The organism is Roseburia sp. OM02-15, from assembly GCF_003481835.1.
Lineage (GTDB): Bacteria > Bacillota > Clostridia > Lachnospirales > Lachnospiraceae > Eubacterium_I > Eubacterium_I ramulus_A.
Genome location: NZ_QULX01000004.1, coordinates 57672 through 115342, shown reverse-complemented (window position 1 = coordinate 115342; position 57671 = coordinate 57672). Strand labels below are relative to the sequence as shown.

Annotated in this window: 56 protein-coding genes and 1 other annotated feature (2 of these 57 cut by a window edge); of the genes, 20 read left to right on the top strand and 36 right to left on the bottom strand. The window is 40.5% G+C overall.

The annotated features are described in order from the left end of the window. Positions 1-413: the 3' portion of an RluA family pseudouridine synthase gene (locus tag DXB15_RS05440; protein ID WP_118702336.1), read on the top strand. Its footprint begins 511 nt before the window's first position; 413 of the gene's 924 nt are visible here — the last part of the coding sequence; its start codon lies beyond the left edge, outside the window; its stop codon occupies positions 411-413. Between the two features lie 194 nt (positions 414-607). Continuing rightward, a complete protein-coding gene (locus tag DXB15_RS05435; RefSeq protein ID WP_109214468.1) occupies positions 608-1255 on the top strand; it encodes a cytidylate kinase-like family protein in 648 nt (215 codons plus the stop codon). 127 nt (positions 1256-1382) lie between these two features. Here the strand turns inward: DXB15_RS05435 and DXB15_RS05430 are convergent, their stop codons facing one another. Next, positions 1383-2225: an AraC family transcriptional regulator gene (locus DXB15_RS05430; RefSeq protein ID WP_118702272.1), complete on the bottom strand. Its 843-nt coding sequence runs from the start codon at positions 2223-2225 to the stop codon at positions 1383-1385. 191 nt (positions 2226-2416) lie between these two features. On the opposite strand from DXB15_RS05430, the gene DXB15_RS05425 reads away from it, so the two are divergent. The 7 genes from DXB15_RS05425 (at position 2417) to DXB15_RS05395 (ending at position 10893) form a co-directional block, all read left to right on the top strand. Then, the gene (locus DXB15_RS05425; RefSeq protein ID WP_118702271.1) at positions 2417-3727 is read left to right on the top strand and encodes an ABC transporter substrate-binding protein; all 1311 of its coding nucleotides are present in this window, start codon (positions 2417-2419) and stop codon (positions 3725-3727) included. Continuing rightward, positions 3724-4599 carry a carbohydrate ABC transporter permease gene (locus DXB15_RS05420; RefSeq protein WP_118702270.1) on the top strand — a complete coding sequence of 292 codons (876 nt, stop codon included), beginning with the start codon at positions 3724-3726 and terminating at the stop codon, positions 4597-4599. Before DXB15_RS05425 ends, DXB15_RS05420 begins: the two co-directional genes overlap by 4 nt. Further along, complete coding sequence (locus tag DXB15_RS05415) at positions 4599-5435, top strand: carbohydrate ABC transporter permease (protein WP_109214472.1); 837 nt, start codon at positions 4599-4601, stop codon at positions 5433-5435. Before DXB15_RS05420 ends, DXB15_RS05415 begins: the two co-directional genes overlap by 1 nt. 99 nt (positions 5436-5534) lie before the next feature. After that, positions 5535-8333, top strand: a complete 2799-nt coding sequence (locus DXB15_RS05410) for an alpha-galactosidase (protein ID WP_118702269.1) — start codon at positions 5535-5537, stop codon at positions 8331-8333. Further along, a complete protein-coding gene (gtfA, locus tag DXB15_RS05405) occupies positions 8323-9792 on the top strand; it encodes a sucrose phosphorylase (protein ID WP_118702268.1) in 1470 nt (489 codons plus the stop codon). The genes DXB15_RS05410 and gtfA overlap by 11 nt, the downstream gene beginning before the upstream one ends. A 287-nt stretch (positions 9793-10079) precedes the next feature. After that, positions 10080-10517: a flavodoxin family protein gene (locus DXB15_RS05400; protein ID WP_109214475.1), complete on the top strand. Its 438-nt coding sequence runs from the start codon at positions 10080-10082 to the stop codon at positions 10515-10517. A 28-nt stretch (positions 10518-10545) separates the two neighbouring features. After that, positions 10546-10893 (top strand): hypothetical protein, encoded by a 348-nt coding sequence (locus tag DXB15_RS05395; RefSeq protein ID WP_109214476.1) that lies wholly within the window; start codon positions 10546-10548, stop codon positions 10891-10893. Positions 10894-10975: 82 nt separating this feature from the next. Here the strand turns inward: DXB15_RS05395 and DXB15_RS05390 are convergent, their stop codons facing one another. Next, positions 10976-11137 carry a maltose acetyltransferase domain-containing protein gene (locus DXB15_RS05390; protein ID WP_118702267.1) on the bottom strand — a complete coding sequence of 54 codons (162 nt, stop codon included), beginning with the start codon at positions 11135-11137 and terminating at the stop codon, positions 10976-10978. 251 nt (positions 11138-11388) lie between these two features. Here DXB15_RS05390 and DXB15_RS05385 point away from each other — a divergent pair, with 251 nt between their 5' ends. From DXB15_RS05385 to DXB15_RS05370, 4 genes are all read left to right on the top strand, one after another. Then, on the top strand, positions 11389-13143 hold the full coding sequence (locus DXB15_RS05385; protein ID WP_109214478.1) for an ABC transporter ATP-binding protein: 1755 nt from the start codon (positions 11389-11391) through the stop codon (positions 13141-13143). Positions 13144-13248: 105 nt separating this feature from the next. Further along, the gene (locus tag DXB15_RS05380) at positions 13249-14991 is read left to right on the top strand and encodes an ABC transporter ATP-binding protein (RefSeq protein ID WP_158582195.1); all 1743 of its coding nucleotides are present in this window, start codon (positions 13249-13251) and stop codon (positions 14989-14991) included. Between the two features lie 101 nt (positions 14992-15092). Further along, positions 15093-15377, top strand: a complete 285-nt coding sequence (locus DXB15_RS05375) for a hypothetical protein (RefSeq protein ID WP_109214480.1) — start codon at positions 15093-15095, stop codon at positions 15375-15377. 131 nt (positions 15378-15508) lie between these two features. Next, complete coding sequence (locus tag DXB15_RS05370; RefSeq protein ID WP_118702266.1) at positions 15509-15919, top strand: peptide deformylase; 411 nt, start codon at positions 15509-15511, stop codon at positions 15917-15919. A 109-nt stretch (positions 15920-16028) separates the two neighbouring features. Here the strand turns inward: DXB15_RS05370 and DXB15_RS05365 are convergent, their stop codons facing one another. Then, the gene (locus DXB15_RS05365) at positions 16029-16955 is read right to left on the bottom strand and encodes an MBL fold metallo-hydrolase (protein WP_243115599.1); all 927 of its coding nucleotides are present in this window, start codon (positions 16953-16955) and stop codon (positions 16029-16031) included. 36 nt (positions 16956-16991) lie between these two features. Beyond that, positions 16992-17207 (bottom strand): hypothetical protein, encoded by a 216-nt coding sequence (locus DXB15_RS05360; RefSeq protein ID WP_330427470.1) that lies wholly within the window; start codon positions 17205-17207, stop codon positions 16992-16994. Between the two features lie 269 nt (positions 17208-17476). Here DXB15_RS05360 and DXB15_RS05355 point away from each other — a divergent pair, with 269 nt between their 5' ends. Together DXB15_RS05355 and DXB15_RS05350 are read left to right on the top strand one after the other, a co-directional pair. Beyond that, complete coding sequence (locus tag DXB15_RS05355) at positions 17477-18061, top strand: DUF1294 domain-containing protein (RefSeq protein ID WP_118702264.1); 585 nt, start codon at positions 17477-17479, stop codon at positions 18059-18061. A 168-nt stretch (positions 18062-18229) separates the two neighbouring features. After that, a complete protein-coding gene (locus tag DXB15_RS05350) occupies positions 18230-19654 on the top strand; it encodes an ATP-binding protein (protein WP_118702263.1) in 1425 nt (474 codons plus the stop codon). A 490-nt stretch (positions 19655-20144) separates the two neighbouring features. On the opposite strand, the gene DXB15_RS05345 is transcribed toward DXB15_RS05350, so the two are convergent. From DXB15_RS05345 to DXB15_RS05330, 4 genes are all read right to left on the bottom strand, one after another. Then, a complete protein-coding gene (locus DXB15_RS05345) occupies positions 20145-20666 on the bottom strand; it encodes a tyrosine-type recombinase/integrase (RefSeq protein ID WP_109214484.1) in 522 nt (173 codons plus the stop codon). 150 nt (positions 20667-20816) lie between these two features. Beyond that, complete coding sequence (gene hcp / locus DXB15_RS05340; protein WP_187119646.1) at positions 20817-22412, bottom strand: hydroxylamine reductase; 1596 nt, start codon at positions 22410-22412, stop codon at positions 20817-20819. A gap of 342 nt (positions 22413-22754) precedes the next feature. Continuing rightward, positions 22755-23684, bottom strand: a complete 930-nt coding sequence (locus DXB15_RS05335) for a flavodoxin family protein (RefSeq protein WP_109214485.1) — start codon at positions 23682-23684, stop codon at positions 22755-22757. Between the two features lie 156 nt (positions 23685-23840). Continuing rightward, on the bottom strand, positions 23841-24680 hold the full coding sequence (locus DXB15_RS05330) for an acetyl-CoA hydrolase (protein WP_118702262.1): 840 nt from the start codon (positions 24678-24680) through the stop codon (positions 23841-23843). Positions 24681-24895: 215 nt separating this feature from the next. Between DXB15_RS05330 and DXB15_RS05325 the strand changes: the two genes are divergently transcribed. Then, positions 24896-25786, top strand: coding sequence for a LysR family transcriptional regulator (locus DXB15_RS05325; protein ID WP_118702261.1), 891 nt, complete (start codon positions 24896-24898; stop codon positions 25784-25786). A 156-nt stretch (positions 25787-25942) separates the two neighbouring features. Here DXB15_RS05325 and thrS read toward each other — a convergent pair whose 3' ends face one another. From thrS to DXB15_RS05310, 3 genes are all read right to left on the bottom strand, one after another. Then, positions 25943-27700, bottom strand: coding sequence for a threonine--tRNA ligase (gene thrS, locus DXB15_RS05320; protein WP_109214488.1), 1758 nt, complete (start codon positions 27698-27700; stop codon positions 25943-25945). Positions 27701-27785: 85 nt separating this feature from the next. Continuing rightward, positions 27786-28016, bottom strand: a binding site (T-box leader). 191 nt (positions 28017-28207) lie between these two features. Beyond that, positions 28208-29278: a tyrosine-type recombinase/integrase gene (locus DXB15_RS05315; RefSeq protein WP_109214489.1), complete on the bottom strand. Its 1071-nt coding sequence runs from the start codon at positions 29276-29278 to the stop codon at positions 28208-28210. Between the two features lie 90 nt (positions 29279-29368). Then, complete coding sequence (locus DXB15_RS05310) at positions 29369-30094, bottom strand: tRNA lysidine(34) synthetase (RefSeq protein WP_109214490.1); 726 nt, start codon at positions 30092-30094, stop codon at positions 29369-29371. 201 nt (positions 30095-30295) lie between these two features. Between DXB15_RS05310 and dtd the strand changes: the two genes are divergently transcribed. Continuing rightward, positions 30296-30748: a D-aminoacyl-tRNA deacylase gene (dtd, locus tag DXB15_RS05305; RefSeq protein ID WP_109214491.1), complete on the top strand. Its 453-nt coding sequence runs from the start codon at positions 30296-30298 to the stop codon at positions 30746-30748. 174 nt (positions 30749-30922) lie between these two features. Here dtd and DXB15_RS05300 read toward each other — a convergent pair whose 3' ends face one another. The 5 genes from DXB15_RS05300 to DXB15_RS05280 form a co-directional block, all read right to left on the bottom strand. Then, complete coding sequence (locus DXB15_RS05300; protein WP_118702260.1) at positions 30923-31372, bottom strand: DarT1-associated NADAR antitoxin family protein; 450 nt, start codon at positions 31370-31372, stop codon at positions 30923-30925. A gap of 17 nt (positions 31373-31389) precedes the next feature. Then, positions 31390-32535, bottom strand: coding sequence for an AI-2E family transporter (locus DXB15_RS05295; RefSeq protein ID WP_118702259.1), 1146 nt, complete (start codon positions 32533-32535; stop codon positions 31390-31392). Positions 32536-32579: 44 nt separating this feature from the next. Then, positions 32580-35351 (bottom strand): cation-translocating P-type ATPase, encoded by a 2772-nt coding sequence (locus DXB15_RS05290; protein ID WP_118702258.1) that lies wholly within the window; start codon positions 35349-35351, stop codon positions 32580-32582. A 600-nt stretch (positions 35352-35951) separates the two neighbouring features. Beyond that, positions 35952-36167 carry a PF20097 family protein gene (locus tag DXB15_RS05285; RefSeq protein ID WP_118702257.1) on the bottom strand — a complete coding sequence of 72 codons (216 nt, stop codon included), beginning with the start codon at positions 36165-36167 and terminating at the stop codon, positions 35952-35954. 3 nt (positions 36168-36170) lie between these two features. Beyond that, complete coding sequence (locus DXB15_RS05280; protein WP_118702256.1) at positions 36171-36608, bottom strand: helix-turn-helix domain-containing protein; 438 nt, start codon at positions 36606-36608, stop codon at positions 36171-36173. A gap of 303 nt (positions 36609-36911) precedes the next feature. On the opposite strand from DXB15_RS05280, the gene DXB15_RS05275 reads away from it, so the two are divergent. Further along, positions 36912-37478, top strand: a complete 567-nt coding sequence (locus tag DXB15_RS05275) for a GNAT family N-acetyltransferase (RefSeq protein ID WP_109214500.1) — start codon at positions 36912-36914, stop codon at positions 37476-37478. Between the two features lie 411 nt (positions 37479-37889). On the opposite strand, the gene DXB15_RS05270 is transcribed toward DXB15_RS05275, so the two are convergent. The 3 genes from DXB15_RS05270 to yedE all read right to left on the bottom strand — a co-directional run bounded on the left by DXB15_RS05270 (position 37890) and on the right by yedE (position 39633). Beyond that, positions 37890-38126: a DUF3343 domain-containing protein gene (locus DXB15_RS05270; protein ID WP_109214626.1), complete on the bottom strand. Its 237-nt coding sequence runs from the start codon at positions 38124-38126 to the stop codon at positions 37890-37892. A 185-nt stretch (positions 38127-38311) separates the two neighbouring features. After that, entirely contained in the window at positions 38312-38530 is a 219-nt protein-coding gene (locus tag DXB15_RS05265) for a sulfurtransferase TusA family protein (RefSeq protein WP_109214625.1), read from the bottom strand. A gap of 2 nt (positions 38531-38532) precedes the next feature. Beyond that, the gene (yedE, locus tag DXB15_RS05260) at positions 38533-39633 is read right to left on the bottom strand and encodes a YedE family putative selenium transporter (RefSeq protein WP_118702255.1); all 1101 of its coding nucleotides are present in this window, start codon (positions 39631-39633) and stop codon (positions 38533-38535) included. Positions 39634-40160: 527 nt separating this feature from the next. On the opposite strand from yedE, the gene DXB15_RS05255 reads away from it, so the two are divergent. After that, a complete protein-coding gene (locus tag DXB15_RS05255; protein WP_118702254.1) occupies positions 40161-41057 on the top strand; it encodes a selenium metabolism-associated LysR family transcriptional regulator in 897 nt (298 codons plus the stop codon). Between the two features lie 74 nt (positions 41058-41131). Here the strand turns inward: DXB15_RS05255 and DXB15_RS05250 are convergent, their stop codons facing one another. After that, complete coding sequence (locus DXB15_RS05250; protein ID WP_118702253.1) at positions 41132-41503, bottom strand: hypothetical protein; 372 nt, start codon at positions 41501-41503, stop codon at positions 41132-41134. Positions 41504-41915: 412 nt separating this feature from the next. After that, entirely contained in the window at positions 41916-42338 is a 423-nt protein-coding gene (gene yneA, locus DXB15_RS05245; RefSeq protein ID WP_118702252.1) for a cell division suppressor protein YneA, read from the bottom strand. A 268-nt stretch (positions 42339-42606) separates the two neighbouring features. Between yneA and lexA the strand changes: the two genes are divergently transcribed. Then, positions 42607-43224, top strand: coding sequence for a transcriptional repressor LexA (gene lexA / locus DXB15_RS05240; protein ID WP_109214618.1), 618 nt, complete (start codon positions 42607-42609; stop codon positions 43222-43224). A 154-nt stretch (positions 43225-43378) separates the two neighbouring features. On the opposite strand, the gene rsfS is transcribed toward lexA, so the two are convergent. The 15 genes from rsfS to hisIE all read right to left on the bottom strand — a co-directional run. Then, complete coding sequence (gene rsfS, locus DXB15_RS05235) at positions 43379-43732, bottom strand: ribosome silencing factor (RefSeq protein WP_109214616.1); 354 nt, start codon at positions 43730-43732, stop codon at positions 43379-43381. Between the two features lie 4 nt (positions 43733-43736). Continuing rightward, entirely contained in the window at positions 43737-44330 is a 594-nt protein-coding gene (gene yqeK / locus DXB15_RS05230) for a bis(5'-nucleosyl)-tetraphosphatase (symmetrical) YqeK (RefSeq protein WP_118702251.1), read from the bottom strand. After that, positions 44327-44950 (bottom strand): nicotinate-nucleotide adenylyltransferase, encoded by a 624-nt coding sequence (nadD, locus tag DXB15_RS05225; RefSeq protein WP_109214614.1) that lies wholly within the window; start codon positions 44948-44950, stop codon positions 44327-44329. Before nadD ends, yqeK begins: the two co-directional genes overlap by 4 nt. Before the next feature lie 24 nt (positions 44951-44974). Beyond that, positions 44975-45262: a ribosome assembly RNA-binding protein YhbY gene (gene yhbY / locus DXB15_RS05220; protein WP_109214613.1), complete on the bottom strand. Its 288-nt coding sequence runs from the start codon at positions 45260-45262 to the stop codon at positions 44975-44977. A 79-nt stretch (positions 45263-45341) separates the two neighbouring features. Continuing rightward, complete coding sequence (gene obgE, locus DXB15_RS05215) at positions 45342-46628, bottom strand: GTPase ObgE (protein ID WP_109214612.1); 1287 nt, start codon at positions 46626-46628, stop codon at positions 45342-45344. 70 nt (positions 46629-46698) lie between these two features. After that, positions 46699-46989 carry a 50S ribosomal protein L27 gene (rpmA, locus tag DXB15_RS05210; protein ID WP_021738743.1) on the bottom strand — a complete coding sequence of 97 codons (291 nt, stop codon included), beginning with the start codon at positions 46987-46989 and terminating at the stop codon, positions 46699-46701. A 5-nt stretch (positions 46990-46994) separates the two neighbouring features. After that, positions 46995-47318, bottom strand: coding sequence for a ribosomal-processing cysteine protease Prp (locus tag DXB15_RS05205; protein WP_109214611.1), 324 nt, complete (start codon positions 47316-47318; stop codon positions 46995-46997). 24 nt (positions 47319-47342) lie between these two features. Continuing rightward, positions 47343-47651: a 50S ribosomal protein L21 gene (rplU, locus tag DXB15_RS05200; protein WP_109214610.1), complete on the bottom strand. Its 309-nt coding sequence runs from the start codon at positions 47649-47651 to the stop codon at positions 47343-47345. Between the two features lie 101 nt (positions 47652-47752). Beyond that, the gene (locus tag DXB15_RS05195) at positions 47753-48946 is read right to left on the bottom strand and encodes a ribonuclease E/G (RefSeq protein WP_118702250.1); all 1194 of its coding nucleotides are present in this window, start codon (positions 48944-48946) and stop codon (positions 47753-47755) included. Beyond that, positions 48936-49655, bottom strand: coding sequence for a TIGR03936 family radical SAM-associated protein (locus tag DXB15_RS05190; protein WP_118702249.1), 720 nt, complete (start codon positions 49653-49655; stop codon positions 48936-48938). Before DXB15_RS05190 ends, DXB15_RS05195 begins: the two co-directional genes overlap by 11 nt. Next, complete coding sequence (locus DXB15_RS05185) at positions 49639-51510, bottom strand: TIGR03960 family B12-binding radical SAM protein (protein WP_109214608.1); 1872 nt, start codon at positions 51508-51510, stop codon at positions 49639-49641. The genes DXB15_RS05190 and DXB15_RS05185 overlap by 17 nt, the downstream gene beginning before the upstream one ends. Before the next feature lie 153 nt (positions 51511-51663). Next, positions 51664-55227, bottom strand: a complete 3564-nt coding sequence (locus tag DXB15_RS05180) for an FtsX-like permease family protein (protein ID WP_118702248.1) — start codon at positions 55225-55227, stop codon at positions 51664-51666. A gap of 10 nt (positions 55228-55237) precedes the next feature. Next, positions 55238-55942, bottom strand: a complete 705-nt coding sequence (locus tag DXB15_RS05175) for an ABC transporter ATP-binding protein (protein ID WP_333491037.1) — start codon at positions 55940-55942, stop codon at positions 55238-55240. Positions 55943-56093: 151 nt separating this feature from the next. Then, positions 56094-56372, bottom strand: a complete 279-nt coding sequence (locus tag DXB15_RS05170) for a hypothetical protein (protein ID WP_109214605.1) — start codon at positions 56370-56372, stop codon at positions 56094-56096. A 243-nt stretch (positions 56373-56615) separates the two neighbouring features. Further along, positions 56616-57671, bottom strand: partial view of a bifunctional phosphoribosyl-AMP cyclohydrolase/phosphoribosyl-ATP diphosphatase HisIE gene (hisIE, locus tag DXB15_RS05165; RefSeq protein ID WP_118702247.1) — the 3' portion only. 228 nt of this gene lie beyond the right edge of the window; 1056 of the gene's 1284 nt are visible here — the last part of the coding sequence; its start codon lies beyond the right edge, outside the window; the stop codon is at positions 56616-56618.

The following is a 57671-nucleotide window of genomic DNA, read 5'->3' as shown; positions in this document are numbered from 1 at the left end:
ATCGTGGAATTGTGTGCGGTGTCGTCAAAGAGGACGAAGGAACCATAGAAGGCGCCATTGGACGTCATCCGACACAGCGTAAAAAAATGGCAATCAATGAGAAAAACGGAAAACCTGCCATTACCCATTATAAAGTGTTGCAGCGTTTTGCAAAATACACTTATATGGAGTTTCGCCTGGAGACGGGACGCACTCATCAGATCCGTGTGCATATGGCAAGCATCGGGCATCCGCTTCTTGGGGACGAACTGTATGGAAATCCGAAAAATCTTGCGATGAAGGGATTGCAGGGACAGACGCTGCATGCTATGGTGATCGGGTTTGTCCATCCGACCACCCATGAATATATGGAATTTGAAGCTCCGTTGCCGGAGTATTTCCAGAACTTATTGCAAAAACTTCCAAAGCAGTAGTGCATCCATGAAAAGTTTAGAAGGATTATTTTGGAAAATTTGTAGGTGAGCAATAGGAACAAATATTTTACAACTTGTGCATTGGAACGGTAAGGAGAAATCATTGAATTTTCAGACAAAACAGGTTTACCGTTGAGATTTTTGCAAAAATGTAGTATACTATAAATAGTAAGTGAAGGAAAGGGGGATTTCCTATGAGAAATCTTGTAATTGCAATCGGACGTGAATTTGGAAGCGGCGGAAAAGAAATCGGACAGAAATTGGCTGACCGGTTAAATATAAAATGTTACGACAGTGAATTACTTTCTATTGCAGCAAAAAACAGTGGATTCTGCGAGGAAATTTTAAAGAAAAATGATGAGAAACCGACAAACAGCTTTTTATATTCTTTAGTCATGGATACATATTCCATGAGTGGATACACATCAGCCCCGTTTGTAGATATGCCATTGAACCATAAAGTATTCCTGGCACAGTTTGAAGCAATCAAAAAAATAGCATCTGAGGAATCCTGTGTTATCGTAGGAAGATGTGCAGATTATGCATTAGCAGGAAATCCGGATTGCGTCAGTGTATTTATTCATGCAGACATGGATTTTCGTTTAAAGAGAATTAAAGCAGATACTGATAAAGAGTTCAAGGATGACAATAAAGTTATCGATTTTATCAACAAGACAGATAAGAAACGTGCAAATTATTACAACTACTACTCCAGCAAGAAATGGGGCGATTCACGCAGTTATGATTTCTGCATCGACAGTTCCGTACTTGGTATTGGTAAAACGGTAGATATGATCATTGAATATCTGAAGATTCGTTATCCGGATGAAAATATCAAATAATATATGAAAATGTTTAGAATACGCTGCGTGTGACAGAAACGTATTTCAAAACGAAACATAAAGTGCTTTCAGGTAATCCATAAAGGAATGTGATCTGGAAGCACTTTTTTGATAAGTTATCTTGCATTTATTTGTGCTGATTTCTCCATTCTCTGGGAGAAACACCGTAATTATTCTTAAAGGCCCGGGAAAAATGCAGCTGATTTTCATATCCGACAGCAGAACCGATATCTGCAATCGACAGAGAAGTCAGTTTCAGAAGTTCTGCTGCCTTCACCATGCGGTAATTCATGAGAAATTCCTGCGGAGACTGCCCAGTACTTTTCTTGAAAATCTTTCCAAGATAGCTGCGGTTGATACCACAGACCGCTGCCACATTTTCAATGGAAATATTATTCTGAAAATTCTGTTCAATATAATTAATCGCCTCTTTAATATAATAGTCACTCATTTTGTTGCTGGATACTAATTGTGTAGAGTGAGCTGATTGAATCAGATAATCCAAAAACAGGTATAAATGTCCGATGAGGTGAAATGAAGATTCTTTTGGATGATGAGTGATATATATCAGTTCTTCTGCCAGTTTATCCCGCAGTTCTTTATTGCGCGGATGATAGACTGGTTTATTTTTGGAAAAATCCGTCATACTTAATGCTTCTGTGATCCGCAATCCGTCAAATTCTACCCAGATATATTCCCATGGTACGTTTGAGTCTGCAATGTAGGTCGTGACCTGTCCAGGAAAAATCATAAATCCCTGTCCGCTGCGTATTTGGTAAGTTTGCGTTACTCCTTTCGTATCATCTGCCAGCAGAGTTCCTGTTCCAGTAAGAATATAATGAAACAGATAGTGATTGCGGGCAGCCGGTCCAAAAGAATGTCCTGGATCACATTTTTCGTAGCCATACTGATACAGACACAGGTCAATAAAATTTTCATTTGGAAAAATATGAAATAAAAGATCAGGCATTGGAAACTCCCTCCAGAGTATTGCAACTATTATTTAAAAAGTAAAAATATACCATTATGTGACATACATATTGATTATAGCACAATAAAACGCATAATGATATAAAAAATGAAAAATGCGGATATTCTAGGTCGCATTTTGAGATGTTACAATCATTTTAACAGAAAAAAACAAGAAAGGAAGCAGAAAATATGGCGAAAAAGAAACTGATCTGTGGATTGACAGCTCTTCTTCTGGCAGGATGCGGACTGACCGGCCTGATGGGATGCGGAAAACAGGAGACAGCGGCAGGTAAGACGGAGATTGAAATTGTCTCATACAAAAAAGAAGCAGTAGATACGTTTAATGAGATTGCTGAAAAATTTAATGAAACGCATGATGATATTCATTTGACCATTGACTCTCCGAATGAAGCAATGACGATTTTGAAAACACGTTTTATCCGGGAAGATTATCCGGATATCGTTGTCATCGGTGGTGATATGGATTACTCCAATTTTTTAGATTCGGATCTTTTTGCTGATATTTCAGATCTTGATGTGCTCAGTGAAACAAAATCCTCCTATCTGGATATGGATAAACAGTTGGAATTTATCCCGCAGGAGGGGACATACGCGTTGCCATATGTCGCAAACGCGGCAGGTATCCTCTACAATAAGGATCTGTTTGAGGAACATGGATGGAAAGTACCTCAGACATGGAGTGAATTTATGGCTCTTTGTGAACAGATTCAGAGCGAGGGCGTTCAGCCGTTATATTTCGGATTTAAAGATACATGGACCTGTCTGGCTCCATGGAATGCGCTGGCTGTCGGTCTGGCGGATCCGCAGCTTTGCAGTGAAGTAAATAATGGAACGACAACTTTTACAAAGGGGTATGATGAAACGGCAGAAAAGATAAAAGCGCTGCTTGGCTATGGAGAAGCAAACCCGACTGCTTATAGCTATAACGATGCATGTACGGCATTTGCCCGTGGTCAGTCTGCCATGTATACTATCGGAAGTTATGCGATTCCACAGATTAAATCTGTTAATCCGGATATGAATATTGGTACCTTTACATTCCCGGCAAATGAGGACGAAGCAGATAATGTATTAAACTCCGGCATTGATGTACAGTTTTGTGTTATGAAAGCCTGCAAAAACAAGGAGGCTGCCTACGAGGTATTGCGTTTCCTGTATGAGGACGATACAATCCGCACTTATCTGGATGAGCAGGGTGGCATTGCATGTAAACAGGGTGATTTTCCACTTTCTTCTAAACTGGAAGGGGTACGCTCTTATATTGAATCCGACCGTATGGCTGACTTTCAGGATCATCACTATCCGAGTGAGATGAGTGTGGATGCCATGATTCAGACGTATCTGCTGGATGACAGCGCAGATGCCAAAAAAACTTTCCTGAACAAATTTGACAAAGACTGGAAGCGATACAATCGGGATCTGATCTGGAAAGTGCAGCAATATAATGAAAAAGAAGGAACATCGGAGGATACGAAATGAAATCAAAAATGACAAATCGGAATAAAACATTCTGGATCATCGCAATTCTGGTCATTGCATTGTTTTTTACATTCAATACCCTTCCGATGATCAAAGGTGTGATTTATAGTTTTACCAATTATAAAGGCTATGGTTCTTATGACGTGGTTGGATGGCGCAACTATGTGGATCTGTTTACCGATGCGAGAGTCGGAAAAAGTTACCTGTTTACTTTTAAATATGCCATCGCCGGAACAATCCTTGTCAATGTATTAAGTTTGCTTCTGGCACTTGGATTAAACAGCAATATCAAAGGCAAGAGCGCGCTGCGTGGTATTTACTTTGTACCGAATATCCTTGGAGGACTGGTGGTCGGCTATATTTTCAGCTTTATCTTTACATACATTCTTCCTGCCATCGGAAGCGCCTGCCACATCTCTTTCCTGGAAAACAGTATTCTCGCCAGCGAAAAATATGCATGGATTGCGGTATTGATCGTGGGTGTATGGCAAGCCGTGGCCATGAATACCATCATTTATATTTCGGGATTACAGACTGTTCCGGAAGATGTCTATGAAGCAAGTATGTTGGATGGGGCCAATAAATGGACAGAATTTTGGAAAATCACATTTCCACTGATCATGCCGTTTGTATCCATTAATCTGGTGCTCAGCACAAAGAACTTCCTGATGGTATTTGATCAGATCGTATCCCTGACCCAGGGTGGCCCTGCGCAGAGTACCGAGTCGATTTCTTATCTGATCTACAAAAATGGTATGTCCGGCGGACAGTTCGGATTTCAGAGTGCAAATGCGGTTTTATTTTTCATCGTGATCGTGGCAATCTCTGTTTTCCAGCTACGGTTTACCAATAAGAAGGAGGAACAGTTATAATGGAAAAAGGACATAAAACAAATAAAGTTTTAACGGTACTTCTGATCATCGGAACGATAACAGTATTTTTTCCGTTGTATATGGCAGTAATCATTGCTTTTAAGAAACCAAGTGAGATGACAAATGATGTAGCTGGGGCATTGGCACTGCCGAAAAACTGGAGTTTTTCCAATTTTACAGAAGCAATGCAGGTGACAGATTTCTGGCATTCTCTTGGAAACAGTTTACTTATTACGCTTGTGACAATAGTATTGGCAATTTTGATCCATTCGATTGCCGGATATGTGATCGGACGTGGTATGCGCAGGATCAAAGGATTTAAATTTATTTATTTTTATATTGTCAGTGGTATGTTTGTACCATTTTCAATTCTGATGATGCCGCTGGTAAAGCAGACTGCGCAGATGGGAATCGGAAACCGCTTTGGTGTTATCCTGCTGTATCTGGTATTTTATATGCCAATGAATGTGCTTCTATACAGCGGATATCTGAAAAATATTCCGGAAGCACTGGAAGAAGCGGCAAATATTGACGGAGCCAATGCCTGGACAACGTACTGGCGAATCATTTTTCCGATGATGAAGCCGATGCATGCTACGGTTGCAATCCTGACCGCACTTGGTACCTGGAATGATGTAATGACACCACTGGTCATCATGTCCGGAACAGGTCAGAATACGTTGCCACTGGCGCAGTTAAATTTCCAGAGCCAGTTTGGAACCAATTATAACCTTGCTTTTGCTTCATACATTCTGGCTTTGATCCCAATTTTGATTTTCTATGTCATTTGTCAGAAACAGATATTAAATGGTGTGGCAAACGGTGCGGTAAAATAGTATAATAAAAAGCAAGCAAGATTCAGATTCAGTGAATTATAAGTTATGTGTAAATGACTGACAAATAGAAAAAGCGTGAATAATGAGGAGGAACCGTGAATGGCAATTATTTTTGATGCAAACCGAAAAATATTTACAATTCATACAAAACATACAACTTATCAGATGCAAGCGGATGCAAAAGGTTATCTGCTGCACTTATATTATGGAGTGCGGGTAAAAGGAACGATGGATTACCTGTTATGCTATGCGGACCATGGTTTCTCCGGAAATCCGTATGTAGCAGGTATGGACCGTACTTATTCTCTGGATGCACTGCCACAGGAATATCCGTCACTTGGAACCGGTGACTGTCGTAACATTGCGTTGAATATTACGAGTGCAGTCGGAACAGAGTGCTGTGATCCAATTTTTAACAGTTATAAGATTACAAAAGGAAAATATAGCCTGCAGGGACTTCCGGCTGTTTGGGCGGCCGATGACGAAGCTGAAACGCTGGAAATCGTGTTAAAAGATGATCTGACACAGGTAGAAATACATTTGCTTTACGGTGTACTGGAAGATGCGGATATCATTACCAGAAGTGTAGTGATCAAAAATACAGGAACAGAAACGATTACCGTGAAAAAAGCATTGTCCGCATGCCTTGATTTTGTACAGGGAGACTACGATGCAATCAGTTTTTATGGCAGACATGCTATGGAGCGCAATCTGGAACGTGTTCCTGTGGGACATGGAACGTACCGGATTGGCAGTCGCCGTGGCAGCTCCAGTCATCAGTATAATCCAGGTGTGATCCTTGCAGATCGTACAGCAACGGAAGAAGCCGGAAACTGCTACGGAATGCTTTTTATGTACAGTGGAAATTTTGTCTGCGAGGCCGAGCGTGATCAGTTTAACCAGACACGTTTCCAGATGGGACTGGGCGATGAACTGTTTGCTTATCCTGTGGCAGCAGGTGCAGAATTTACGACTCCGGAAGTGATCATGACATATTCGGATCAGGGATTTGCAAAACTGTCCCGCCAGTATCATAACTGCATTTTAAATCATGTATGCAAGGGCAGACAGGTACATACAAATCGCCCAATCCTGATCAACAGCTGGGAAGCCGCCTACTTTGATTTTGATGGTGATACGATCGTGGATCTGGCAAAGCAGGCAGCAGAACTTGGCATTGATATGGTTGTCATGGATGACGGCTGGTTTGGTAAACGAAATGACGATAATTCTTCTCTGGGTGACTGGTTTGTCAATGAAAAAAAATTAGGTGGTACGTTAGGACAGCTGATTGAACGTGTCAATGCGCAGGGCGTGAAATTTGGTATCTGGATCGAGCCTGAGATGGTAAATGAAGACAGTGATCTGTACCGGGAGCATCCGGACTGGGCATTGACGATTCCGGGACGGATGCCGATCCGCTCCAGAAATCAGTTATTACTTGATTTTTCCAGAAAAGAAGTGCGGGAAGAAATTTTAAAACGCATCTGTGCGATTTTAGATCAGGGAAATATCGAATATATCAAGTGGGATATGAACCGCAGTATGTCCGATGTGTATGCCGGAAATGTGCCATATGATTATGTGCTTGGATTATATGATTTCCTGGAAAAACTGACGAGCCGTTATCCGGAGATTCTGATTGAAGGCTGCAGTGGCGGTGGCGGACGTTTTGACGCTGGTATGATGTATTACACACCACAGATCTGGTGCAGTGACAATACCGATGCTATCAATCGAACACGCATCCAATATGGTACTTCTTTCTTCTATCCAACCGCAGTAGTTGGCTCCCATGTGTCTGCGGTACCGAATCATCAGACCGGCAGAATCACAAGTCTGAATACCAGAGGTGTGGTAGCTATGGCAGGTACTTTCGGATATGAAATGAATCCTGCTTTACTCAGCAGTGAAGAAAAAGAGGAAATCCGTACACAGCTTGCAACTTATCGCAGACATCAGGAATTGATCCGTGAGGGTGATTATTATCGCCTGTCTGATCCATTTAAAGAGGATGTGGCTGCTTGGATGAGTGTTGCAAAGGACCAGTCACAGGCATTGGTCAGCGTTGTTCGTCTGTCCGCAGAGGGCAATCCGTTTGGAACCTATGTGAAATTAAAAGGACTGGATGCGGAATGTTTTTATCTGGAAGAAACCACCGGAAAGGTATACAGTGGCATGGCATTAATGCAGGCAGGTATTTTACTTCCAATGGCGGCAATCGAATATGAAGCATATCAGTTCTCTTTCAAAAAAATGCAGGAGGCGGCTGCGTTGTATGACCTTCTGCGGGAAAAAATCGGAGCAGAACGGAAAGTGATCAGTATTTTTGGCGGTTCCGGTTCCGGAAAGACGACCATGGCAGAAATTTTGCAGCAGCAGTTTCTGGCAGACGGCATCGGTTGTTTTATTGTGCATGGGGATGATTATCCGCACAGAATCCCAAAATGTAACGATCAGGAGCGGGAGCTGATTTATCAGAAATCCGGAGAAACAGGACTTAATGCGTACCTTGGAACTCCACAGGAAATTGAATACGACCGGATCAATCAGGTGCTTGCAAAGTTTCATATCGGTGATACAGAGATTGAACTGAAAAAAATGGGCAGGGAAGATGATGAAATCTGGTATGAACAGACGGATCTGACCGGTGTACAGGTATTACTTCTGGAATGGACGCATGGTGGGAGTGAGTATCTGACCGGTGTTGATGTTTCTGTCTATCTTGACAGCACGCCGGAGGAGACAAAGGCGCGCAGAATCCGGCGTGGACGGGATGAAAATGCAGCCAGTGCCTTTATTCAACTGGTCCTATCTCTGGAAGCGCAAAAATTAGAGCAGCAGGCAAAACAGGCAGACCTTATTGTGGGAAAGGATGGTCGTGTATATGAATCTTAAACCGATGCTGAATGCTTATCCTGACAGTTTAGGCGGAACGCTGGGAGATATTGTAACACTGCTGGGACGGAATGAACTGAAAGAGGTATTTGGATCTTTTTACATTTTGCCAAGCCTGTATCATTCAGATTTAGATCGTGGATTTTCTGTCATTGATTATGATATCAATGAGGAATTGGCCACACAGGATGACCTGAAACGGTTAAAACAGCTTGGTATTGATCTGAAACTTGATTTTATCCTGAATCATGCATCTGCACAGTCTCCACAGTTCAAAGACCTGGTAGAAAAAGGAAATGCGTCAGAGTATAAGAATTTTTTTATTGACTGGAATGCGTTCTGGGCAGGGTATGGATCTATGACGGCGGCCGGGTATATTCAGCCGGATGAAATATACATCAAAGACATGTTTTTCCGCAAACCGGGACTTCCAATCCTGATGGTACAGTTTCCTGATGGTACGAAACGTCCGTATTGGAATACATTTTATCAGGAGGAGCACTATCCACAGTATCTGGGACAGATGGATCTGAATATCCAGTCACCGAAGGTATTGGCGTTTTATCGGGAAACACTTGCCAAAATTGCGTCCTATGGAGCAGGTATTGTGCGTTTGGATGCTTTTGCCTATGCGCCAAAGGCTCCGGGAAGGAAAAATTTTCTGAATGAGCCGGAGACATGGGAGCTGCTGGAGCAGATCAGAATGTATGCTGAACCGTATGATCTGGCACTGCTTCCGGAGATTCATGCTGCATATGAGGAACATATTTATCAGACGATAGCAGAAAAAGGATATATGACCTATGATTTCTTTTTACCGGGACTGGTAATTGATGCCATTGAAAACAAACGCAGCAGGTATCTGGCAGAATGGGCGCAGGAACTGATTGACAAAAAGATCCAAACGGTAAACATGCTAGGCTGTCACGATGGTATTCCGATGCTGGATCTGCAAGGACTTCTTCCGGAAGAAGATATTCAGAAACTGATCACGCTGATCGTAGACCGTGGGGGCATGGTGAAAAACCTGCATGGTCAGAAACATGTGTACTATCAGGTAAATGCCACTTATTTCAGTGCACTTGGAGAATCAGAACGAAAACTTCTGTTAGCACGGGCAATTCAGCTGTTTATGCCGGGAAAACCGCAGATCTGGTATCTGGATCTGTTTGCCGGAAAAAATGATCATGAGGCCGTAAAACGGGCTGGCGAAGGCGGACATAAGGAGATTAACCGTACGAATTTGACAGGCGTACAGATTGAACAGGCGCTTCAGACAGAGGTTGTACAAAAACAGTTAGAGTTGTTGCGGTTCCGCAGTACCTGTAAAGCATTTACGGAAGATGCAGATATTCAAGTTCAGGCAGACAATCAGAAATTGATGATTCGCTGGAGTAATCCGGTGACAGCCGCACAGTTGGATGTGGATTTTGCAACAGGAAACTACCGCATATCCTGATTTTAGATAGTTTGAACGCAGAATAAGCAAGTAGCGAAAGCGAATTGCGAATGTCCGCTTTACAGCAGGATATGAGATCAGTCAGTTTGTCATAAGATTTTTCAAATAGTTAAACAAAAGTAATTATTTAACAGTTAGTAGTCGGATAATTAAATTTATCCGACTACTTGTTTTTTTTGCGTCTGCATTTGCTTGTCGAATTTTGTATCCGAAAAATATTTTGTAGTTTCCCTAAATTGTGTTAAAATAGTACATAGTGTTTGAGAGAAAGGAATGAGAGAAGTAAAATGAAATCTGTCATTATCTATGCGTCCACGCATCATGGAAATACAAAAAAGGTCGTGGAAGCAATTTCAAAAGAATGTGGTGTAGATCTGGTGGATGCAACAAAAGTGCCGGAAAAAGATTTATCCGGTTATGATGCCATTGGTTTTGCATCCGGTATCTATGCGTCCAAATTTCATCAGTCTGTACTGAATTTTGCATCCGTCAACTTGCCGGAGGATAAAAAGATTTTTTATATCTGCACTTATGGCGCAAAAGGATCTTATAAATCCATTGAAAAGGTAACTGCCGGAAGAAATGCAACATTGCTTGGAACTTTTGGTTGCAAAGGATATAATACCTTTGGACCGTTTAAGCTGATCGGCGGAACCGGAAAAGGATGTCCGACAGAGAAAGATCTGCAGGCAGCAGTCGATTTTTATAAAGAGCTGGATAAATAATATGAATGACAAATGAGAGGTATCGAAAATGAGTAAATTACTGGAAAAATCATTAGATGAACTGTGTGCAAATACAGTAGAGACTGTAGACCGTATTATGGGAAGATACAATGTAGGTCTGGAAGAAGCGTGTTCCGTTGCCGGAATTACTGCCATTGATTACAGTGAGTGGAAAGAAAATGCACCCGAGATCACACCACAGGAAGCAGTCATGGATGAACATGAGCAGGAGCTGAAAGATAAATGGATGGAAAAGATCGTAATGCATAAGATTCCGGATTTGTTAAAACTTGGAATTACACTGGAAAATGCGTGTGAATTTGCAAAAATCAGTTTGGTGGAATATGAAGAATATAAAAACAAGCTTACAAACTAAAAGCAAACTGGAATAGGAAAAAGCAGTTTTATTTGCCGACGGTGGCGGTCAGTGGTGCATTAAACCATACGTTTTTGCCTACTTATCCGAAAGTATCGTGTAGCAGAGCTTCCCGTTCTTCCATGGCTTCCGGAGGCAGTTCATTAAATTTGAGCACCAGTGTTTTGCACTTCGCCTGGAGTGCCATGTTTTCGTCATCATCTTCCCAAATGTAACCCTGTTTCATACGTTCTGTTTCTGTCATGATACCATTTCTGTTGAAGATAAACTGCTAACGCTGATAGAAAAAAATGGAGAATGGACGTAAAAAGACTATGCTTTACAAATGAATGTATCGCTTCCAACTGTAAAACGGTTATTAGCTAGATTACAGCAAGAAAATATAGTTGTACGAGAAGGAAATAATCGGAAAGGGAAATGGGTTATACAAAAACGTTCGGATAACTAGGAATGAATACTATCCGGCGAGAAGCAATTATGGGGAAAAGTTAAACTATGAAAAAGCAGATCAAAGAAATATTGAGTATGGTATGGAAATATAACCGAATCTGGGGCGGCATAAAATTACTAAATGCCGTCCTGTTAGCCGTGCTTGTTCCAATCAACACCATACTTTTTCAGAAAATCATAGACGATATACTGATTTTATTGCGTCATAAGCAGATTACAACGGGAATGTATCTGGAATTTGGATTGTTTGTTGCTGCATTGCTTTTGGATGTGATTTTGACAAGTTTTGATAAGTGCATTGAAATTCGGTTTGATATGAAAATGACAGATGGTCTGGAACGGGATATCATACAGAAATATAAAAATCTGGATTACAGTTGTTATGAGAAAAGTGCGACTTATGATATTATTTCAAGGATTTCAAAAAATCCGGGAGAAAAATTAAAACTCATTTACTGGAAAATCATTGAAATCATAAAAATTTTAATTTCATTAGTTGGCTTGGTATTAGTTTTCCGACAGGCATCAAATCTGTTGATTGTTATATTTATACTGTTTTTGATTCCGATGCTGTATGAAAATTATAAAGCTGGAAGTTTGTGGTATGAATTGTATGCCAAACAGACAATGGATGAGCGAAAAGTTGCCTACTATGAACGGTTGCTTACAAGCAAAACAAGTCTCATAGAATTAATCATCTATCAGGCAACAGATTATATTAAATCTCTGTGGGAAAAACAGAGTGAAAAGATGTTGAAAGAAAAAGATGCAACATTACAGAAGGTTGAAAAAGCTTTGTTAAAAAAGAGCTTGTTTGCTACTTTATGGTATATCTGCTGCACAGGGATACTAATTCATAGTGTAATGACAGGTCATATTTCTGTAGGTTTATTTATTGCATTGTTCAATACAACGTTAAGTATTGTTGGTACCATAACCAGCCTGTTGGAAACATTTGGGGATTTTTCAAAGGAAATCAAAGAGGTATCCTACATAAGTTCCTTTTTTGAACTGAAAAATACAGAATCACGAACAGGACATATTGATCATCCGATTCATCGTATCCGATTTGAGCATGTCAGTTTTGCTTATCCAAATTCAGAGAAAGAGGTTTTGCATGATGCAAATTTTGAAATTGATCTGTCGCGCAGTACTGCACTGGTAGGAGAAAACGGTTCTGGAAAAACAACGATTATTAAATTGTTGTGTGGACTTTATCGTCCAACAAAAGGCCGTATTATGATCGATGATCAGGATTTGAATAAATTGAGCAGTCAGGAAATTGGAAAATTAATAAAAGTCGTATTTCAGGATTTTTACCAGTATGAATTGACGGTTCGGGAGAACATAGGATTTGGCAATTTAGGTGAACTGGATCGTGATGATAAGTTAAATAATGCCTTGGAACTGGTGAATCTGAAAGATGTGAAAGACTTAGGATTAGACAGAAATTTAGGGAAGCTGGAAATGGACGGCGTTGATCTGTCAAAAGGCCAATGGCAAAGGTTAGCGGTCAGCAGACTTTTCTTGACAGATACAGCGTATGTGATTCTTGATGAGCCAACCGCATCCATGGATCCTGTTTCTGAGTACAAAATGTATCAGTTGTTCTGTTCGCTTATGAAATCCAGAGGCAGTTTGATGATTTCTCATCGATTAGCCAGTGCTAAGATGGCAGATCATATTTTGGTACTGAAACATGGAAATATTATAGAGCAGGGAAACCATGATGATCTGATGAAAAATCAGGGAATATATTATACATTATTCTGTAAACAGGCAGAGTGGTATACAGCATAGTGCAGAATAGATGATTTTGAGAAAATATTTTAAATTATGCTGATCAGAATTGTGTAGTAAGTTTTGCATACATTCAACTTGGAAATATATATGGGGGATAGAAAAATGAGAGATCTGTTATTTCGCTCATTAAAAGATATACGCAGGATTGCGCCACGGTCACTTATTATGCAGGTTATTTGTATGATGCTGCAATCGGTTCTGGTAGCGGTCAACACGTGGCTGGTTTCCGTATTTTTAAATCATGTATATATGAAAGATCTGAAAACAAGTATGATATATTTAGGTGTCATATGGGGCGTATTTGTTGCGTCAGAGGTGTCAAATAGTGTATTTTATGCCTGCATGGTAAAAATTGATTCCAAGGTTGGTATGCAACTTGGAATAGAATTAGGTGAAAAGGGTGGACGCTTGTCACTGATTCAATATGAGGATGTAGAAATCAACAATCGACTGAAACGAGCACAGGACTGTATTGAGCATGGCAGATTTTCCGACTTAAGTCTGTCGGTATTCAATATTCTGGCAGAAGTTTTGAAGGTAGGAAGTACATTATTTATATTAGCCAGATTTAGTCCACTTCTGGCATTAGTATCATTACTGAGTGTGGTTCCGTACTTTGTCGTTCGATTAATCCGTGGAAAAGAATTTTATGAACTAAAAAAATATCAGGCAGCAGGTGAACGAAGGCGAAATTATCTGTACGATTTATTTGGCGATAAAAGAGTGGTAAAGGAACTTCGCATTTTTGGAATTGAATCTTATATCGAAGAAAAATTATATCAGACCCGTGATGCAATGAATCAGGAATTATGGGATTTCAAGAAACGTGATATTTGCAGCTTTTTACTATGTGAGATTTTGTGCAAATGCGGTTATGTGCTTAGCATTATAATAGCAATTTTACTTTTGCTGAATCATAGGTTGGATTTTGGTATGCTGGCTGCTTCGCTTGTGGCATTCACCTCTTTTCAGTTGGCAGCAAAGTATTTTCTGATTAGCCTTGGGCGGATTCCGGAATGTGCGGCATTTGTAAGAGATTATTATGACTTTATTGATATCGATGAAGATGTACATGGAACGGAAAAATTTGAGCCAAATTTTGATAAGATAAATGTAAAAAATGTATGTTTTGCTTATCCGAATACAGATCACCTGACAATTTCTGACATATCACTTGATATAAAAAAGAATGAATCCATTGCTATCGTAGGAAATAACGGAAGCGGTAAAACAACACTGGTAAAATTACTGACTGATTTATATAAAGTACAAGAGGGTGAGATATTATATGGAACGCAAAATATCAAGGATCTTGAAACGAAAGAGTTTTATCAGAATGTTTCTATCGTGAGTCAGGATTTTGTGAAATATGAGATGACATTGCAGGAAAATATTGGTATCAGTGACTGGAAACAGATGGGGAATACTGACAAAATCCAGGAGCTTTTAAAACAAATGGATTTACCGGAGTTATCAGAAGTGGATGCTCTTAATACGTTGTTAGGCAGTGAATTTGATGGCAGAGATCTTTCTATTGGACAATGGCAGAAACTGGCAATTGCCCGCGGCATGTTCAAAGAAAGCAGTATGATTGTTCTGGATGAGCCAACTGCTGCTCTGGATCCAATCATGGAAACAACTATTTTGAAAATGTTTTTGCAGATTGCAAAAGAAAAAACAGCTATTATTGTTTCTCACAGAATTGGAATTTGTCGGGAAGTTGACAAGATCATTGTGATGAAGAAAGGAAAAGTTGTGGAAATTGGTAATCATGATGAATTGCTGGCAAAAAAAGGTGAATATTATCAGCTCTATAAGATGCAGCAAAAATGGTATGTAGAATAAAGCATAATAAGGTAAAGAAAATAAAAAATGTTTCATCAAAATGTATCTAGTGAAAAGATACAAAAATATATAAATGTGTAATGAAATGAATGGAGATAAAAATGCCAGAAAATCGAACAGATGAATTATATCGTGCCTTACAGGAAAAAGGCTATCCAGATGATTTTTGCAGAGAAATTGCGTACAAGCAGATGAACACAGATTATACAGCGACACGTATGCTTGGTTATCTGTATCGTGTTTCAGATCCGCGTCCGGAGGATGTAGTGGATGAGATGCTGGCCATTTTGAGTGACCGCAATGCGATTATTCAGAAGAAAGAGATGGAGCATGCGCAGGCCACAATGAATCGGGTATATAGAGACGGGCTGGATAACTTGGACTAAAGATGCAGAATGATAGATGTATATGTATTATCGGATAGAGAATTGATGATGCTTATCAGATCATTACATGGGTAAAAAGTCTATTATATGATTATAGAAATTCAAAAGATAATGGAAAGTGAGAAAAAGATATGGTACAACAAATTATGCATGATCCGCTGTTTCTTGCACAGAAATCAGAACCGGCAACCAAAGCAGATCTGCAGGTTGGAAAAGACCTGCAGGATACACTGAAAGCACATCGGGAAGGCTGTGTTGGAATGGCTGCAAATATGATCGGAGTAAAGAAGAACATCATTATTGTAAACATGGGATTTTTCGATGTAGTTATGTTTAATCCGGTGATTGTTTCAAAAAGCGGAGTTTATGAAACAGAAGAAGGCTGCCTGTCGTTAAGCGGTATTCGTAAAACTACAAGATTCGAAAATATTGAAGTAGAATATCAGGATTTCTCGTGGAAAAAGCAGCGTCAGAAATTGTCTGGATGGACAGCACAGATCGTACAGCATGAGGTAGATCACTGTAATGGAATTCTGATATAAGTTAAAAATACCATCAAGTTTCAATAATGGAACTTGGTGGTATTTTGGGTTAAATCGGGTTAAATCTTTGTGACATGAAAATTGCAGCATTCATCATCATATTTTTAAATCAGATTTCAATCTGCAATCCAACTTTCAGCTGGTGTACGATATCGCCAAGACCATTTTTAAGTATTTTATATGCACGGCTTTTGGTGCAATGTCCTGTGCAGACATAATGAATACCAGTATCTTTTATTTGCTGTATTACGTTTTTGATTTCTTCTTCGGACTTATTAAACAGATGGAATCCACCGATAATGCCATATACTTTTTCTGTTGGGAATGTCGTTCCCACCTCATTAATAATATTAGCAACACCACCATGACAGCAGCTATTGAAAATCACTAAGCCTTTTTGAGTACGGAATACCAGACTCTGTTCGTGAGAAAAATCATCATATATCCATCGATGATGTTCTTTACGGTACATACTTTCACGTTTACCAACCATTTTAAGGTTTGGTGTCTTGTGAGGAATCAGATATACGCCCGGTATAATCTCATAGTCCCCATCAGTGTATATTATCCTGTCACGATAATCCGTTAAAATGTGCTTTGGTAAGCCGATATATTTGTGGAAGATCCATTTTTTTGCATAACAATTTTCCTGACAGCCTTCCCGTAAGAAAAAAGGAGCGTGATCGTTCAAGTTGAAAAACGTTGCCATCGAATCCGAATGGTCATAATGTGCGTGTGACAGCACAGCATAATCAACAGATTCTATTGATTTTCCCAGTTTTTTGGCATTCTTTGCAAATAAATCAGATGCTCCAGTATCAAGTAGAATATTTTTTCCATTGTATTCTATGTAAATGCTTAATCCCCATTCGCCTTCCATTTCACCACAGGATATATTGTCAATTAATACAGTTGCCAGCATGGGTATCCCCCTTTGTTTTTGTTTGTAATCATTCTGCGCGGCAGAGATGTGTGTAGAAAGATAATCACATACGATACCGTGTAGTGCGCCAACAGCATCTATAGTATCTTGCATAGCTTTCTCAAAAAACATTTTTTTCTTTTGTATGGTTTAATTATTTCTGATTTTTCGGACATTTCGGTTCATAACAAAGCGACCGATAGTTCGATATAATAGTGCCTTTATTGGTGACATTTCCTGCTGATGTTCTGCAAGCAAATCATCTGGAGCGTCATAGACTCCGAAATCCTGATTAATGCCTTCGCTTTGGATGTAGGTACTATTTCTGTTAAAGTCAATATATTCTTTACGTTCGATTAGTTTCATAGTTCACAACTTTCAAAAGTTTAAAAATTTTTATTTTTTGAAATCGACTTTTCTATAATTATATTGTTCATAAATAGTATATGCAAGTTTTTAGTTTCAAAACTTTAAATTTTTTCAACTTTTGAAACTGATATCTATAAAAAACGCGTAGAGGAAAAGATACAACTTGTAGTTGATTCATTACTTGGCTCCCCATCTGTTTGCGTATATTTTATATATTTAGTATAATAAGAAAAGTATCTTACATTCCAGAAAGGTAACAGAAAAAAATGTTTGAATTAGGAAAACTTGAATATTATTTACTGGTAATAAATGCGATAGGTGTATTGGTCTATCTGATCAATATGCTCCTGTATAGACATACAGTAAACGGACAGATAGATGTGATAGTAACGATTGTGTCTTTGCTTGGTGGTTCTGCCGGTATGTTACTTATGATTCTGCTTTTTGACAGGAAAGCAGTGAAAGAGAATATGATGTCTCGGGTGTTTATTATATGTATTTTCATCATCCAGATAATTATTTTACTGATTTACAAAGGGCATCATGCAGAGCATTTCACGCTTGCATTTTGGAAATTTTTTGCAGAACGCCGGATACTTTTGATATATCTTGGAATCATGAATCTTGTAACATTCATCGTATTTGCAATAGATAAGGCTAATGCCTGTGCGCATCGTTCCAGAATCAGAATCGTGACACTGCTAGGATTATCATTTGCTGGTGGATCCGTGGGCGGACTTATAGCGATGTATTTGTTGCATCATAAAACGCAGAAGGATTATTTTACAGTTGGAATGCCTATGATTATTATAATGCAGGTTGTTGTTCTTTTTTATGTAATGAATATGTGATGTAATTAATTTGTTTAGGCAATGAAAAACACCTAGAAAACAGAAAGTTGAACATTGACTTTTAATTTTATAGGTTTATAATATAAATATATTTATCATAAATTGAATTATCATAAATATTTTTATATTAAATTAATAAAGGGGATTTTGTAAAAAAGAGGTGATGACATGAAATTTATTGGAAGAAAAAACGAAATGGCAAAGCTGGGTGCAGAATATAAGCGAGATAGTAGCTTTGTGGTCATTTATGGCCGACGTCGGGTAGGAAAAACAACGTTAATAAAAGAATTTTTGAAAGATAAAACAGCTTTTTATTTTCTGGCAACAGAAGAGATTGAATCCCAGAGCATGAAGCGGTTGGCAGGTGTTGTTGCACGAACAACCCAAAATAATCTGCTGCAAAAAGCTGTTTTTACAGACTGGTTGGAATTGTTTCAGATCATAGCGAACTACGTGCCTGAGAATAAGAAGGTTTTGGTTATTGATGAGTTCCCATATCTGGTGAAAACGAATCCGGCTTTTCCCTCCATCTTACAGAACGCATGGGATGAGATTTTGAAAGACAACAATGTGATGCTGATTTTATCTGGTTCGCTTATTGGAATGATGCAGAAGCATGCTTTATCATATGATAGTCCATTATATGGTCGCAGAACGTCACAAATACGGCTGGCACCGTTGCCATTTACATCTATTTATGCCGTTCAGAATCTTTCTTTTACAGATGCAGTGGAACAATACGCAGTGACCGGTGGTGTCCCAAAATATTTGGAATTTTTTGAGGATGACAAAACGCTTATCGAACAGATAAAGAATGCGGTTCTTTCAAAAAGTGGTTTCTTATATGAAGAACCTTTCTTTTTACTGAAAAGTGAATCTATGACAGCAGTAAATTATTTTTCTATTATAAAAGCAATTGCGGATGGAAATCACAAACTCGGAAAAATAGCCAGTGCATTGGAGCAGGGAACTTCAGGACTGACACAGTATCTGTCAACACTTTCTGATTTGGATTTTGTAGAAAAACGGACTCCGGTAACAGAAAAAAATCCGGAAAAATCCAGAAAAGGCTTATATTTTATTGTCGATAATTTCATTCGTTTCTGGTTTAGATATGTGTATCCATACAAAGGTGAACTGGAACTGGATAATATGCAGATTGTGTTAGATGAGATGCAGAAAGATTTTGAGACGAAGTTTGTTGCGTTTGCATACGAAGATATCTGCAAAGACCTGTTTGCAGATCTATGTAAACAGGGAACAATTGATTTTGTCCCATCTCGGATCGGAGCCTATTGGTTGAATGATTATACTGGTGATACAGAAATAGATGTTATGGCGGTGGATAATCAGAATAAGCGAATTTTTGCAGGAGAATGTAAATATCATGCGAAACCAGTAGATGCTCCCGTATATTATGCGTTGAGAGAGAAAGTCCTAGATGCAGGAGAAATTCGAAAATCATATCCAGGTTATGACATTATTTATGGAGTGTTTGGCAAAAGTGGATTTACACAGCGGATGTTGGATGTTGCAAAGGAAACACAAAATCTGGTGCTGATCAATGAAAATCAGGTAGTAAATGTTGAGTAGAATAACATGTGCTAAACAAAAAAAGTAAAAACGGTATATTGAACGATATTTTAAGGAGATGAAAAGATTGGTAAAAAGGATATTCAGAAGCTATGAGATAATATTAAAGGAGCTGGTTTAGATACCAGCTTTTTTATATTTGACTTCTTACATATTTTACCTGAAAAAGATTGCAACTTCTTACACTTATTAGCTGAAAATGACGACTTTTTACACTTTTTAACCTGCAAGAAGCCAACAATTTCTTACACTTTTTGCCTGAAATCAACGACTTTTTACATATTAGAGCCTGCAAACAATCACGAGATTTTACAGATTAAGGCTGCAAACAACGATTTTTTACAGGTTTATACTGCAAAGAATGATAGTATATGCACAAGAATATCTAAAAACAAGCATTTTTACAGGCACAACCTGAATAATATTACACATTTAGGCTAAATTGACATGTAGTGACGGTAATATAATAGCTGTGGTGAACAACTATTCGTTAAAGCTGCCTTTTGCGAATAGTTATAACGATACGCTCTATCGAACGAACACCAAGCCTTGCGCCTTTATAACGACCAATTGTCACCAAAAACACTGCTTCAGCATCTTTTTCAAATGCATATGCGGATCGCTCTTCCAGATATTTCTCAATCAAATCAGTTAATTCATCAGACATTGAAATCCATGTAGATCGCTGTTTTGTTCTGTACACATAAAATCTGTGATTTTTCAAATCAAAATCACGAATATTTAACTCAGCCAGTTCAGAAAGCCGAATTTCAGTTTCTTTTAAAATTTGATAAATAATTTCGTCACGTAATCCGTACTGATCATTAAATCGTTTTTTCTTCGCTGATAATGTAAGTTCGCAATCGTTAAAATATGGATGTGTCTGCTGCAGATAGGTCAAAAAGGTTCGCATAGTCCTCATGTAATCATATTGTGTTTTGGGTAAAAATGTAGTTTGATTTTTATCATAAAATGTAGTACAAAATTCTGGTAACTCTGCTAAAATAGCCACTGTTCGTGCGGTATATCTACTCTCCTGTTCTTTTTTGTATTTTGGCTTTTGCTCCAAGCTTGGGTTTATGGATATAAGAATATTATATAGAAAAATAAGTAGTCGAATAATTAAATTTATCCGACTACTTACGATATGAATTAAAATGTTTTATCCTAAAATCTTTTTCAAATCCTCTTCCGGTGTACTGATCGGCGCAATATTATAATTCTCTACCAGATAATTCAGCACATTCGGTGAAATAAATGCCGGAAGTGTTGGTCCAAGATAAATGTTCTTGATTCCAAGATGCAATAAAGTAAGTAAAATACATACCGCTTTTTGCTCATACCAGGAAAGCACCATAGACAACGGAAGTTCATTTACCTCACACTGGAATGATTCTGCCAGTGCAACCGCAACTTGAATGGCACTGTACGCATCATTACACTGTCCCATGTCCATAATTCGTGGCAATCCGCCGATTTCACCAAGGTCAAAATCGTTAAAGCGATATTTTCCACAGGCTAGCGTCAAAATGATGGAATCTGCCGGTGTCTGTTTTACAAACTCTGTATAATAATTTCTTCCAGCTCTTGCACCATCGCATCCGCCAACTAAGAAAAAGTGGCTGATTGCACCGGATTTTATGGCATCAATGATAGTATCTGCCACACCTAATACGGTTCCATGTCCGAATCCGGTCATAACAAAATGACCGCCGTTGATGCCTGTTTTTTCCTGATCTGTGTCATATCCGCCCAGTTCCAGAGCCTTTTCGATCACTGGTGTAAAATCTTTCTTTTCATCGATATGAACCATTTCCGGATAAGATACGATCTCTGTGGTAAATACGCGATCGGCATAACTTGGTTTCACTGGCATCAGGCAGTTGGTGGTAAATAAAACCGCTCCCGGAATATGATCAAACTCTTTTTGCTGATTCTGCCATGCAGTGCCAAAATTTCCTTTCAGATGCGGATATTTTTTTAATTCCGGATAAGCGTGTGCTGGAAGCATTTCTCCATGCGTATAAATGTTGATGCCTTTGTCTTTCGTCTGTTCCAGAAGAAGCTCCAGATCCTTGAGGTCATGTCCTGTGACAACGATAAATGGACCTTTTTCAATGGTAAGCGGTACTTTGGTCGGCACCGGTGTACCATAAGTAGTGGTATTTGCCTGATCCAGCAATGCCATACATTTTAAGTTCACCTCTCCCACTTCCAGAACAACCGGAAGCAGATGCTCCATTTCCAGATCGTAGCTGATAAAGGACAGTGCCTTGTAGAAGAAGTTGTTGACGGTTTCGTCTGTATAGCCAAGAACCATTGCGTGATAAGCGTAAGCTGCCATACCGCGGATGCCAAATAAAATCAAGGATTTCAGGGAACGGATATCTTCGTCCGGCTCGTTCCAGAGATTTTGCATATCATAGTTGGAGGTATTTCCACATGGAGACATGCAGCTGCTGCAGTTTGGTACAACTGTTGCCTTTTCGTCATTTACTGCCTGAATCATAGCAGTTAATGTTTCTGTATTAAAATTCACATTTGTGACAGTTGTAAATAATCCTTCGATGATGATGCGGTCGGTGTTTTCTGTTTTCGGGTTATTTCCACAGGCTTTTGCCAGACCGATCAGAGCGCCGGTCAGTTCATCCTGTAAGGCAGCGACTGCTGCATTTTTTCCACAGACACCTGCTGCGCCTGTACAACCGCTGCATCCGGCAGTCTGTTCACACTGGTAACAAAACATTTTCTGTTCCATAATAAAAAATCTCCTTTGCTGTAAATATGTTTTTCGTATGTTTTGGATAAAATCAGTGATTAATAATTCAACCATGAACGTATGTGACTTTGGTTGGCACAAACCAGCATATTTTCTTCAAAATCACTACATTATATACATGATATATATGAACTATTTTGTAAAAAACTCTCTTATCGAAATACTGATCACATTATAACCAAAAAGAAAAGCCCTGTATGTTGTTAAAACAACATATTGGACTTTTCACGTTACATTTTTTTACATATCTTTGATTTATATTTTTGATTTATGCTTATCAAATCATATATTTTTATTGATTTAACAGGTAATGCATAGTTCCTATTCCGGTTTAACTGCTGTGATAGCCTCTGCATAACGCTGAACTTTTGCTTTATACTCATCACTTCTTGCAGCAGCACCTGCATTTTTCTCATTATTCTGAATATCATCTGCATGAATAAACTGACCGCTTAAAGTATCATGCGCATGCTCAATCTGGGATTCCTCAAAGGTAAAGCGAACCTTGCCATCCTCTGTCACTAATTTACCGCGGATACCGCACTGACCGCAGACTGCCACGTTATCTCCCTCAATGTAGAAGTTTCTGGAATGGCAATGTGGACAGACACCGTCCTCACCTTTCCAGGTTGCATGTTCGATATCTTTTGCAGCTTCTGCAAGGTTTACACCAATCTGATGGGCACGGGCTACTTTGGAATCATCTGTTAAGATACCAAGAGACCACATAAATACTTCATTATCAATGACTTTCCACATCGGAGTCAACGCATGCAGATAGAAATCATTCTGAATCTCTGTTGCCCAGTCAGAACCACCGATTCCCATATAGGAAACCGCTCTTGTTTTCATATATTTCGGATCGATTCGTTTACCACCATTTGCTGCTGAAATCTTGTCCGCAACAATGTTGTTGGATAATCCCATACGCGGTCCAAAACGGTCCATAATAGTGTGGAAAATACCTGCTGCACATTTTTCAAAGATCGGAATAGAGAAGATAATTCCGTCTGCATCCAGCATTTTATCTAATAACCATTGGAAGTCGTCTTTTAATACACACATGTTGCCTCTGCCGGAAAACAGGCTCATAACACATGCTTTACAGCCGGTACAGTGTTTGATCTCAAGATCCATCAAACGTACAAATTCAATCTCAGCGCCCTGCTCTTTTGCTGCAAGTAACGCTTCTTTGCACATACAATCGTTGGCACCATTTTTAGTACCACCTGAAATACCTAAAATCTTCATGTTATTTTTCTCCTTAAAAAAAATTGTCCTAATATGTCCTAAACTATGCTATACAGTTTCGCAGATCCAAAAAACTTGCGTATGAGTAAAAGAATGGCGTAAAGGATCTGCGTTCCTGTATCATCTATTGTAAAAATGTTTTACAACCAAAGTAACTTAGCGCATCGGCAGATAGCCTCTGTATTGTTTCAAATTGTCGCTGGTTGCGATATCGGTCAAAAACAGGCTTGCAAACTGGAATTGTGGGCGCAGATAAGGGAAGTTATCATACTCAGCCCATTCCGGTTTTTTGAAAGATGCAGCATTTTCAACGGCACAGTGATACCACTCTTCCGGACCGTCAAACCACATCTCCACACAACGATCCATATGACAGTTGTTGATCTCTTTTTTGACTTTGCTTGTCATCATGCGGGTAACTTCCGGCATTGCCGCAAATGCAGGTAATACTTCGTTCATCATCCACTGATCACCATCTTCTTTGTGTCCTTCCGGATAGGAAACCAAAAACTGCCAGCGGTAATTCGGACCATCCACCATAGTACGACCGGCACCTTTGAGATCTTGCTCCCAGAAAATCGGTAAAAAGGCAAAAATAAATGGCGGGCATCCATTATCACCACCGGAAGCACGGGCAGCTTCACCATCTGCCATAAATCCGTCCTCTTTTGCATTTTCTGGAAGGGTTCCCTGCCAGATCATGGCATCGATCGGGAAATATTCGTTCAGTGAATTAACCAGGCTTTCCTGACTCATCGGATTTACCATCCAGTAATGCTCGGTGAGCTGCATACGGTATGTACCAAAACGCTCTCCCTGCGGTGGTGTCGGAAGTGCATTGTAAAACGCATATTTTGTTACCCAAGGCTCAAATTTTGCAATGCTTTCCGGTGCATGATAATAATAAAGCCAGTGCTGCAATTTGTGACGGTACTCTTCTTTGACACAGTCTACATAGATCAGACTGCGCAGCGGCTGATACGTGATTTCTCCCATAATAAAATCCTCCTTCTTCGTACAAAAAACGTAACGTACTTGTTATCTGATACTTAAAATTATAAAGGCAGGCGTGGATTGTTGCAAACAGGAAAGAAAGATGATAGTATAAGTATAACTTATGGAAAGACGCTGTATCAGGCATTTGAAATTGTATTATCTCGGGAAAAATTGATACTATTTTCTGGAAAGCATAAGAAAAATGGAGGGGAACCATGACGTTACAACAATTAGAATACTTTGTATCTGCGGCACATAATCTGAATTTTTCCAAGACCGCAGAGATGTTTTTTGTTTCACAGTCTGCCATCACGCAGCAGATCCGTAGTCTGGAAAAAGAACTGAAGCTGGATCTGTTTGTACGGAAAAATAATCGTATCTCACTGACGGATTCCGGACAGGTATTTATGCGGGAAGCGGAACAGATTCTGGCAAAAGTCAGCGATTCTATTGAGCGGGTACATTCGGTACAGCGTGGTCAAAAAGGAACGTTGCGGATCGGGTATATCAAATGTATGGAGATGGGAAGTTTTCCAAGAAATGTACAAAATTTTTATTTCAAATATCCGGGTGTTGGCATTGATCTGAAAAGGGACAATGCGGTGGCATTGCATGATGAGTTTCTAATGGGGGAATATGATATTATTTTTAATGTGGAAAGTCCACTGCTCTCCTATCCGGATACGACAGAAATCACAAAAATTGGAGAATATCCGTTTTTTGCAGTCATTCCACCGGAACATCCATTGAGTCATCGTGAAATGATCACACAGGAAGACTTAAAATACGAACGGTTGATCATCCACAATTTCAGTCGTAGTAAATCAGAATTTCCCCATGATTTTCCGGCAGGTTATCTGCGAAATGATCTGATGCAGAATATTTCCAGAACAAACGATGACGCAGCAACGATACAGACTATGGTGGCAGCTGGTATGGGAATTGGAATTTTGACCGAACTGGAGGTTGAAAAGGCATCTATGCCACTGAACCTCTCTTATATTCCATTGGAAACCGATGGAATTCAGGAGATTTTATATGTGATTTATTCAAAGGAAAATGAAAATCCGCTGATTCCGCTATTTTTAGAGGAAATGAAGAAATAGAGATTTGGGGAAGGTAAATTTTTGATTATTCAACGTAGATAGAAGCGAAAATTAATTGAAAGTAAGATACAAAAAATGAGCTCCACTTATCTGTACATTACATACAGAAAGCAGAACTCATTTTTATTATTTACGGTAAGGAAATCTTACGAAATCCTATCTTGCTTTTGTTTCGATTTCAGTTGTCAGTTTTGTAACAAACTCGTCTAACGGAAGAACCGTTGTCTCTTTCTGACCATGGAGACGGTATGCAACGGTTCCGTCCTCTTTCTCTTTCATACCGATAACAAGAAGGTATGGTACTTTCTGAACCTGTCCTTCTCTCATACGGTAGCCAAGTTTCTCTGCTCTGTTATCCAGCTCAACACGAACATCTGCTGCATCCAGTGCATCATAGATTTTCTGAGCGTACTCGTTCAGTTCCGGATCATCTGTTTTAACCGGCATGATACGTGCCTGAACCGGTGCTAACCATGTCGGCAGGTTTCCTTTTGTCTCCTCAAGGATGTAAGCCATGAAACGATCCAGAGAACCAAGGATTGCACGGTGAAGAACAACCGGTGTCTTTTTCTCGCCGTCGCGGTCTACATAAGTCAGCTCAAATTTAGCCGGCAGACAGAAGTCAAGCTGGCAGGTAGAAAGTGTATACTCATTACCAACAGCCGGTTTTACGTTTACATCAAGCTTAGGTCCGTAGAAAGCAGCCTCGCCGATTTCCTCTGTATACTCGATACCAAGGGAATCCATAACCTCACGAAGTGCGTTTTCAGCTTTGTTCCACATTTCATCATCATCATGATATTTCTCTTTGTCTTCCGGATCACGCAGAGACAGCACGCATCTGTAATCTGTAATACCGAAATCTTTGTAAGTAGAGAAGATCAGGTCTACTACTTTGGAGAACTCGTCTTTGATCTGCTCCGGAGTTACAAACAGATGTGCGTCATTCTGGCAGAAGTGACGTCCACGCTCGATACCTTTTAAAGTACCGCTTGCTTCAAAACGGAAGTCATGTGCGATCTCACCGATACGGATCGGCAGATCTTTGTAAGAATGGATTCTGTTTGCATAGATCATCATGTGATGCGGGCAGTTCATCGGTCTTAATACGAAAGACTCTCCCTCAACTTCCATAGCCGGGAACATGTTGTCTTTGTAGTGATCCCAGTGTCCGGATGTCTTATACAGATCTACAGTACCAACACATGGAGTCATAACGTGCTGATAACCAAGTTTACGCTCTTTGTTTTTGATGTAGTTTTCCAATTCCTGCCAGATGACATATCCTTTCGGAAGGAACATCGGAAGTCCACGTCCAACCAAATCGTCTACCATGAACAGACCCATGTCTTTACCGATCTTTCTGTGGTCACGCTCTTTTGCTTCCTCTAATAACTGCAGGTGTGCTTCCAGTTCTTCTGCTGTCGGGAAACATACACCATAGATACGCTGCAGCATTTTGTTTTTGCTGTCGCCTTTCCAGTAAGCGCCGGAATGTCTGATCAGTTTGAAGTGACGGCATAATTTTACGTTGTCTACGTGAGGTCCACGACAGAGGTCTGTGAAATCACCCTGTGTATAACAGGAAATATTGCCATCCTCCAGATTGGAGATCAGATCCAGTTTATAGCTGTCATCTTTGAACATTTCCATAGCTTCTTCTTTGGAAATCTCATGACGGATGATCTTTTTGCCGGATTTTGCAACTTTTTTCATTTCTTTTTCGATAGCTGCGATATCCTCATCACGGATAACGTCATCGCCAAGATCGATATCGTAGTAGAATCCCTCTGCTACAACCGGTCCAACCCAGAATTTTGCCTGCGGATACAGGTGCTTTACTGCCTGAGCCATCAGATGGGCACAGGAGTGATTGAGCATGTTTAACTGTTCATCTTCTTTAAAATTAACCATTGTTTTTCCTTTCCAGAACCTTTGTTTATTGAGTTGCTTCTATAAACTAAAAAAGCACCTTTAAATATACCTGCTGCCAGATATACTTAAGGGTGCATACATACACGGTTCCACCTTAATGTTTTACTTATTCAGCCTGTAACGCGGCAAAACGGTGACGCTTAAAAAATCTGTCCTGCAAAACAGGTCTGACAAATCTCTTTTCACGCACAGCTCAAGACTGGTCTTCCTGTATGATTCTCATAAGCAGCTTCCACCAATCCTGCTCTCTCTGGAATGTTCCTGCATACAGTACTTGTTCTTTCATCGCTTTTCTCAATATCGAATCAAATTATAGCACACTGAAAAATAATGCACAAGGGTAAGATTGCGAATCAGGGCATGTTTTTTTCAATCAGTGCAACCGTTTATTATTTAGACCTGTTTTTAATAAGCATACTTATTAAGATAAGTGCATCGATGTATTTGGTATCTGTATTTTTTATGAGCACACTTACATAAGGAATATTATTCTTCTTCAGAATCAGGTTGTTTTTCCCGCAGACGAACTGCTTTTGCTGCCATCCGGCGCCTGCTGTCCGCCTGTGCCGCATAGTGTTTCTTTGTCGTATTGACATCTTTGTGTCCTAACACATCTGCAACAAGGTAAATATCACCGGTTTCCTGATAAAGTGTCGTACCATAGGTACTGCGCAACTTATGTGGTGTGATATTTTTTACCGTTGTCACAAGGCGGGAATATTTTTTGACCAGATTTTCCACACTGCGTACATTGATCCGTTTGTTCTGCATGGAAAGGAATACCGCTTCGGTACTGCCTTCCTTCGGCTCCATTTCCAATCGTTCATCCAGATAGGCATCCAGCGCCTCGGCTACTTCATCGCCAAAATATACCATAACCTCGGAACCACCTTTCCGGTGAACCTTAATGCCGTTGTTTTTGGGATCAATATCATTCAGATCCAGACCGACACATTCAGAAACACGGATTCCGGTGCCAAGCAAAAGCGTCAAAATCGCCATATCCCGTTTTTTTGTTTTGTTATGATAAATCTTCTGACGCTCCGTTAACTTCTCGCCAGATTCCGCCTCATCCAGTAAAATAGCAATCTCATCCACATCCAGACGGACGATATTTTTCTCATGCTGTTTTGGCATTTTCACCAGTGCAGCAGGATTTTTTTCAATGATCTCCTTGCGGAAGAAATAATTGTAAAAACTGCGCAGACAGGCAAGTTTTCGCATTTGACCACGTTCGTCATTGGTATATTCTTTCCCGTTATGATGATAAAATTTCAAATATTGCAGATATTCTTCGATGTCCATCGGTGTAATCTGCTCCAAAATATCAATTGGGAAATCGACGATCTCCATTTTTGAAAGTGCGGCATTGTTTTCATGGAGATAGTGAAAAAAGACGCCAAGGTCGTAGGCATAGGCAATCCGTGTACGGGAAGACGTTGACGGCTCAATACCGATAAAATATTCCCGACAGAAATGCGGCAGTTCAGCTACCAGCGCGCGGAGTTTCTGCTCGTTTTCAATATTAATCTGATCACTGTATTTTCGTTCTTTCATATAAAACCATTCTTTCTAAAAAAATTATGTTCGTATCCTGCTTTTTCATTCATCAGAGAAAAGGGAATTTTTACTACTCATATTAAAATATCAGTCTTTCTGTCCTTCCCAGTCCGGGATATGCCCGTTGATCAATGCAGTAAACAAACGTGTCTTTGCCCCCGGATTTTCATGGTTGATGGACCGGATGAGCTGTTTGACATATTCACGTCTGGTTGCTCCATCTGCAGGACATGGATTTTTTACTACCGGAAGGTTGTATTTATTTTTAAATCCGATAACATCTGCTTCCTCCACATACAAAAACGGACGGATAATGGTCAATTCCATGCGGTCCAGATAGGTTTTTGGTGGGAAACAGTAAAAATGTCCTTCGTAAATCATGGACATCATCATTGTTTCAATAAAATCATCCTTGTGATGCGCATAAGCGACTTTATTGCAGTCAAGCTCTTTGACTGCGTTGTATAATGCACCTTTTCGCATTTTTGCACACAGGGAACATGGATTTTTCTCCTTGCGTTCTTCAAATACAATCTGTCCGATCTGTGTTTTTATGATATGATGTGAAATGTCAAGTTCTTCACAAAACTGCGTGACCGGACTCAGATCAAAACCTTCCATGCCAAGATCTACACTGACCGCTGTCAGGGTAAAATGCTTCGGATAAAAACGTTGCAGACCGTGCAGGGCATATAGTAACGCCAGAGAGTCCTTTCCGCCGGATACGCCGATGGCAATTCGGTCCCCTTCCTCAATTAATTTATAAGTATCTACTGCTTTTCTGGTAAGACTTAGCAGCTGCTGCAATTTCATATGTATTGTTTCCCCGTTTCTATATTGATTTTGTGTCGAAAATTATATACTATGATAACATATAATAACATTTTGGTAAACCTTTTCGAACATTTGTTTTGTATTATACAAATGTGAATAGAACTATGTGTATGCATGAAGAAGTAAAAAATAATACACGTATTTGTTTCTATAGGTTTAAAGAGAAAGGATTTTGAAGTTATGAAATTTGTAATTCAGCGTGTACAGCACGCTTCCGTAACCGTAGACAATGAAGTGATCGGAAAAATTGGAAAAGGATTTATGGTTCTGATCGGTGTTTCTGAAGAAGATAATACAGAAATCGCGGATAAAATGATCAAAAAACTGATCGGTATGCGCATTTTTGAGGATGAAAACGGAAAAACAAATCTGGCACTTAAGGACGTAGATGGCGAACTGCTGCTGATTTCTCAGTTTACCTTATATGCAGATTGCAAAAAAGGAAATCGCCCGTCTTTTATTAAGGCAGGAAATCCAGAACTTGCAAATAGCTTATACGAATATATCATTGCTGCCTGCAAAAAAGAGGTCCCTGTGGTAGAGACTGGAAGTTTTGGTGCTGATATGAAAGTGGAACTGCTCAATGACGGACCATTTACGATTTTGTTGGATTCTGATGAAATTATAAAATGATAGGTAAACATGTATGCAGCATTTCAAAAAGAGAAAAATGATAAGGACGTAACAATAAAGTACCGCATACATATTTGATATAATTTGGGGTTTTAACAAGGTAATCTTCTCATTCATACTGAGCGTTTCATGATTTCCAGTATGAATGAGCTTTAGAAATACCTTTTGTGACTTTCAGCCACATCTCAGATCAAGATAATTGTCTGCTTCTTTTTTATTATTCAGTGTGTAACAGTGAAGTGTGTAGTAATTTTCCACATCTGCCTTTGTGAATCTGCATGGTACAACTGGTGTAAAAAGTTTCACTTTGTTTTTATTCAAAAGTTGGACACGCTCATATGCATTTGCGTCTACTGCTTTTCCATTCTCCTGTGTTCTAAATAATTTCAGATAGGAAGAATATTCCCTGACTTCATGAATCAGTCCCGCCTTGACCAGACCAACAAAAATTGCTGCGGATCTGGCTTGACAGTTCAATGAGCTCGTTGCCAAATCCGTAAAAGCGGTATATTCTCCTGATAAAAGGAGATCCTTTACTTCCTGATTTTCTGGTTCAAGAAGTGCATTCAGATATAAAAAATCGTAAAACAAGGAAATATGATGTGCTGGTGCATAAAATATCATATCGTCAAATTATGGTTTTATGGTACCTCATGTTTATTCAGTTTTTTCTTTAATTTTTCATATACCAGCTGACGGAACAAGGTATAGCATACCGATGCCAGTGGAATAAACAGAAACATCCCCACAATTCCCATAAGTTTTCCACCTGCGATCACCGCTAACAGCACCCAGATGGATGGAAGTCCGACAGAATTTCCTACCACATGCGGATAGATCAGATTCCCTTCAATCTGTTGCAATACAAAAAACAGAATCAGAAAAAAAATCGCCTGTTTCGGATTTACAATGAAAATGAGAAAAAATCCGAAAATACAGCCTGTAAAAGCGCCAAAGATCGGAATCAGTGCGGTACTTGCAATGACCACACTGATCAGCAGCGCATAAGGCATACGGAAAATCGTTAATGTCAGTAAGAATAGTCCGCCAAGAATTAATGCTTCCAGACACTGTCCGGTAAAAAATCGTGTAAAACTTCTGGAAATCAGGCTACAGATACCAAAGAGCTTTACTGCTTTTTCTTCGGAGCAAAATGCATAAATCACTTTTTTTACCTGCATTTGCAGCTTTTCCTTTTGAAATAACAGGTAGCAGGCAAAGGCAAATGCCAGAAATCCGGTTACGATTCCCTGAAATACTGAACCAATGGCAGAAATGGTCGAACCGGTAATCGATTTGGCACTGTCTTTCAAAAAATCAGAGATTGCCTGTAGCAATTGTTGCGTATCAAAAGCTTGCGTTCCAGTCAGATGTCCGATCAGAGGAGCATTTTCGTTCAAGTGTTCTATGCTGGATTGAAATTGTGGCACAAAATCTGTGATATTTTCACTGAGCATGGAAAAGCTTTGTGTCAGCTGCGGGATCATAAAAAACAGCATCAGCCAGATGACAGCAACTACGATCAATAGCGTTAATAAAAAACTGATGATTCGAATGGAAGTTCGATATCTGTTCGATTTTTGACGGAGCAGTCTTTTTTCGATAAAGCGCATGGGAATGTTTAGGATAAATGCCATAATACAGCCGATCAGGAATGGCAGCAGGATTTCCCAGATAGTATGCAGCAGGTTCCATTCGGTGTTTGTTTTCCCAAGGAGCAGGATAAGTAAAATGGCAATTATCAGCAGTAAATATTTATTTTTTTCGATAAAATTTTGAAACTTCATATTAAGTACCTCTTTATTTCTTGACCAATCAGAATATTTTGTGATTACTCTTCTCCTCTACTTTTTATCCACTTACAAAACTGAATAATCGGCAGACTCAAAAATGCGTACAAATACACCATACCAAGCTGTGGCATTGTCAATGCCTGTACTTTGAAAAGTGCCTGCAATCCCGGAAACATCAGCACGCTGGTAATCAAAGCTGCTCCCAGTCCAAATGCGGCAAGCAGCCATTTATTGTGAAACATCTTTTTCGTAAATAAAACAGGTTTTTCAGATTTACAGTTAAATCCATGAAACAACCGTGCCAGGCAAAGCGTTCCAAAAGCACAGGTGCTGGCAAGTACTGCGTTTCCCTGCTGCAATCCAGTGAGGAAGGAACAGATTGTTACGATTCCGATCACAAGTCCTTCCAAACCTGTTTTTTTCAGAAAGGAACGGGTTAAAATAGAACTTGTGGCAGTGCGTGGATGTTCTTTCATTACATCGTCTGTGTGTGGTTCTAAGCCAAGTGCAATCGCTGGAAGACTGTCTGTCAGTAAATTGATGAAAAGCAAATGCACCGGTGCAAATGGAACCGGAAGTCCGGTAATGGATGCTGTCAATACAGTTAAAATGGCACCCATATTTCCAGATAATAAAAACTCAATGGCATGTAAAATGTTTTGATACAGATTTCGACCGTTCTTTACTGCGGATACGATCGTGGAAAAATTGTCATTTGTCAGGACCATGTCGGCGGCATCTTTTGCGACTTCGGTGCCTGTGCCGCCCATAGCTACACCGATATCTGCCTGTTTTAATGCCGGTGCATCATTGACACCGTCCCCTGTCATAGCAACGATATGTCCCCGTGTCTGCCATGCCCGGACAATGCGGATTTTGTGCTCTGGTGAAACACGGGCGTAAACGGATATTTCCGGAACCAGTTCCTGCAATTCCTTATCAGACATAGTATCAAGAGCAGCGCCTTCACATGCTTTTGTGTCTGGTGTCAGAATTCCAATCCGTTTGGCAATAGCGGATGCCGTCAAAATATGATCTCCGGTGATCATGACCGGTCGAATTCCTGCTTTGATGCAAGTTGTTACTGCTTCTTTGGATTCCGGACGTGGCGGATCCATCATAGCAATCAGTCCAAGAAATGTCAGATGATACTCGTGATCAAAGGTAAGTTCTGTAATATCTGAAACTTCCCGATAAGCAAATGCAAGTACGCGTAATCCCTGTTCGGAATATTTTTGATTTTGCAGTTGAATACGATTTTGTTCTTCCATATTTAACGGAACGACTCCATTTTCAGTCCAGACGGCATCCGTACGCTGCAACAGCACATCCACAGCTCCTTTTACAATCAAAAGCTGTTTTTCTTTGGAATCAGAAGTATGCTCCGTTTGGAAAAATGTATGCAATGTTGACATCATTTTACGTTCACTGTCAAAGGGAAGTTCGTCGATTCTTGGATATTTTACCTGTATTTCTGAAATGGGAATGTGCATTTGATGTTCCATTTGCAGCAGAGCAATTTCAGTCGGATCGCCAATACCTGCTGAAGATGTATTTTTATTATTTCCTGCTGAAGTCGCAAAATTTCCCAAATCCGTTGAGGTTATCTGTTTGCTATTATTTTTATTGTCTTTATTGTTGGAATCCCACTGCTTTTCTGGTGTTGTGAAATTTGTTGATTGATTTTCGATTTTAGCATCATTACACAATACACTGGCGAAATATAACAGTTTATTAGCTAGATTGGAAGATGTTACGTCTTTTGCAGGACTGGTCTCTCCGTTCACATAATAGTGTTCCACAGTCATTTTGTTCAAAGTCAAAGTACCTGTTTTATCTGAGCAAATGACAGAGATGCTTCCAAGTCCTTCTACAGCCTGAAGCTTTCGGATAATAGCATGCTCTTTTGCCATTTTTTGTGTGCCAAAAGATAAAACGATGGTCACGATGGAGCTTAATGCTTCTGGAATCGCTGCGACTGCCAAAGCGACTGCAAACAAAAAGGCATTTCCAACGGATTCCCCACGCAAAACACTGATTCCAAACAAAATGCCGCAAAAGATCAAAATGGCGATAGACAGCTTTTTCCCGAAAGAATCAAGTGAAGTTTGCAGCGGAGTCCGCTTTGCAGATGTATTGTGCAAAAGATTTGCAATTTTACCGACCTCCGTGTGCATGCCAATGTCGGTAATGACAATTTCCCCACGACCGCTGGTAATGAAACTGCCGGAAAAAACCATATTTCTGCGATCGCCCAGAGCTGCCTGCTCAGAAATCGCATCGATGATTTTATCAGAGCTGAGGCTTTCACCGGTCAATGTGCTTTCGTCGATTTTTAAACCGGCACATTCGATGATTCGTCCATCAGCGGGAACGACATCACCGGCTTCCAAAAGGACGATATCGCCCGGAACCAGTTCTCTGGCAGGAAGCTGCACGACAGTTCCATTGCGAAGAACAGAGGCTTTTGGTGCAGATAAGTTTTTCAGACTGTTCAAGGAACGTTCTGCCTGTCGGGTCTGTATCGTTCCAAGAATGGCATTTAATGTGATAACGATCAGAATAACGGCGGCGCTTTCTGTGTCACCAAGTAGTCCGGATATGACTGCTGCGATCATGAGAATGATGACAAGGAAATCCTGAAATTGTTCCAGAAAAAGTTTCCATAAAGGTTTCGATTTGGCAGAGGTCAGTTCATTCCAGCCGGATGTGTGGCGGCGTTCTTCTGCCTGGGTGGATGTCAGCCCCTGTGCGGAACTGTCAAAGTGATTCATAACTTCTGTGGCGGTAAGCTGATACATTTCTTTCATGTTAAATCCTCCTTTTTACCTGCATTTTGTTATCTGCAATCTGCGTTTCGATTATGCAAGTTCAGGAATCTTTGAACTTAAAAAGAGACCATTATTGCACAATCAATGTGCAATAAAAGTCTCACCGTTTCCTTACGACACCGGATGGTTCACATCGTACTGACGACATCGTAAACGTGGAATCACGTAGGTTACTCCCTTTTATTAATTCTAATATATATGACAATGCGAAAATATGTCAAGGAAAATTTTTTTACTTTTTGTAGGAATAAACGTCTACCATCAATATTTTCCGATTTTTGCTAATACCTGAATGGTATGTAATGCTTTTGATTCCATTTTTATAAATTCCCTTCATTATGATAGATGTATGCTTTCTTTGCAATCCTGTTTTTGTATGATTTTATTCTAGCAAATACAGTTTTGTTCTCATAGGTTGGTATTTAGGAGAAATGTGTCAAATTTATAGGTGTTATTATCTCTATTTCAGGTACAGGAAAATGTTGTTATGCTATTTGTTCGCAAAGAAAAATACCGGACACAGAATCATATCCATATCCGGTATTCCTAAAGCGCGTAATTCCACTTGCAGGCATTGGCTTAATACTGGAACGTTACCATTCTGCATGCTTCGCAGCAATTAGCCTTTATCTGGATTCTGTGACTGGCTTTTAAAGTAGTGATTTCCACGAATCCTTTCGCTTTTTTCGCATTTTCAAATACACCCGGTACTTCATCTGCAAAACTGAAAGCACCATCTTTACTGCCAAACAAATATCCCATTCTCATTTCTTTTCCACAATTCGGACATGTCATAACTTATTCCTCCACAATCTTTCTGCTCTGTTCCATTGCATTTCGCAACTGCTGTTCAAATCTTTCTGTCGGGATCAATGCGATTCCTTCCAGATCACCAAGAACCACCAGGCGCGATCCTTCGCTCAGCCCATAATTTTCTCTGGCTTCCTTTGGAATGACAATCTGTCCCCGATTTCCCATTTTTACCGTTCCCCACAGAAATTTTCCTTCTGGTGGAGGTGTTACTTTTGTATTTCCGACTTTTTCATCATAATGCATCAGGGCATCGATCTTGATGCCGTAAAATTTTGCCAGTTTATCGCATTTTTCAATATCCGGAACAGAATCTCCCTGCTCCCATTTTGCGTAAGACTGTCTCGTAACACCAACAATCTCAGCAACCTGCTCCTGAGTCAGACCTCTGACATTCCGAAGCATGATTAAATTATCTGTCAGCATGAGCACCACTTCCTTTCTGATGAGTTTATTATAATCGTAAACGGCGGATATTTACACCATACAAACTTAACATATTTATCTAACTTGTGTTAAAAACAGTTGCCTTCTCCAGATTGAAGCTATCTTATAAAGCATAAATACAAAAATTTATTATATTCATGTATTCGGTATTACCGACCACGATTGCTCTATTATATTGAAATTGGGATATGCAATTATTTAGAATGACTTATATTTAAGAAAAAATCAAATTATTTTCTTTGCATTTTGTGCTATACTTAAGAAAAATGTTTTGGAGGACGTATGTTTTTTTATCAACCAATAGTATTAAAAAATGGGCAAAAATGTATCTTACGAAATGCAGAAGCATCGGATGCAGTAAGGCATCATGCTTATTTTGTGCAAACACATAAAGAAACGGACTTCCTTCTTACCTATCCGGATGAATGTACCATGGATATCATTTCTCTTGAACGGCAATTGAAGGAAACAAAATGCAGTGGAACGGATGTGGAAATCTGTGCCTTTGTAGACGGAAAATTAGCCGGTTCTGCCGGTAACAATCTGATCCGGGATTGTGCGAAAATGCGGCACCGGGCAGAATTTGGTATCAGTATCAAAAAAGAATACTGGGGACTTGGCATTGGTGATGCACTGACAAAAGCCTGCATTGAATGTGCGAAAAATGCCGGCTTTTTACAGTTAGAGCTTGAAGTTGTTTCTGAAAATGAAAGTGCAATTAATTTATATAAGAAGCATGGTTTTGTGGAATATGGCAGAAATTCAAGAGGTTTTCGATGCAGAGATGGACGCTGGCAAGAACTGGTTCTTATGCGGTTAGAATTGGATGAAAACGACAGAAAAATCTGATGGAATTGGCGGTAAAGAAGGATATTCATGATTCTTATTTCTTAATCCATAAAAGATATGTTTAGATATATCAGATGGGAGATGACTCCCACCTCTATAGGTGGTGAGAAACAAGCTAGTATCAGTGGTGGGAGCCAATCCCCCATCTGATATAGCCTCCGGCAGGATTACAGAGGTGCGCAGTTGAAGTATGTCATGCAATTGCATGACGCGCACCTCGCAACAAGAATGCCGGAGCATTCTTGAATGTTAAAAAATTGCCATTGGTAGATAGTTATACGAATTGAAAATAGGAATCCCTCTGAAGAATTGTTCTCTCCAGAGGGATTTTTTGCTTTAAGGTTTTGGTTATGGACAAGTCTTCTACTGCTGACTGCTTTACACAGCGGAAACAGAGAGACTTTTTATTGGTTAAATGACCAGTTCCACATTTTGTTCGATTTCAATGTGAGAACCAAGTAAATCGTCTTTATAACGGGCGTATTCCTCAGGTTCTATGCGCCATGCCAGACCGCAGCCGGCGGAAAGTTCCCTTGGAACTGGGATCAGACGACCGGAGATGTCATGTTCTTTACAATACAGCTCCATAGCCATGGCAGCGGATGTTGTATGAAATGTTAAAATCTGATAAGGTTTTTTCTTTCGCATGACGATAATTCTCCGTTTCTTGATGTAATTCAATTCTGATATTGCTATATGTAATGAGCGTAATTAAGCAAATATGCTGGTATCATTGATGCATGACAAATGTTACTCATGAACAGATTTATTTCATGATAAAATCAGTTTTTTACTTGATCATATAACAAATATCCTAATCTTCTGCTTCCTTATTATGCCCGAAATGTGATTTCAAAGCAACCGTTTTTCTGTTCGGTCTGAAACTCTTTTTTCTGATAGGTTAATGTTTTTTCAATGTTTGTTCTTGTGTGGGCTTCATCGCCGATCACACGAATGGTTTCACCCGGATGTTCATCCATGGCGTCCATGACAAGCAAAACCGGTTCCGGACAGGAAAGTCCTCTTACATCTACTTCAATGAATTCTGCCATTTTTATTTTCCTCTTTTCAGATTTCTTTTGTTTGTTACTGCAATGATAAATAATACGATAATGCATGCGATCACTGCTGCTTTACCTGCGGTAGCCGGACCACCTGCAACTGCTGCCTCAGTCTCAGTTGCGGCTTTTGCTGCTGCTCCTGCAAGACCGAAGTTATGTGCAAATGCAGCGCCAAGGAGCATTCCAAGGAATGTTACTGTACTATCGGAAGAACCCTGTCCTGCAAGGATCAGCTGACGCAGCGGGCATCCACCTGCCAGTACAGCACCAAATCCTACCACATACATGCCAAGGATGTTCCACAGATGCTGGGAATGTGCGATTGGCTGACCGGAGAAACTTAAGTGGAAGTTTCCGGTTGCAATGTTGTAGATTAACATAACGACAAACAGTGCACCGATAATGCTGAACAGGTCAAAGTTTTTCATCAGAATGACATCACGGATACTTCCTGCGAAGCACATTCTGCTCATCTGTGCGATAATACCAATGATGAGTGCGATGATCAGTGAAATTGCGATCGGTGCGTGCATGCTTCCCGGTCCTTCAGTACTTGCTGCATATGCACCAGTTGCCACACCGATGATCAGTAATACGATTAACGCGATCGGCAATACCATACCGTTTGCTTTCTTGGTTTCATAAGCTCTTCCAAGAGAAAATCCTTTTTTCAGGAAGAAGGTTCCGGTTGCCACGCCGCCTGCAAAACCGATCAGTGCTACATAAGCATTCAGATCACCGGCAGACATACGAATTACCATACGAAGCGGACATCCAAGGAATACCAAAGCACCGATCATCATGATCATTCCAAGCAGAAAACGGATCATTGGTGCAGATCCAGCGGTTGCTTTGTATTCTTTCGTGATCAGAGAAATAATAAATGCACCCACTACAAATCCTACGATTTCCGGACGGAAATACTGTACTGGTGCTGCGGAATGGAGGCTTAATGCTCCGGCTGTGTCACGGATAAAACATGCCACACAAATTGCCATGTTTGCCGGGTTTCCGAAGAATGCAAGCAATGCTGCCAGTACACCGACAATGGCACCTGCGATTGCAAGCTTCCATGTTTTGTTAAATAGTTTCATAACAGTTCTCCTTTGTGTTTTTGACGCATAACTACGTCTGTTTTTGTTGTATTCAGTATAACATTCCTGTATTTTCCAGTAAAATTGTTAATATTGATAACTTGAATAAATATATTGAGAAAAACTATAAATAGGAGTAAAATCAGATTAGAAACAGTTTATATCGATTTTTCGATAGGATATAAATTCCATTATATGAACAAAATTCAAGTCGAACGCACGTGAGACTTGGTGCGTGATTCTGGTCAGCGCAAGCTGACATTTTCTTTTCAGAATCACTGCTCTCTACACTCCGTTCCGGTCGGCGCAAAACCATTGTCTCCCAGACAATGTGCGCCCTCGCGGAGCATTTATCTCAGTCGGAGATTAAACTCCCACTGAGAAATACTTGTTACTACTCACCACTTGCAGAAGTGGGAATCTCAACTCAGACGGAGATGAATATGATTTAAATTTTGTGGTAGAGAAAATGATATACAGGAATATCGGATTTTCATACACAAAATATCTGGAAAGGAAGCATAGATATGGACATCAGACAACTAGAAGCATTTGTATATACTGTAAAATACCAGAGCTTTTCTCAGGCAGCACAAAAACTGTACTTGTCCCAACCGACAGTCAGTGCACATATCCGTTCTCTGGAGCAGGAATTTCATACACAGTTATTAAAACGAACAACAAAAACCCTGTCCGTAACACCGGCAGGCATGAAACTTTACCAATATGCCTCTGAAATTTTGACATTACAGCAGAAAGCTGTATTGGAGCTTTCCAATGAGGGAACAAATAAATTACAGATTGGGGTTTCATCTGTTCCATCGCTCTATGTGCTTCCGGAATTGCTGGCAACATATCATGATGAATTTCCGGACGTAACGTTTCATACCACCTGTGGAGACAGTCTGGAAATTATTCACAAAATAGATGATGGCACCTGTGATCTGGGACTTGTGGGAACCACCTGTTCGGATACAACCTGTGAATTTTTGCCTTTTGCATCAGACGAACTGGTTATTGCTACTCCCGCGACACCTTACTATCAGGCTTTTATAAAACAGAAAGAACCATTGGACGATCTGCTGAAAGAACCATTTTTATTGCGGGAAGATAATTCCGGAACAAAACAGGAAACCCTCCATTTTTTGAAAAACAGAGGGCTTACGTTGGATGATCTGAATGTTATTGCGATTATGGATGATGCCGGTTCCTTAAAAAAATGTATCAAACTTGGAATGGGAATTTCCATTCTCTCCCGTGCGACAGTTGTTTCTGATGCTAAACAGGGTAAACTACTGATCTTCCCATTGGGAGAAGAAGCTTTTCTGCGAAAACTGTATATTGTGTATTCACCTGTTCGATATCTGTCAGAACCTGCAGGACAGTTTTTGAAATTCCTAAAGAATTACTATCAGTTATCCTAATAGTATGAAAATACCAATTCTAGAACGCGTGTTCCTGTTGGCGGCAACTAGCATGAAAGTATCTTTTTGAGGCTTTAGATAACCTGAAACTTTTGCCAGGTGCCTTTTTTGTAGCGAATCCAGAAAATGATTGCCCGCACCAGCCAGTCAAGACACATAGCCAGAGCAATTCCGATTACGCCAAGATTGCACCAGATACCAAGGAGTACAGATAAAACGAATCGCACGCCAATGGTTGTAAAAAGGGAAATACCCATGGTAAATCGTACATCTCCGGTAGCACGTAGTCCTTTTCCCAGAGGATCCGCAAATGGAAAAACAACCGCATTTGCAATATTGTGAATCAGAACCAGCCAGATTACCAGATGTCTTGTCTGTTCGATAAAAAGCGGAATGATCATTCGTTTTAACTGTTTATTAGAAAAAAATTGTTCTGATTGCTGCATGTTCGTCTCCTGTTCGGTTAAGTGCTATATTATTATCCAAACGCCAATATATAAAAATATTACTTTATACGTGATGCATGTGAATAACTCTAAATCATGTGGTTATAGCCTCCGGCAGGATTACAGAGGTGCGCAGTTGAAGTATGTCATGCAATTGCATGACGCGCACCTCGCAACAAGAATGCCGGAGCATTCTTGAATATTCTATTATGTCTAATACCTGAATTTTATATAGCGTTATACCTTTCAGGCATGTAGAGAATATAAATCGAATGCTTTGTTCGATTTGTTTGTTTTTACAGATTGATCATATGTATTAGTAACATTCCTGAATTGATATGATATTATATACAAGCACATAGAACACACATGGAGATTTTGTTAATATTTCTTATCAATTAACATGCTATAATTATAATTCTGAAACTGTTTCTACATAAGGAACCATTAAGTAAGATCCACTCTCAATTGTATCTCCACTTAAATGATTCAGTTCTTTTACTTGCTTAATATATTCCTGTCTGCTGAAGGATTTCTCTCCCATATAGCGATCGGCAAGATCCCATAATGTATCGCCTTCTTCCACTTCTACTGTCTTATAGTAAACATTTTCTGTTTTTGCGGAAGACGCATTTACCTGATTGGCACGCAGACAATTGCTGATGATCAGAACAGAAGCTATGATTGTAAAAAACAGGATCAATGCAGTGATCAGTTGTCTCTTTGCGGCTTTTTTTCTTCGAATGGCACGTACACTCTGGCGGTGTGCAGCGGCAGCTTTTGCCTGTGCTCTCTGATATGGGTTTGTATAATAAATAACGGAATAGGTACTCATAATGTTTCTCCTCCTTTGTGAATATATGATGTTCGATAATTTGTTCGGAACATCTGTTCGATGATGTTATTATACAAAACGTTTGTTCGAATGTCAAGAACAAGATACGAACAAATTTTCGGAATATATGTTTGATTTCAAGATTCTGGTATGCTATAATTTAATCAACAGAAGGAAATGATTGCTTTTGTTTTTCGTTCGGGAATAATATACACTGCGTATAATGAAAGTAATCCCCGTTAAATGAATGAAGGAGAATTACAGCACTATGTCATACGGAAAAATTACAGATAAACAGAGAGAAATTTTAGAATATATTAAAGCAGAGATTTTAAACAGAGGATATCCGCCGGCAGTTCGTGAGATCTGTGAAGCGGTAAAATTGAAATCAACCTCTTCTGTTCATGCACATCTTGAAACATTGGAGAAAAACGGCTATATTCGTCGTGATCCGACCAAACCGCGTGCGATTGAAATCGTAGATGAGAACTTTAATCTGACCAGACGTGAAATGGTAAATGTTCCGATCGTTGGAAAAGTTGCAGCAGGGGAACCGATCCTTGCAGTGGAAAATATTGAGAACTACTTCCCTATTCCGGCAGAGTTTATGCCAAATGAGCCGACGTTTATTCTTCAGGTACAGGGAGAAAGTATGATCAATGCGGGTATTTTGGATGGCGATTATGTACTGGTTCAGCAACAGCCTACCGCGAATGATGGAGATATGGTTGTTGCACTTGTAGACGATTCTGCAACGGTTAAGACATTCTATAAAGAAAATGGATATTATCGTCTGCAGCCGGAGAATGACTTTATGGATCCAATCATTGTCTCCGAAGTCATGATCATGGGAAAAGTAATCGGAACATTCCGATTCTTCAAGTAAATCTTGTTTCGGGTGGCGCAAAAATTTACAAATATCACAGTGTAAATTGAGAACACCAGCAATTTTTCTCAAGGAACGATTGTTAGCGACTGAGACAAATTGCTGGTGTTCTCTTATTAAAATTAAATAGTAAATTTTTAAGCCACAAAAAGAATTAAAGATCTTCTGGTGCGATAATCTTTCCATCCTGCCAGATTCTCTCCAGATCATAGAATAAACGATCTTCTTTAGAGAACAGATGAATAATAATATCTTTATAATCCATTAAAATCCAGCTGGAATTATTATTTCCCTCTTTCTGTGCACAGTGGAATCCAGCTTTGTACAGATCTTCCTCTGCGGCGTCCATCATTGCCTGTAACTGATTGGTATTTGCAGCGCTGGCAATAACAAAATAATCTGCGATGACAGAAATCTCACTGATATCGATTACCTGAATATCTTCTGCTTTTTTCTCAGAAAGTGCGTGGCAGGCAATTTTTGCCATGTTACGTGATACGTCGTTCATTTGTTCAGACTCCTTTCCTGTTCTGGCTATTATGCCAGTCTCTGTAGTATTCATAAGCGGAAACCGTAGTCGGATCCATGGTCTGATCTTCGTGAGCTTTCAGATAATCCACAGTATCTTTTAAAATCAGATAAGTGGTTTCGTCCAGATCCTTATCTGCCAGTTTACGCAGTTCTTTTAAATGTGGTGCTTTGTCGCGATTCGGCTCAATATAATCCGCAATAAATATAATTTTATCCAGCAGGCTCATATCCGGCACGCCGGTTGTATGCACGCGAATGGCATGCAGAATATCAAAATCAATGATCTGGTATTCGTGTTCTGCCAGGATCGCTCCGCATTTTGCATGCAGAAGAGACGGATTTTTGTATTCCGCATCGCTGATAGAGACACCATATTCCCGGCACAGTGCGATTTTTTTATCGTCTGCCATGTATTTTGCACAATCATGCAGTAAACCTGCCAGGGCAGCCTTTGCGCAGTCATAACCATGGATTTTGGCCAGATGCTGTGCAGTATCGGACACGCCAAGGGTATGTTCGTATCTTGCCGGTTTCAATTTGTTTTTTAAATCTTTTTGGATTTCTTTTGTTGTCATATCGGATCCTCCCGATAAAGTGCATGATCTCTGATATATTCGTTTACAACATCTGGAACCATATACCGGATTGTCTGCCCGTTTGCGGCACGATCACGCAGCTCTTTGCTGGAAACACTGAAATTTGGTGTGTTTAAACGGTAGAAATCACAGTGGTATTTCTCACGAAGGTAGGTAATCTGACCATCCACCCGCTCTTCATCCCAGTTTCCGCGCACTGCCGCTAGTATTTTTGCATATTGACAGATCAGCTCCGGATGTCTCCAGTCATCAAAATCAAACAGGGAATCCGCTCCCAGAATAAAATACAGTTCACATTCCGGATGTTCCTGATGCAGCTGCTGTAACGTTGCATAGGTATAATTTACTCCGGAATTTTGAATTTCACGATATGAGATAGAAAACTTCGGATTGTCTGCGATCGCGGCTTCTACCATGCGGCAGCGATGTACGCTCATATCCTCTCCCATAAACTGTTTGTGGGGAGCATGTCCTGTCGGCAGAAAGATCACATGATCCAGATCAAACTGTGCACAGGCATTTTCTGCGATCAGCAGATGCCCGTAATGGATCGGATTGAAGGTACCACCAAAGATTCCCATTTTTTTATTCAGAGCCATATCTGATACTCCATTTCTGCCGGATTACGGTAAAACGATCTTTGGATCATCCTTATCCGGTTTGTATAAAACGATTTTCTTGCCGATAACCTGTACTACCTGAGAATGAGTACGCTCTGCGATCACGTTTGCAATCTCACGCGGATCATCAAAACAGTTTTTTAATACACTCAGCTTGATCAGCTCATGTGTGTTAAAACATTCAGAGATCGCATTTACGATTTCCGGTGTCACACTGGATTTTCCAACCTGAAAGATCGGCTCCAGATTCATGGCAAGACCTTTTAAATAAGCTCTCTGTTTACTTGTCATAATTATTCTCCATATGCTGACCATGCAAAGTTTCTTATCTAAAATATCAAAAATGTTCCATGATCAGACTTGTATATTTTTATTTATAGTAATCAAAGGAAAGACCATACATACGTACCGTATCTCCTTCCTGAATGCCTAATCCTTCCAGTTCCTCTAAAATTCCCTGATCTTTCAAGAAACGCTGGAAGAACAGGAAACCTTTCTCGGATTCAATATTGGTATAGCCAAGCATTTTTTCGATACGTGGTCCTTCTACCACGAATTCGTCCGTTTCTTCATCATAGGAAACGGTATACGGTTCATCCAGATACATTGCTGTGGATGGATCGTATTCCTGCTCAAATACAACCGGTTCAGAATCCATGCCCTGCAGCATTTCATTTACTGCATATAAAAGTTCTTTTAAACCTTTTCCGCTGACTGCGGAAATCGCAAATACACGGATGCCCTGCGGCTCAAATTCCTGACGCAGTTTTTCTACCGGATCTTCGTCACCGGCATAAATGGCATCAATTTTATTTGCTGCGATCACCTGTGGTTTTTTCGCCAGTTCCGGATTGTATGCTTCCAACTCTTTGTTGATGGCATAAATATCTGCAATCGGGTCACGACCTTCAGTGGATGCCGCATCTACCATGTGGATCATGACTTTGGTACGCTCAATGTGTTTCAAAAACTCATGACCAAGTCCGATTCCTTCCGATGCTCCCTCAATCAGTCCCGGAATATCCGCGATAACAAAGCCCTGTCCCTCGTCCAGATCAACCACACCAAGGTTCGGGTTTAAGGTTGTAAAGTGATAATTTGCGATCTTTGGCTGCGCATTGGTGACACGGGATAATAACGTGGATTTTCCAACATTTGGGAAACCGACCAGTCCGACATCAGCGATAACTTTCAGTTCCAGACGAACTTCCAGTTCGATGCCCGGTTGTCCCGGCTGCGCGTATTTTGGCGCCTGCATGGTAGCGGTTGCATAGTTCTGATTGCCTTTCCCACCACGACCGCCTCTTAAAATGATCTGGCGGGTATTATCACCGGACATATCGGCGATGACTTTATCTGTCTCAGCATCACGGATGATGGTTCCTGCCGGAACTTTCACAATGATATCTGCACCGTTTTTGCCGTGGCAATTACGCTTTCTGCCCTCTTCCCCGTTCTCAGCGGCATATTTACGACGATGTCTGAAGTCTGTCAGAGTGTTCAAACCTTCATCGACCTGGAAAATGACATCTCCGCCTTTTCCACCGTCGCCGCCGTCAGGACCGCCGTTTGGGACGTATTTTTCACGGCGAAAGCTGACATGTCCGTCTCCGCCTTTTCCTGATTTTATAATAATTCTTGCACTGTCTGCAAACATAATTTTCTTTTTCCTTTTTTATAGTAGAAAATAGACTCGGCTATAAAAGTCGAGTCTATTGATGGTTTTATTATTCGTTCGTTGCTACTGGATAAACGGAAGCCTGTTTTTTGTCTCTTCCTTTTCTCTCGAATCTTAATACACCATCTACTTTTGCAAATAATGTATCATCTCCGCCGATACCTACGTTCACGCCTGGGTGAATCTTAGTACCACGCTGTCTGTATAAAATATTTCCAGCTTTTACAAACTGTCCGTCTGCTCTTTTTGCTCCTAATCTCTTGGACTCGGAATCACGGCCGTTCTTTGTAGAACCTACACCTTTTTTATGAGCAAAGAACTGAAGATTCATGTTCATCATGTTTCTTACACCTCCTCGAAGATCAGATCAATATATTCTTCGTAGTTACTCTCCATGTTCTCTAAACCTAAAACCAGCGATTTCAGCAAAAGCTGCGCATCTGCTCCATTATTTTCTGTAATTCGAAAAGAGATCATTCCGTCCGTCTCATTGCTGTCGCAATAAAACAAAGTATCGGTAAACTCTTCAATGGAATTCATGCAGTTGATTGTCATTGCGGATACTGCGGCACAAACGATGTCATTTTCATCGGAATACTCTGCATGTCCCAAACAATCAAAACCAACAAACTGCTGATCATGGTTCTGGTAAACTGTTATTTTTACCATTACATGTTACCTTTTCAATTTCAATTAACCATTAATCTTTTCGATTTTAACTTTGGTAAAGCACTGTCTGTGACCGTTTTTGTTGTGGTAACCGGTTTTTCTTTTATATTTGTAAACGATTACTTTTTTGCCACGTCCGTTAGCTACAACGGATGCTTCTACGGTAGCGTTCTCAACAGTCGGATTGCCGATTTTCAGACTTCCGTCGTTTACTGCTAATACCTGATCGAAAGTTACTGTCTCACCAGCTTCTGCTCCAAGCTTTTCAATGGTAATGATATCGCCTTCAGAAACTTTGTACTGTTTACCACCTGTTGCTATAATTGCGTACATATGGCACCTCCTATTTATCATTACTCGCCAATTTCGGTGCTGCATGATCTGCAGTCTTATACCTCGTTGTGCGGCATCTTTTGTATAATATCAGAATGTTTCTATTCTGTCAACTGTTCTGCCAAACTTTTTTCAACTTTTTTTCTTGTGAGTTCTACAAGATTTAATCTGGTCATATCAACGACCTGAACCGGTACGGAATCTTCCCGGACGCATCGTCTTAAATGCTCCATGACCGTCTTCTGATCTTCCTCACGTTCCAGATTGATAAAATCAATGATTACGATTCCGGAAATATTTCTAAGACGTATCTGCGCGGCAGTTTCCTCAGCTGCTTCCAGATTGATCTTCAAAAAATGTTCCTGTCGGTCTTTTTTTGTCACACTTTTTCCGGTATTTACATCAACGACAGTCAGTGCTTCTGTTGGTTCAATGACAAGATAACCGCCGGACTTTAACCAGACCTTTTTTTGCAGGGCATCTTCTGTCTGTTTGTTCAGATTGTAAAGAGCAGCAAGCGGAAGTAAATTATCTTCATACAATCGAAGTGGAATCTGTGAAAAGGAAGGATCGCTCTCCTGCTGCTGCCGGATTGATTCAAAAACCTCCGGCAGATCGGTTATGATTTCTGTAAAGCCTTCCTGATAACTGTTTTGCAGATACTTCATGTAACTTTCCGGTGTCCGACTGACACAGGAAAAACAGGTACGCATCGTGGCTGTGCGAATCATCTGTGTTAGTTTTTCTTTTAACGATTCATATTCCTGTAACAGCAATTCATCGGATACTTCTCTGGCATTTGTCCGTACAATGATTCCAAAATTTTCGTTTTTGCAACCGGATAATACTTCCCGGTAATGTTCTTTTTCCAGTTTGGTCAGTTTGGAAGAAAAGCCAAGCCGGTGATCGCCGCTGGTCAGAACCAGATAGCGTCCGGTTACATTCAGATTTGCCGATACGGTAGGTGCTTTTGTCTTGACACTTTCCCTTGTCACCTGTACCAGCAGTTCGTCTCCCTGTACCAGTTTTTTGGAAGGGATCTTTTTGACAAAAATCGGTTCCGCTGCTTCTTCCATGGAATAATAACAGGCAAGTCTCGGTTGGATCTCAATAAAAGCCGCCCGGATGTTTGGAACCACTTTCTGTACCCGTCCTACATAAATATTACCAAGAATGGATTCCTGCTCTACCTTTCGACAGCGGACTTCCACTAAGCGTTGTTCCGATACCGTGGCGCACATGCGTATCTGACTGCCACAGATGGACGTATCTGTGATAATGACTTTATGATTCAAGGTTGTCACCTGCCTGATACAGCGGTCTTAAGCCTTCTTCTGTACGCTCATAAGTCTCCACTCTGTGGATCTGTATATTAAATGGATCATAGGTTTTCCCAAAATACTGATAAAAATCCTGTAATACCAGTTCCGGTTTGATATTATCGGTGCTTCCGGTGGAAAGCTGCAGGAAAAATCCCTGCCAGCCAAGTTCCTTTAAGTCACATGGATGGAATACATAGATTAACGGTTTGATGTCAATGACACGCTCACTTTTTTTCGTCTGCTTTATCACTTCTATGGTATCGCGTTCCTCATAATACTGACAGATTTTTTCTCCCAGTTCTTCCGGAGTAAAATCAACCTGATTTTTAAAATATACAATGTAATCTGCGGCCGCTACGGAAGTCATGGCTTTTTTTGCATCCTGACGCAGAACAACATATTCTGTAATTTCAATTCCATCTACCATAACTGCGTTCAGTGCATCTCTGGATTCGTCGGTAGATTTTGTAGAATGTACTTCAATATCCAGATACTCGCCGTCACTGGTGATGCCGACACCAAGAGGAGCCGCAAAGGACATGATCTGGTGCGGGGAAAATCCCTCGGAATAGGCAATATCGATATTGGCACGGCGCATGGCTTTCTGAAAATAACGCATGATATCCAGATGTCCGATAAAACGCATGACACCATATTTTCGGAATTTAATTCTTATTCTCATAGCATACGCCTCCTTTGTATTTCATTGCTCCGCAACCGGCACATTTCTGACGGCAGTTCGGAGTAACGGTCTCTGCATTTGCTGCATGCCATTCACGCAGCAGGAAGTTTTTGGTGACACCTGCATCGATGAAGTCCCATGGGAAAAGCTCATCTTCGCTTCGCACTCTTGTTGTATAGAAATCGGTATCAATCTGATCTTCTGCAAATGCATCCAGCCAGATCTGCTCATCAAAGAATTCAGACCATGCTGCAAAAATACCGCCTTTTTCATAGATTTTGATCATGGTATCACAAAGACGTCTGTCGCCTCTGGCAAGAATACCCTCGATCATGGTGACATCTGCCTCATGCCAGTTGTAGCGGATACTTTTTTTATTTAACTGAGATTTGATGGTCTCATTTACGATTTTTGCACGACCAAGGAATTCGTCCTTGGTGCACATCGGACTCCACTGGAACGGTGTGAATGGTTTCGGGACAAAGAAAGAAGTACTTACTGTAATCTGGCATTTTCCATTTCGCTGATCCTTCGGAATCTCGTAATAACGCTCCGCGATTTCCTCTGCCAGCTCACCGATAGCTTTCATATCTTCTACGGTTTCTGTCGGTTGACCAAGCATAAAATATAATTTTACCTTATTCCAGCCGCCTTCAAAGGCAAGTCCTGCACCGTGCAGAATATTTTCCTTCGTCAGACCTTTGTTGATCACGTCACGCAGACGCTGAGAACCGGCTTCCGGCGCAAAGGTCAGACTGCTCTTGCGGATATCCTGTACTTTGCTCATAACATCCAATGAAAACGCATCAATACGCAGGGACGGCAGGGAGATATTTACACCTTTGTCCTTAAATTCATCGATCAGGAAGGTCAACAGTTCTTCCAGATAGGTGTAATCGCTGGAACTTAAGGAACTTAAGGAAATTTCCTCATGTCCGGTGTTTGTCAGCATCTGATAAGCCTTTTCTTTTAACATTTCCAGATTGCGCTCACGTAACGGACGGTAAACCATACCTGCCTGACAGAAGCGGCAGCCACGGATACAGCCACGCTGGATCTCCAGCACGACACGATCCTGAGTGACTTTGATAAACGGTACCAGCGGCTTGTCCGGGTAAACGGATTCCGACATATTTTCTACTACCTGACGGTGAATGGTTGTCGGAATATCATCATAGATCGGATGAAAATCCGCAATGGTTCCATCTTCGTGGTAAGATACCTCATAAAAAGCCGGAACATACAATCCAGGGATTTTTGCTGCTTCATGCAGGAAATCATGACGGTTATAACTGCCATCCTCTTTCATACGCTCATAGAGATCAAAGAGGTCATCGTATACGGTTTCGCCCTCTCCAATATAGAAAATATCGAAAAAGTCAGCGATGGGTTCCGGATTGTAGGTACATGGACCACCGCCAACGACGATTGGCATATCATCGGTTCTCTGACAGGCTTTCAACGGGATTTTGCCCAGATCCAGAATCTGTAAGATATTCGGATAGCAAAGCTCATACTGCAATGTCATGCATAAGAAATCAAAATCCTTAATCGGATCCTGCGTCTCCAATGCAAACAGCGGAATATCCTGTTCTTTCATGATTTTGTGCAAATCCGGCCATGGAGAATAGACACGCTCACAGTAGACATCGTCTCTTAAGTTAAACTGATGATACAAAATCTGAATGCCAAGATGAGACATACCGATTTCATAGACATCCGGAAAGGCAAATGCCACACGGATTTTGACATCATCCGGATTTTTGCGCACCATATTTACCTCATTTCCGATATAACGGGCAGGCTTGTCTATGGTTAATAAAATTTCATCCTTTAATGCAAGTTTATTATTCATTCTGTGTTTCCTTATCATTTTATTTATCCTGTGTTTTTCAGGTTTCTTAAAAAGCAGATTTTATTGTATGTGCAAGAAATATTTTCGTTATTTTTTATACAATGAATCTGCGCAATTTCTAATTGTAGCATACGGCACGAAAAAGCGTCAAGTTTACTCAACGCTTTTTAATGCATCTACCATATTGATATGATCCAGCAGACGGTTTGTGATCAGATCTACTGCCAGTGCAAACAGGAATGTCATGCCGCCGGCGAACAGATACGTGGACGGGTGTACCGATACCGCAAAATAGATGGAAGGCATCTTCAGTACACTGGTCAGAAGTCCGCTGAAAAATCTTCCAACCGGAAGTCCAAGCAAAATACCGATAACCGTAAGGATCAGTGTTTCCTTGTTGACATAGGAATGGACTTCTTTATCAAAAAATCCAAGTACTTTGATAGTGGCAAGTTCCCGCTCACGTTCGGAAATATTTGTGGTCGCCAGTGTAAAGAGTACGACAAATGCCAGTCCTGCTGCCAGTGCTGTCACAAGAACAACGACACAGTTGATCAATCCAAAGGATTTGGAAAATTCATCCCGCATCGCCTGTACACTGTTACAGGATACCACATCACTCTCCCTGGAAAGCTGGTCTGCATAAGCAACCGGATCTGTACAGGAATTCGACAAATGAGCCAGAATGGAATTTGCTGCATAGGAACCACTTCCAATCAGTGCCTCATAGCGACTCTGTCTGATGTAAATAGCATTTCCCAGATAGTTGCGGACAATACCACTGATCGGGAAGTCACATTCTTCCAGATCACTGTTCTGGATATGTAAGTCATCTCCCACAGAAAAATCCATGACTTCGGAAAGATTCTGCGTGATCAGAATATCAGCATCCGAAAGTTCCCGTTCACTTCCGTCTAAGGCTTCCAGACGAATATAGTCCTCAATCGGGGCATCATCCGGAATGATATAGAGCGGAATAGTTTCTTCGGAAGAATCATTAACAACCTGTATACTGTCTGTCTGCAGGGACAGATAATCCTGGATCTGATCATCAGAAGAAATCTGATTGGTAAAATTGTCGAAATCATCTGCTATTGTGACTGCCATCAGATCATAACGGGAAATATGTTCATACTGTTTTGGCATCAGATCTGTGACGGAGTTTTTAATTGCCATTCCAACGACAAGTAATGCCGTACAGCCTAAAATACCGCTGACAGTCATAAACAGACGTTTTTTATAACGGAACAAATTCCGGAAAGTTACTTTGTTTAAGAAAGACAGGCGTTTCCATAAAAATGGAATCTTCTCCAGAAATACTCTGGATCCAGCTTTCGGTGCCTTTGGTCGCATCAATGCCGCCGGACACTGTTTTAATTCGCTGTGGCAGGCACAGACAGCTGCAAATAATCCACCTGCAACAAACAGTAAAATACCGCTGATGCCGTAGCCTGCATGGAACAGGTACGTGTAGGATGGAATCTTATACATGGTGTCAAATACCATAAACAGGAACTTCGGCAACAGGATAAATCCGCCAATGTCTCCTAACAAACCACCACAAATACATGCGGATAAGGTATAGATCAGGTATTTTCCATATACTTTACGGTCAGAAAATCCAAGTGCTTTATAAATACCGATCTGTCCGCGTTCTTCCTCTACCAGACGTGTGATGGTGGTCAGACTGATCAGGATTGCTACGGACAAAAACAGGATCGGAAATACATTTCCAATGGTTTCAATGGAGTCAGCATCGCTCTGGATCGTGGTGTAACTTCCCACGGAACTGCGATCCTGTACATACCATTTTGTACGGTCGATCGCATCAATATCTGCCTGTGCTTCTGCAAATTTATCATCTGCTTTCGCACGTTCTTCTTCCAGCTTCTGGATCTGTTCTTCCAGTTCCTTGGAACCATCTTCCAGTTCCTGTTCCGCCTGTGTCAGTTTATCTTTGGTTTTCTGTAATTCCTGATCGGCACTGGCAAATTGTGTAGTTGCATTCTGCTCCTGTGTCTGCAGTTCCTTCAGACCGGCAGTCAGTGTCATTTCTGAAGTTTGTAATTTCTGCTCCTGCTGCTGTAACTGCTCTTTTGCTGCATCTAACTGCTGACTTTGTGCCTGTAACTGTGTCTCCGCAGAATCAAATTGAGCAAGCGCCTGCTGCTTTTGTTCTTTCAGGGAAGCTGCCTGCGTATCCAGCTCCACAAGGGTTGCGGAAACGGTCTCATACTGTGGAAGTAACTGCGAAAGTCCCGATGGGATCTGCTGTATCTGAGCAATCTGTGCTTCCAGTGTTGCTTTCTGTGTTTCATAATCTTCGGCAGATGGGTCCAGAAGTTCCAATTGTCCGTTTAACTGTGCACAGACTGCATCTATTGATGCCTGTAACTGTTCTGTTACCTGAGCCCTTGCGTCTGCATCCGGATTGCCAGAAGTTACACTGGCTTCGTAAGCTTCCCATGCGCTCTGCGGCCATGCATCACCAGATTGTGCCTGCATGGAAGAAATCTGTGCCTGAATCTGTTCTTTTCCGGATTCTGCCTGTGTTCGACCTTCTGTAAGCTTTGTTTCCGCATCGGACAGTTTCTGAAGCGTTTCCTGTTTTTGCTGCTTTAAGGTATCAGAAGCCTGTGTCAGCTGATCTGTACGTCCGCTTAATTCTTCTTTTGCAGCACTGATCTGCTGTTTTCCGGATTGAAGCTGCTGCCAGCCGTTCTCCAGTTCAGCATATCCATCTTTGAATTTCTGTGCAGCTAAGTTTTTTTGCTGCTGTAACTGATTCATACCGTCCTGTAATTGCTGCCAGCCGGAACAGATTTCGGTTCTGCTATCTGCCAGTTCTGTCTTGGCATCTGCAATCTGTGCGTCGGCATCCGCAAATTTTTCTGCTGCTTCGTCTTTTGCATCATGTAGCTCGCTCACGGCATCTGCAATAATGGAATCATAGCGCGCCTGCTCCCGGTCGGATTTGATTTCTTTTTCAATGCGTTTTTTTATGTCTGAAACCAGATCAGTATATTCTTCGGAAAAACAGGATAATGCTTCTGCCCCATTGACACGAAGCTCCACAGCAGAATAAACATCGTTATCCAAAGCTTCCTGCGTAACATAAAAGAAATATTTGGATGACTGAGAAGAACGAAACGACGCTGCTCCTTTATCGGCGATCAGATCGGTTGCATCCAGCATGACCGCTGTAATTGTATAGTTTTTTTGCTTTAAGGCAGAGGTTGTATCGGCATCCTCGCTGTTTTGCGGAGAAAGGGTTACAGTATCTCCGATCGTCTTGCCGGTGTCTGCACAATAATTTTGGGATACAGCGATTTCCGACGCCTTAGAAGGCATCGTGCCATCTAACAGACGTGGCTGGCTTAATCCGTTTTCATCCAGTAATTTTACATCTGCCTTCTGTTGCAGATCATCCGCCTGTACCAGAACGGTCTCACTGTAAGTTCCATGTGCTTCGGCTACTTCTTTGACTTGGGAGAGTGCCTCCACATCTTCATCGGTCAGACCAAAGGTGGACTGAATCTTAATGTCATATAATTTCTGTTCATCATAAAAACGATCAGCCGAAGCACGAAGATCCCGGCAGCCTGCCGACAATCCGGCAAACATTGTCACGCCAAGAAATGTGATGAGCAAAATGGAGAAAAATCGTTTTTTCTCAAGTTTGATTGTTCGAAAAATATCTTTCCAATATGCTTTCATTTGTCCTACACTACCACTCTATTTCTGAAATCGAAACCGGATGTTCGTTTCTGGTTTCACTGATCACCGTTCCGCTTTTAAACTGGATCAGGCGGTCCGCCATGGGAGCCAGTGCGGAATTGTGGGTGATGATCAGAACAGTGATTTTTTCCTTTCTGCAGGTATCCTGTAAAAGCTGAAGAATCTGCTTTCCGGTGTTGTAATCCAATGCTCCTGTCGGTTCATCGCACAGCAGAAGTTTCGGATTTTTTGCCAATGCACGGGCTATAGAAACACGCTGCTGTTCGCCGCCGGATAACTGTGCCGGAAAGTTTTTCATACGCATGCCAAGCCCTACTTTTTCCAACGTCTGTGCGGCATCTAAAGAATCCTCACAGATCTGGGAAGCCAGCTCAACGTTTTCTAATGCCGTCAGATTTGGCACCAGATTGTAAAACTGAAAGACAAAACCGATGTCCGTGCGTCGGTACTGGGTAAGCTGGCGTTTGCCAAAAGCGGTGACATCTGCGCCGTCCACCAGCACTTTCCCGGATGTAGCAGTATCCATTCCGCCAAGGATATTCAGCGCCGTTGTCTTACCGGCACCGGAAGCGCCAAGGATGACGGCAAGTTCCCCTTTTTCCACGGAAAAAGAAGCATCTTTTAATGCGAAAATGGAACTTCCGCCGGAATTATATTCTTTTGTAATATGGTCAAAATCGATATATGACATAATCTTTCTCCTGTGTAATTTATAAAAAATGTTAATTCTATTATAGTTTTATCTCAAATGAGAAGCAAGAAAGAAAGTATAAAATTTCCAGTAATGGATCCATTCTGGTTTGCGTTTATTCACTGCAAAATTTTTAAACTGTCTGGTTAAACTTTTATAACCGGTTTAATACTTCCAGAATCTGAGGGAATTTGATGGAACTTTGGATCTGCTGTGTAATCTTTTCTGCGTTCCAGGAATGCCAGGAAAAATCGGTCTGACGCATGCCAAGGAAACCTAAAAACAGAAAAAGTGCCAGCACAAACCGAAGTCCAAGAAAACTTCGTGGACGTTTTTCCTGTTCTTCCGGATAAGTCTTTTTCCCCGGTGAGGCAAAGCTGTTTTTTACGGATTCTACATAATTTTTTCGATTTTCATATTGTTCCATCTGCATACCATACCCTCCTGTTTGTTGTTTCTCAAACCATAACAATGTTTCGATAAGTTTTTCGTCAAACAAAAAAGGCATATCATTACGTTTTTGTAATCATAGCCTTTTTGTATTTATATATGCGGTTGTCTTTTTTATATTCCGAAAGTTTTAAAGCCGAACACACGTAAGATATGTTACGCGATTCTGAACAACATAAGCTGACATATTTTTTCAGAATTGCTAAAATCCTCAAAACTAAATGCTCTAACGCTGTGAAAGTTCTTCTAAAACTTCTTCCCAGGTGATACCCTTATCAACCATCATAACCATCATATGATACAGGAAATCAGCGATCTCATATTTAATCTCTTCCGGATCCGGATTTTTGGCAGCGATGACGATTTCTGTTGCCTCCTCACCGACTTTCTTTAAGATCTTATCAATTCCTTTGTCAAAGAGGTAATTGGTATAAGAGCCTTCCTTCGGATGCAGTTTGCGATCCAGAATGAGATTGTACTCGTTTTCAAATACTTCCAGTGGATTTTTCTCATTGTATTCTTCTTTTACCATATCGGTGTAGAAGCAGCTGCGGTTGCCGGTATGGCAGGCAGCTCCAATCTGGGAAACTTTTGCCAGAATGGTATCTTTGTCGCAGTCGATGGATAAAGATTTCACATACTGATAATGTCCGGAAGTCATGCCTTTTGTCCAGAGTTCATTTCTGCTTCTGCTGTAATAAGTCATTTTACCAAGAGACAGGGTGGTCTGGAATGCTTCTTCATTCATGTAAGCAAGCATCAGTACGTCATTGGTCTTGTAATCCTGTACGATAACCGGGATCATACCATCGGAATTTAATTTAAACTCAGACCAGTCACAGGAAGATTCTAAGTGACCGGTTGCAATTCCCTGTTCTGCCAGATATGCTTTCAGTCCCATTACATCTGCATCATAGGCACTGATGGTTCTGGAAGATACACCAGTGATAGTTTCATCTGCCTGTAATGCCTTGCAGACGCTCTCGTTGTCAGTCTCTGTCAGAAGCATGGAATATGGCATATCGGTAACGTTGCCAAGCGTTCCCATCAGTGCCGGGTCAAGCACGATCAGCTCACTTGTGTTGTTTTCTACATCTTCTTTCTGTTTAAAAAACAGGTCCACATTGTGGATGGATAATGCCAGTTTATCTTTGCCAAAACGTAATGCACCTTCTTTTGACACCTGTGCAGTCACATCTTTTACCGGATTTAAGATTGCTTTTTTACATCCGGCATATAAAATTTTCTTGATATCCTCCAGACGGTTGATATTTCCGCCGGC

Bases quoted from the DNA above. Each gene is read 5' to 3' on its own strand.
- DXB15_RS05435 (WP_109214468.1), top strand. From the start codon at position 608: ATGAGAAATCTTGTAATTGCAATCGGACGTGAATTTGGAAGCGGCGGA.
- DXB15_RS05430 (WP_118702272.1), bottom strand. From the start codon at position 2,225: ATGCCTGATCTTTTATTTCATATTTTTCCAAATGAAAATTTTATTGAC.
- DXB15_RS05425 (WP_118702271.1), top strand. From the start codon at position 2,417: ATGGCGAAAAAGAAACTGATCTGTGGATTGACAGCTCTTCTTCTGGCA.
- DXB15_RS05420 (WP_118702270.1), top strand. From the start codon at position 3,724: ATGAAATCAAAAATGACAAATCGGAATAAAACATTCTGGATCATCGCA.
- DXB15_RS05415 (WP_109214472.1), top strand. From the start codon at position 4,599: ATGGAAAAAGGACATAAAACAAATAAAGTTTTAACGGTACTTCTGATC.
- DXB15_RS05410 (WP_118702269.1), top strand. From the start codon at position 5,535: ATGGCAATTATTTTTGATGCAAACCGAAAAATATTTACAATTCATACA.
- gtfA (WP_118702268.1), top strand. From the start codon at position 8,323: ATGAATCTTAAACCGATGCTGAATGCTTATCCTGACAGTTTAGGCGGA.
- DXB15_RS05400 (WP_109214475.1), top strand. From the start codon at position 10,080: ATGAAATCTGTCATTATCTATGCGTCCACGCATCATGGAAATACAAAA.
- DXB15_RS05395 (WP_109214476.1), top strand. From the start codon at position 10,546: ATGAGTAAATTACTGGAAAAATCATTAGATGAACTGTGTGCAAATACA.
- DXB15_RS05390 (WP_118702267.1), bottom strand. From the start codon at position 11,137: ATGACAGAAACAGAACGTATGAAACAGGGTTACATTTGGGAAGATGAT.
- DXB15_RS05385 (WP_109214478.1), top strand. From the start codon at position 11,389: ATGAAAAAGCAGATCAAAGAAATATTGAGTATGGTATGGAAATATAAC.
- DXB15_RS05380 (WP_158582195.1), top strand. From the start codon at position 13,249: ATGAGAGATCTGTTATTTCGCTCATTAAAAGATATACGCAGGATTGCG.
- DXB15_RS05375 (WP_109214480.1), top strand. From the start codon at position 15,093: ATGCCAGAAAATCGAACAGATGAATTATATCGTGCCTTACAGGAAAAA.
- DXB15_RS05370 (WP_118702266.1), top strand. From the start codon at position 15,509: ATGGTACAACAAATTATGCATGATCCGCTGTTTCTTGCACAGAAATCA.
- DXB15_RS05365 (WP_243115599.1), bottom strand. From the start codon at position 16,955: ATGCAAGATACTATAGATGCTGTTGGCGCACTACACGGTATCGTATGT.
- DXB15_RS05360 (WP_330427470.1), bottom strand. From the start codon at position 17,207: ATGAAACTAATCGAACGTAAAGAATATATTGACTTTAACAGAAATAGT.
- DXB15_RS05355 (WP_118702264.1), top strand. From the start codon at position 17,477: ATGTTTGAATTAGGAAAACTTGAATATTATTTACTGGTAATAAATGCG.
- DXB15_RS05350 (WP_118702263.1), top strand. From the start codon at position 18,230: ATGAAATTTATTGGAAGAAAAAACGAAATGGCAAAGCTGGGTGCAGAA.
- hcp (WP_187119646.1), bottom strand. From the start codon at position 22,412: ATGGAACAGAAAATGTTTTGTTACCAGTGTGAACAGACTGCCGGATGC.
- DXB15_RS05335 (WP_109214485.1), bottom strand. From the start codon at position 23,684: ATGAAGATTTTAGGTATTTCAGGTGGTACTAAAAATGGTGCCAACGAT.
- DXB15_RS05330 (WP_118702262.1), bottom strand. From the start codon at position 24,680: ATGGGAGAAATCACGTATCAGCCGCTGCGCAGTCTGATCTATGTAGAC.
- DXB15_RS05325 (WP_118702261.1), top strand. From the start codon at position 24,896: ATGACGTTACAACAATTAGAATACTTTGTATCTGCGGCACATAATCTG.
- thrS (WP_109214488.1), bottom strand. From the start codon at position 27,700: ATGGTTAATTTTAAAGAAGATGAACAGTTAAACATGCTCAATCACTCC.
- DXB15_RS05315 (WP_109214489.1), bottom strand. From the start codon at position 29,278: ATGAAAGAACGAAAATACAGTGATCAGATTAATATTGAAAACGAGCAG.
- DXB15_RS05310 (WP_109214490.1), bottom strand. From the start codon at position 30,094: ATGAAATTGCAGCAGCTGCTAAGTCTTACCAGAAAAGCAGTAGATACT.
- dtd (WP_109214491.1), top strand. From the start codon at position 30,296: ATGAAATTTGTAATTCAGCGTGTACAGCACGCTTCCGTAACCGTAGAC.
- DXB15_RS05300 (WP_118702260.1), bottom strand. From the start codon at position 31,372: ATGATATTTTATGCACCAGCACATCATATTTCCTTGTTTTACGATTTT.
- DXB15_RS05295 (WP_118702259.1), bottom strand. From the start codon at position 32,535: ATGAAGTTTCAAAATTTTATCGAAAAAAATAAATATTTACTGCTGATA.
- DXB15_RS05290 (WP_118702258.1), bottom strand. From the start codon at position 35,351: ATGAAAGAAATGTATCAGCTTACCGCCACAGAAGTTATGAATCACTTT.
- DXB15_RS05285 (WP_118702257.1), bottom strand. From the start codon at position 36,167: ATGACATGTCCGAATTGTGGAAAAGAAATGAGAATGGGATATTTGTTT.
- DXB15_RS05280 (WP_118702256.1), bottom strand. From the start codon at position 36,608: ATGCTGACAGATAATTTAATCATGCTTCGGAATGTCAGAGGTCTGACT.
- DXB15_RS05275 (WP_109214500.1), top strand. From the start codon at position 36,912: ATGTTTTTTTATCAACCAATAGTATTAAAAAATGGGCAAAAATGTATC.
- DXB15_RS05270 (WP_109214626.1), bottom strand. From the start codon at position 38,126: ATGCGAAAGAAAAAACCTTATCAGATTTTAACATTTCATACAACATCC.
- DXB15_RS05265 (WP_109214625.1), bottom strand. From the start codon at position 38,530: ATGGCAGAATTCATTGAAGTAGATGTAAGAGGACTTTCCTGTCCGGAA.
- yedE (WP_118702255.1), bottom strand. From the start codon at position 39,633: ATGAAACTATTTAACAAAACATGGAAGCTTGCAATCGCAGGTGCCATT.
- DXB15_RS05255 (WP_118702254.1), top strand. From the start codon at position 40,161: ATGGACATCAGACAACTAGAAGCATTTGTATATACTGTAAAATACCAG.
- DXB15_RS05250 (WP_118702253.1), bottom strand. From the start codon at position 41,503: ATGCAGCAATCAGAACAATTTTTTTCTAATAAACAGTTAAAACGAATG.
- yneA (WP_118702252.1), bottom strand. From the start codon at position 42,338: ATGAGTACCTATTCCGTTATTTATTATACAAACCCATATCAGAGAGCA.
- lexA (WP_109214618.1), top strand. From the start codon at position 42,607: ATGTCATACGGAAAAATTACAGATAAACAGAGAGAAATTTTAGAATAT.
- rsfS (WP_109214616.1), bottom strand. From the start codon at position 43,732: ATGAACGACGTATCACGTAACATGGCAAAAATTGCCTGCCACGCACTT.
- yqeK (WP_118702251.1), bottom strand. From the start codon at position 44,330: ATGACAACAAAAGAAATCCAAAAAGATTTAAAAAACAAATTGAAACCG.
- nadD (WP_109214614.1), bottom strand. From the start codon at position 44,950: ATGGCTCTGAATAAAAAAATGGGAATCTTTGGTGGTACCTTCAATCCG.
- yhbY (WP_109214613.1), bottom strand. From the start codon at position 45,262: ATGACAAGTAAACAGAGAGCTTATTTAAAAGGTCTTGCCATGAATCTG.
- obgE (WP_109214612.1), bottom strand. From the start codon at position 46,628: ATGTTTGCAGACAGTGCAAGAATTATTATAAAATCAGGAAAAGGCGGA.
- rpmA (WP_021738743.1), bottom strand. From the start codon at position 46,989: ATGATGAACATGAATCTTCAGTTCTTTGCTCATAAAAAAGGTGTAGGT.
- DXB15_RS05205 (WP_109214611.1), bottom strand. From the start codon at position 47,318: ATGGTAAAAATAACAGTTTACCAGAACCATGATCAGCAGTTTGTTGGT.
- rplU (WP_109214610.1), bottom strand. From the start codon at position 47,651: ATGTACGCAATTATAGCAACAGGTGGTAAACAGTACAAAGTTTCTGAA.
- DXB15_RS05190 (WP_118702249.1), bottom strand. From the start codon at position 49,655: ATGAGAATAAGAATTAAATTCCGAAAATATGGTGTCATGCGTTTTATC.
- DXB15_RS05185 (WP_109214608.1), bottom strand. From the start codon at position 51,510: ATGAATAATAAACTTGCATTAAAGGATGAAATTTTATTAACCATAGAC.
- DXB15_RS05180 (WP_118702248.1), bottom strand. From the start codon at position 55,227: ATGAAAGCATATTGGAAAGATATTTTTCGAACAATCAAACTTGAGAAA.
- DXB15_RS05170 (WP_109214605.1), bottom strand. From the start codon at position 56,372: ATGCAGATGGAACAATATGAAAATCGAAAAAATTATGTAGAATCCGTA.